This window comes from Chryseobacterium sp. HNCC26DJ238, from assembly GCF_057180465.1.
Genome location: NZ_JBXUGI010000019.1, coordinates 57,672 through 109,592, shown reverse-complemented (window position 1 = coordinate 109,592; position 51,921 = coordinate 57,672). Strand labels below are relative to the sequence as shown.

44 protein-coding genes and 1 tRNA gene (1 of these 45 cut by a window edge) are annotated in these 51,921 nt (G+C 36.7%); 17 read left to right on the top strand and 28 right to left on the bottom strand.

Going from position 1 to position 51,921, the window contains the following annotated elements:
- Positions 1–91 precede the first annotated feature (91 nt).
- Positions 92–982: a mechanosensitive ion channel family protein gene (locus AC2A07_RS17150; protein ID WP_484051388.1), complete on the bottom strand. Its 891-nt coding sequence runs from the start codon at positions 980–982 to the stop codon at positions 92–94.
- Between the two features lie 97 nt (positions 983–1,079).
- Here AC2A07_RS17150 and AC2A07_RS17145 point away from each other — a divergent pair, with 97 nt between their 5' ends.
- A complete protein-coding gene (locus tag AC2A07_RS17145; protein WP_484051387.1) occupies positions 1,080–1,715 on the top strand; it encodes a peroxiredoxin in 636 nt (211 codons plus the stop codon).
- Between the two features lie 102 nt (positions 1,716–1,817).
- Here the strand turns inward: AC2A07_RS17145 and AC2A07_RS17140 are convergent, their stop codons facing one another.
- The 3 genes from AC2A07_RS17140 to AC2A07_RS17130 form a co-directional block, all read right to left on the bottom strand.
- Positions 1,818–2,408, bottom strand: a complete 591-nt coding sequence (locus AC2A07_RS17140; RefSeq protein ID WP_484051386.1) for a hypothetical protein — start codon at positions 2,406–2,408, stop codon at positions 1,818–1,820.
- A gap of 159 nt (positions 2,409–2,567) precedes the next feature.
- Positions 2,568–3,083, bottom strand: coding sequence for a hypothetical protein (locus AC2A07_RS17135; RefSeq protein ID WP_314495095.1), 516 nt, complete (start codon positions 3,081–3,083; stop codon positions 2,568–2,570).
- Positions 3,084–3,176: 93 nt separating this feature from the next.
- Positions 3,177–5,444: a TonB-dependent siderophore receptor gene (locus AC2A07_RS17130; RefSeq protein WP_484051385.1), complete on the bottom strand. Its 2,268-nt coding sequence runs from the start codon at positions 5,442–5,444 to the stop codon at positions 3,177–3,179.
- A 372-nt stretch (positions 5,445–5,816) separates the two neighbouring features.
- Between AC2A07_RS17130 and AC2A07_RS17125 the strand changes: the two genes are divergently transcribed.
- Both AC2A07_RS17125 and AC2A07_RS17120 read left to right on the top strand, forming a co-directional pair.
- The gene (locus tag AC2A07_RS17125; protein WP_484051384.1) at positions 5,817–6,875 is read left to right on the top strand and encodes a Gfo/Idh/MocA family oxidoreductase; all 1,059 of its coding nucleotides are present in this window, start codon (positions 5,817–5,819) and stop codon (positions 6,873–6,875) included.
- Positions 6,876–6,954: 79 nt separating this feature from the next.
- The gene (locus AC2A07_RS17120; RefSeq protein WP_314495090.1) at positions 6,955–7,113 is read left to right on the top strand and encodes a hypothetical protein; all 159 of its coding nucleotides are present in this window, start codon (positions 6,955–6,957) and stop codon (positions 7,111–7,113) included.
- A 31-nt stretch (positions 7,114–7,144) separates the two neighbouring features.
- Here the strand turns inward: AC2A07_RS17120 and AC2A07_RS17115 are convergent, their stop codons facing one another.
- On the bottom strand, positions 7,145–9,043 hold the full coding sequence (locus AC2A07_RS17115; protein WP_484051383.1) for an ABC-F family ATP-binding cassette domain-containing protein: 1,899 nt from the start codon (positions 9,041–9,043) through the stop codon (positions 7,145–7,147).
- A 68-nt stretch (positions 9,044–9,111) separates the two neighbouring features.
- Here AC2A07_RS17115 and AC2A07_RS17110 point away from each other — a divergent pair, with 68 nt between their 5' ends.
- The 5 genes from AC2A07_RS17110 to AC2A07_RS17090 all read left to right on the top strand — a co-directional run bounded on the left by AC2A07_RS17110 (position 9,112) and on the right by AC2A07_RS17090 (position 13,293).
- Entirely contained in the window at positions 9,112–9,747 is a 636-nt protein-coding gene (locus AC2A07_RS17110) for a hypothetical protein (RefSeq protein WP_314495087.1), read from the top strand.
- A gap of 80 nt (positions 9,748–9,827) precedes the next feature.
- Positions 9,828–10,346, top strand: coding sequence for a DUF1761 domain-containing protein (locus AC2A07_RS17105; protein WP_484051382.1), 519 nt, complete (start codon positions 9,828–9,830; stop codon positions 10,344–10,346).
- 43 nt (positions 10,347–10,389) lie between these two features.
- A complete protein-coding gene (locus tag AC2A07_RS17100; RefSeq protein ID WP_484051381.1) occupies positions 10,390–11,520 on the top strand; it encodes an 8-amino-7-oxononanoate synthase in 1,131 nt (376 codons plus the stop codon).
- 125 nt (positions 11,521–11,645) lie between these two features.
- Complete coding sequence (locus AC2A07_RS17095) at positions 11,646–12,536, top strand: carboxypeptidase-like regulatory domain-containing protein (protein WP_484051380.1); 891 nt, start codon at positions 11,646–11,648, stop codon at positions 12,534–12,536.
- 16 nt (positions 12,537–12,552) lie between these two features.
- On the top strand, positions 12,553–13,293 hold the full coding sequence (locus AC2A07_RS17090) for an alpha/beta fold hydrolase (protein ID WP_484051379.1): 741 nt from the start codon (positions 12,553–12,555) through the stop codon (positions 13,291–13,293).
- Position 13,294: 1 nt separating this feature from the next.
- Here AC2A07_RS17090 and AC2A07_RS17085 read toward each other — a convergent pair whose 3' ends face one another.
- The gene (locus AC2A07_RS17085) at positions 13,295–14,158 is read right to left on the bottom strand and encodes a glycoside hydrolase family 25 protein (RefSeq protein WP_314495080.1); all 864 of its coding nucleotides are present in this window, start codon (positions 14,156–14,158) and stop codon (positions 13,295–13,297) included.
- Between the two features lie 64 nt (positions 14,159–14,222).
- On the opposite strand from AC2A07_RS17085, the gene AC2A07_RS17080 reads away from it, so the two are divergent.
- The 5 genes from AC2A07_RS17080 to deoC all read left to right on the top strand — a co-directional run bounded on the left by AC2A07_RS17080 (position 14,223) and on the right by deoC (position 18,615).
- Complete coding sequence (locus tag AC2A07_RS17080) at positions 14,223–15,485, top strand: NAD(P)/FAD-dependent oxidoreductase (RefSeq protein ID WP_484051378.1); 1,263 nt, start codon at positions 14,223–14,225, stop codon at positions 15,483–15,485.
- Positions 15,482–16,156, top strand: coding sequence for a tRNA (guanosine(37)-N1)-methyltransferase TrmD (gene trmD, locus AC2A07_RS17075; RefSeq protein ID WP_484051377.1), 675 nt, complete (start codon positions 15,482–15,484; stop codon positions 16,154–16,156). The genes AC2A07_RS17080 and trmD overlap by 4 nt, the downstream gene beginning before the upstream one ends.
- 278 nt (positions 16,157–16,434) lie before the next feature.
- Entirely contained in the window at positions 16,435–17,367 is a 933-nt protein-coding gene (locus tag AC2A07_RS17070) for an endonuclease/exonuclease/phosphatase family protein (protein ID WP_484051376.1), read from the top strand.
- A gap of 28 nt (positions 17,368–17,395) precedes the next feature.
- On the top strand, positions 17,396–17,866 hold the full coding sequence (locus AC2A07_RS17065) for an Lrp/AsnC ligand binding domain-containing protein (protein ID WP_314495072.1): 471 nt from the start codon (positions 17,396–17,398) through the stop codon (positions 17,864–17,866).
- Positions 17,867–17,868: 2 nt separating this feature from the next.
- Positions 17,869–18,615: a deoxyribose-phosphate aldolase gene (deoC, locus tag AC2A07_RS17060; RefSeq protein ID WP_484051390.1), complete on the top strand. Its 747-nt coding sequence runs from the start codon at positions 17,869–17,871 to the stop codon at positions 18,613–18,615.
- A gap of 166 nt (positions 18,616–18,781) precedes the next feature.
- Here the strand turns inward: deoC and dusB are convergent, their stop codons facing one another.
- Positions 18,782–19,777, bottom strand: coding sequence for a tRNA dihydrouridine synthase DusB (gene dusB / locus AC2A07_RS17055; RefSeq protein ID WP_484051375.1), 996 nt, complete (start codon positions 19,775–19,777; stop codon positions 18,782–18,784).
- Positions 19,778–19,976: 199 nt separating this feature from the next.
- On the opposite strand from dusB, the gene AC2A07_RS17050 reads away from it, so the two are divergent.
- Positions 19,977–21,752: a T9SS type A sorting domain-containing protein gene (locus AC2A07_RS17050; RefSeq protein ID WP_484051374.1), complete on the top strand. Its 1,776-nt coding sequence runs from the start codon at positions 19,977–19,979 to the stop codon at positions 21,750–21,752.
- Between the two features lie 133 nt (positions 21,753–21,885).
- Here AC2A07_RS17050 and AC2A07_RS17045 read toward each other — a convergent pair whose 3' ends face one another.
- Entirely contained in the window at positions 21,886–24,957 is a 3,072-nt protein-coding gene (locus AC2A07_RS17045; protein ID WP_484051389.1) for a hypothetical protein, read from the bottom strand.
- Positions 24,958–25,268: 311 nt separating this feature from the next.
- Here AC2A07_RS17045 and AC2A07_RS17040 point away from each other — a divergent pair, with 311 nt between their 5' ends.
- Complete coding sequence (locus AC2A07_RS17040) at positions 25,269–26,201, top strand: T9SS type A sorting domain-containing protein (protein ID WP_484051373.1); 933 nt, start codon at positions 25,269–25,271, stop codon at positions 26,199–26,201.
- A gap of 180 nt (positions 26,202–26,381) precedes the next feature.
- On the opposite strand, the gene AC2A07_RS17035 is transcribed toward AC2A07_RS17040, so the two are convergent.
- From AC2A07_RS17035 to thrA, 15 genes are all read right to left on the bottom strand, one after another.
- Positions 26,382–29,201, bottom strand: a complete 2,820-nt coding sequence (locus tag AC2A07_RS17035; protein ID WP_484051372.1) for an aminopeptidase — start codon at positions 29,199–29,201, stop codon at positions 26,382–26,384.
- A 73-nt stretch (positions 29,202–29,274) separates the two neighbouring features.
- Positions 29,275–30,633: an orotidine-5'-phosphate decarboxylase gene (gene pyrF / locus AC2A07_RS17030; protein WP_484051371.1), complete on the bottom strand. Its 1,359-nt coding sequence runs from the start codon at positions 30,631–30,633 to the stop codon at positions 29,275–29,277.
- Between the two features lie 174 nt (positions 30,634–30,807).
- Positions 30,808–31,155 carry a YkvA family protein gene (locus AC2A07_RS17025; protein ID WP_314495061.1) on the bottom strand — a complete coding sequence of 116 codons (348 nt, stop codon included), beginning with the start codon at positions 31,153–31,155 and terminating at the stop codon, positions 30,808–30,810.
- A 79-nt stretch (positions 31,156–31,234) separates the two neighbouring features.
- Positions 31,235–31,774 carry a TlpA family protein disulfide reductase gene (locus AC2A07_RS17020; RefSeq protein WP_484051370.1) on the bottom strand — a complete coding sequence of 180 codons (540 nt, stop codon included), beginning with the start codon at positions 31,772–31,774 and terminating at the stop codon, positions 31,235–31,237.
- A gap of 86 nt (positions 31,775–31,860) precedes the next feature.
- Positions 31,861–32,424, bottom strand: coding sequence for a thioredoxin family protein (locus AC2A07_RS17015; protein ID WP_484051369.1), 564 nt, complete (start codon positions 32,422–32,424; stop codon positions 31,861–31,863).
- Positions 32,425–32,444: 20 nt separating this feature from the next.
- The gene (gene aroC, locus AC2A07_RS17010; protein WP_484051368.1) at positions 32,445–33,515 is read right to left on the bottom strand and encodes a chorismate synthase; all 1,071 of its coding nucleotides are present in this window, start codon (positions 33,513–33,515) and stop codon (positions 32,445–32,447) included.
- Positions 33,516–33,565: 50 nt separating this feature from the next.
- Positions 33,566–35,203: an LIC_10190 family membrane protein gene (locus AC2A07_RS17005; RefSeq protein WP_484051367.1), complete on the bottom strand. Its 1,638-nt coding sequence runs from the start codon at positions 35,201–35,203 to the stop codon at positions 33,566–33,568.
- A gap of 54 nt (positions 35,204–35,257) precedes the next feature.
- Positions 35,258–35,794 carry a glycine zipper family protein gene (locus AC2A07_RS17000; RefSeq protein WP_484051366.1) on the bottom strand — a complete coding sequence of 179 codons (537 nt, stop codon included), beginning with the start codon at positions 35,792–35,794 and terminating at the stop codon, positions 35,258–35,260.
- Positions 35,795–36,238: 444 nt separating this feature from the next.
- Positions 36,239–36,309, bottom strand: a tRNA-Cys gene (locus tag AC2A07_RS16995).
- Positions 36,310–36,359: 50 nt separating this feature from the next.
- Positions 36,360–36,857, bottom strand: coding sequence for an RDD family protein (locus AC2A07_RS16990; RefSeq protein WP_484051365.1), 498 nt, complete (start codon positions 36,855–36,857; stop codon positions 36,360–36,362).
- A 25-nt stretch (positions 36,858–36,882) separates the two neighbouring features.
- Entirely contained in the window at positions 36,883–38,244 is a 1,362-nt protein-coding gene (locus AC2A07_RS16985; protein ID WP_484051364.1) for a DUF4403 family protein, read from the bottom strand.
- 25 nt (positions 38,245–38,269) lie between these two features.
- Positions 38,270–38,653 carry a dihydroneopterin aldolase gene (gene folB / locus AC2A07_RS16980; RefSeq protein WP_484051363.1) on the bottom strand — a complete coding sequence of 128 codons (384 nt, stop codon included), beginning with the start codon at positions 38,651–38,653 and terminating at the stop codon, positions 38,270–38,272.
- Positions 38,654–38,655: 2 nt separating this feature from the next.
- Entirely contained in the window at positions 38,656–39,960 is a 1,305-nt protein-coding gene (gene thrC, locus AC2A07_RS16975) for a threonine synthase (RefSeq protein ID WP_484051362.1), read from the bottom strand.
- Between the two features lie 24 nt (positions 39,961–39,984).
- Complete coding sequence (locus tag AC2A07_RS16970) at positions 39,985–40,911, bottom strand: homoserine kinase (protein WP_484051361.1); 927 nt, start codon at positions 40,909–40,911, stop codon at positions 39,985–39,987.
- Positions 40,912–40,921: 10 nt separating this feature from the next.
- Complete coding sequence (gene thrA / locus AC2A07_RS16965; RefSeq protein WP_484051360.1) at positions 40,922–43,372, bottom strand: bifunctional aspartate kinase/homoserine dehydrogenase I; 2,451 nt, start codon at positions 43,370–43,372, stop codon at positions 40,922–40,924.
- A gap of 299 nt (positions 43,373–43,671) precedes the next feature.
- On the opposite strand from thrA, the gene AC2A07_RS16960 reads away from it, so the two are divergent.
- Positions 43,672–43,857, top strand: coding sequence for a bacteriocin-like protein (locus AC2A07_RS16960; RefSeq protein WP_314495038.1), 186 nt, complete (start codon positions 43,672–43,674; stop codon positions 43,855–43,857).
- Positions 43,858–43,892: 35 nt separating this feature from the next.
- Here the strand turns inward: AC2A07_RS16960 and nadA are convergent, their stop codons facing one another.
- From nadA to AC2A07_RS16945, 3 genes are all read right to left on the bottom strand, one after another.
- Positions 43,893–44,912 carry a quinolinate synthase NadA gene (gene nadA / locus AC2A07_RS16955; protein WP_314495036.1) on the bottom strand — a complete coding sequence of 340 codons (1,020 nt, stop codon included), beginning with the start codon at positions 44,910–44,912 and terminating at the stop codon, positions 43,893–43,895.
- 105 nt (positions 44,913–45,017) lie between these two features.
- Positions 45,018–45,581: a guanylate kinase gene (gene gmk / locus AC2A07_RS16950; protein WP_484051359.1), complete on the bottom strand. Its 564-nt coding sequence runs from the start codon at positions 45,579–45,581 to the stop codon at positions 45,018–45,020.
- Between the two features lie 74 nt (positions 45,582–45,655).
- Positions 45,656–46,513 (bottom strand): YicC family protein, encoded by an 858-nt coding sequence (locus AC2A07_RS16945; protein ID WP_314495032.1) that lies wholly within the window; start codon positions 46,511–46,513, stop codon positions 45,656–45,658.
- Between the two features lie 140 nt (positions 46,514–46,653).
- On the opposite strand from AC2A07_RS16945, the gene miaA reads away from it, so the two are divergent.
- Positions 46,654–47,586 carry a tRNA (adenosine(37)-N6)-dimethylallyltransferase MiaA gene (gene miaA / locus AC2A07_RS16940; RefSeq protein ID WP_484051358.1) on the top strand — a complete coding sequence of 311 codons (933 nt, stop codon included), beginning with the start codon at positions 46,654–46,656 and terminating at the stop codon, positions 47,584–47,586.
- A gap of 358 nt (positions 47,587–47,944) precedes the next feature.
- Here miaA and AC2A07_RS16935 read toward each other — a convergent pair whose 3' ends face one another.
- Both AC2A07_RS16935 and AC2A07_RS16930 read right to left on the bottom strand, forming a co-directional pair.
- On the bottom strand, positions 47,945–49,357 hold the full coding sequence (locus AC2A07_RS16935; RefSeq protein WP_484051357.1) for an efflux transporter outer membrane subunit: 1,413 nt from the start codon (positions 49,355–49,357) through the stop codon (positions 47,945–47,947).
- A 180-nt stretch (positions 49,358–49,537) separates the two neighbouring features.
- Positions 49,538–51,921: the 3' portion of an efflux RND transporter permease subunit gene (locus tag AC2A07_RS16930; RefSeq protein ID WP_314495027.1), read on the bottom strand. 799 nt of this gene lie beyond the right edge of the window; the window shows 2,384 of its 3,183 coding nt (coding positions 800–3,183); its start codon lies off the right edge, out of view — the gene reads right to left on this strand; it ends in the stop codon at positions 49,538–49,540.

Sequence of the window (51,921 nt, the reverse complement as noted above, 5' to 3'; positions counted from 1 at the left end):
ACTGAACAAAACGTTTTTGCTCAGGTTTAATTAATTATTTTTGACCTATAATCTGTATCGGATTTTTAGGACGGGACAGGGGTATGAAACTTTACTGTCTTATATTGTCTTTTTGCTGGTCTGCTGACGTAGAGGTATTGGTGATGTTGATACTTGTCGGGGTAACCAAAGGAATACCATCGGTATCAAGACGCTTTTTGATCTTCATTAATGCATCACTTTTGATATGCATCATATTTGAGCCTGCTTTGATCCAGAATTTTGCCTGAATAGTGAAAATTCCCTGCTTCAGATCGGTGAAATTTACCTCAGAAGTTTCTGCCCTGTCAATGTTTTCAATATTCCTGATAACCTCTAAGATTCCGTTTTGTGCTTTCGAAATGTCTTCGTCCGCCGGAATTTCAAAATCTAAAATAATTCTTCGCTGAGGGGAAGCGGTAATATTATAAAACGGTGCATTAAAAATTACCTGATTCGGAATATATGCCTTTTTTCCGTCATCGGTGATAAGTTTGGTTGTTAAGAATCCAATATCCTGCACGGTTCCGGAATGATTTCCGATCGTAATGTAGTCTCCGACTTTAAAGGCTTTATCAATGCCGATGAGCATACCGGAAAAAATACTTGATACCAGATCTTTCAGGGCAACCCCGGCAATAACCCCAGCAACTCCAAGACTTCCGATGAATTTCCAAAGGAATCCGCTGAAGCCCATAATTTCCAGGGCGATGAAGGATCCCATCATCATAATGATAAATCTGAAAATTCCGATAAAAGTAATAACGGATCCTTCTCGTTTGCTGTTGGGGAAAATCTTATGCATTATTTTTACAGCCAGTTTACTGAGGTATTTGCTGGTCAGTAAAAAAAACATAAAGACAATAATCCCCACAACGAGCTTAGGGGTAAGCTTAGCAAATGCGATGTACCAATTTTGTAAGACTTTATAGACCGTATCTACATAGCTTAAGCCGTATTCCATATTAAATTTTTTTCGAAATTATAAATAAATTTTTATGCAAAAATTTTGCCAGTAACAAAAAGTCTATTAAATTTGTAGACTAATAAAGCAAAATATTATGTCAATTAAACTAGGAGATACCGCACCCAACTTTCAGGCAGCCTCTACAGCAGGAAATATTGATTTTTATGAATATCTCGGAAATTCGTGGGGAATATTATTTTCCCATCCTGCGGATTATACTCCGGTTTGCACTACTGAATTGGGATACACTTCAAAACTGCAGTCTGATTTTGATAAAAGAGATACCAAAGTAATTGCTCTCAGTGTAGATGGAGTAGAAGATCATCAAAACTGGATCAGGGATATTAACGAAACGCAGAATACAGAAGTAAAGTTCCCGATTATTGCGGATCAGGACAGAAAGGTTTCTGAACTGTATGATTTTATACATCCGAATGCCTCGTTAACAGCAACCGTACGTTCTCTGCTGATCATCGATCCGGCTAAAAAAGTGAGACTTATTATTACTTATCCTGCTTCAACAGGAAGAAATTTTAATGAAATACTGCGGGTATTAGACTCTTTACAATTGGTAGACTCCCACAAAATTGCCACTCCGGCAAACTGGTACGACGGTGATGATGTCATTATTCCACCCTCTATTTCTACGGAAGAAGCAGAGCGTATTTTTCCAAAAGGGGTTACTGAGATTAAGCCGTATCTACGTTATACTCCACAACCTAACCAATAGGCTTAGATTTTTTTATTTATTATATATAGTTTAGTTTTAATTTTAAGAAAGCGGCCCGGAAAATTTCCCGGGCCGCTTTTGTATATTGTGTTTAATATTTGATTATTTTACATCGTTAGCAATTGCTTTTGCTTTAGATGAAGGTAAATAGATACTGAAACCAACATTGAAACTGATTCTTGAAGTCAATCCTTCATTACCAAAACCTGTAACACCATTGTATTTTACTAAACCTTCAACACCAATGTTTGGAGTAATAAAGTAAGAATAACCTGGACCAACACCAAAGTCTAATCCTGTTGTAGAGATTCCGTTTTCAACGTTGAATCCACCAACACCTAAGTTACCTTCTAAGAAAAATCTACCGTGGTTTAATAAATTGTCAACTCCTTTTTCACCCGGTGAAACAAAATAACGTCCTAATGCTCCAACACCATAATCAAACTGAGTTGATGCTCCTGCACCCGGCTTAGAAAAACCTAAAGTAACATAACCCCCCAATGCAACGTTATCTTTGATGAAGTATGCTGCTCTTGGCTGAAGTTTGATATCATAACCTGCTCCTGTATTTAATCCAAAGTTGCTTGATATTAAGCTACTACCAACCATCCAGTTTCCTTCTTGAATTTGTGCGTTTGCTGTAGCTGTCAATCCTGCAACAGCTAATATTCCTGTAAAAATTAGCTTTTTCATAATTTATAATTTTAATAAGTTAAATGTTAATTATTTTGATATGCAGTTCAATTCAATAAATGTGCCACAACACTACATGTTACCCCGTTATGGGTGAAAGTCATGTTTAAAGTAAGCAGTCAGACATTAACATTTTAACTAAAATTATGCCTCGGAAATTTATAAAAACAGAAGGATTATAGATACCACAAAGCCTGCAATAGCAAATTTTATACCCCGTCTGAAAGGCTTGCTTTTCGTATTAAACATCCAGAAGCTTGATACAACAAAGAAAAAAAGGCATACTCCAAAGAATGCATTGAGTGGCGACAGGGTATCTGCAGACTTCGCTTTATGCAGCTTAGACATTTTATCCAAAACGAATGGCAGTTCCTTCTTAGAATATGTAGCCTGTCCGGTAACTGTATTATAAGTTCCTTCTTTGAAGAAAAGAATATTATTTTCAGATTTTTTAACTTCGAAATTTTTTATTTTCAGTTCTTTTTCAAGTTCTTTTTCTGAAAGATTTTTGGCAATCACTTTATCATACAGCTTTTCTTTTTTCAGAAAATCAGTATCCCTGTAGATCAGAAGTATTCCGCTCAATGCATAAATGAGCATAATTCCTGCCATAAAGTATCCCAAATAACGATGGGTAATTCTCATAAAACTTCTTGTATCTTTAATCTTATCCATATCCGGTCGTATTTTTTAAATTTCAAAAGTGGAAGCTGCAAAATTGCAACTTCCACTTTGAATAAGGAAATTTTCAGTATTAAATTCTAAAATTTACAGTCTGTACGTTAATGTAAAATAATAGTTTCTTGGTGTAATAGGGTTTACAGAATAATTTTCATGAACATTATAATTAACGACATCAAACAAATTACCCACTTTTCCCTGTATAGAAAATTTCTTCCAGTCATATCCTGCAGATAGTGAGACAGTCGTGTAATCATTAAGCTCAAAGATTCTGCTTACTCCGTTTCTTACCGTTAAACTGTTTGCTCCTGTCTTTGTGTCGTTCCATCCCGCTAATCTGTTACCGATGTAATAAGCACCAGCACCAATTTTTAATCCTTTGATGTATTTTGTGAATTTATAAAAAACCGATGCATTGGCTGTCGTAGCCGGAGTTCTTACCAGTCGCTGATCTTCTACATACCCGAAAATTTCAGGAGTGTCTAAATAGACTGAATTGTTATATGAGATCCCCCCGATTATAGAAATGTTCTCAGTAGGATTACCGGTAATATCCAGCTCTACACCTCTGCTTCGCATTTTTCCGGCGAAATCTTTTGTCAGACCGTTGGGGTCTACAGGATTTCCTTTGTCATCAAGAGCATTCTGGTAATAATTTCTATATAGAATCTGATAAGCTGTGATGTTAAAAGCTAAAGCATTGTTCCATAAATTTTTCTTCAATCCCACTTCATACTGATCTATATGGGTAGGTGTCAGTGTTGTTCCGTCTCTGGTAATACCTGTATTTGCTACAAAGGAATTGGTATAGGTGGCAAACGCTGAAAGATTTTCATCAGGCATATAGATAATGCCGACTTTAGGGGAAACTGCCTGGTCAGAAGTAGCTGTATTATTGGTAAATGATTTTGAATTGGTTCTAAACTTTGTATTGATCGTTGGCATATTTTCTATATAAGACCAACGTAATCCTGCGATAACTTTAAATTGATTCGTCAGACTCACAAAATCCTGTGCATAGACTCCGATTCTTCTTGTATTGATTCTGTTCTTCTCAAGTTTTTCAGCATTGGGCATCTGTCCTCCATTCCATGTGGAAGGGTCATCTAAGTACAGTGAACCCGTTCCTCCGTTTGCACCATAAATATAAGAGGTTCCGAAGGCAGCTTTTTTTGCGTCACTGATAGCAGGGTTGTAATAAGTGTAAGAATCTGCAGCACCATAATCAGCATCGGCTCCGATTAAAACTTTGTGATTGATTGCCCCGGTATTAAAATCACCGTTGATGTTAGCCTGTAAGCTGGTGTAATTCTGCTCGTTGTATGTCCGGTTTAAATTTCTTGTAGCCCAGGCTAAGCGATTGGTATTTTTCTCATAACTCCACTGCGCTCTTTCGGTTGAAAAGTAATCTTTGGTGTAATTCTGATATGATGCCATCGCATTCAAAGTCCATTTGCTGTTGAACTGATGATTAAAAGTTACATTGGTTGAAACCTGTTCTACATTCTGATACTGCCATTCAGTTCCCAGGAATGCATTTCTGGGAAGTAAGTCATTCAGTTTAAAACTCTGATCAGGATTTGTAATAGCACCGATTCCAAAATCCGGAGTGAAATTATTCTTAAGATAGTCTGCTTCAACGATCAGCTGAGATCTGCTGCTTAAGTTAAATAAAAAGGAAGGATTGAAATAATATTTCTCTGACTGCACCACATCTCTGAAACTCTCAGCATATTCATAGGCTCCGTTTACCCTGAATGCGATATTTTGTGATAGAGGCCCATAAATGTCTACAGTTGGTTTGTAAGAATTCCAGCTTCCTGCGTTCATTCCGACACTTCCTCCAAAGTTGAACTTCGGCTTCTTGGTAATCATATTAATAATTCCTCCTGCAGCGGTATTTCCGTAAAGCATTGCATTGGCACCTTTTAATACTTCAACTCTTTCCAGACCGGTTACTTCAGGAAATACGCCACTGTTGATTCTGCCTCCATTCTTAAAAATATTATCATTTCCTAAAATGAAACCACGACCTCCAAAGCTGTCCTGAGAATTTCCTCTGGAAGAAGTTATATATATCCCGTTTACATTCTGTAGTACATCACCCAATTGTTTTGCCTGCTGCTGTTCGATAATCTCATGCGTAACTATTGCGATGGGCTGAGGTGTTTCCATTACCGTAAGATTTGATTTGGTAGATAGTGGAGTGGCATTATTTGGATTTCCTGTTTTATGGAGATTCACATCTTCAATAGTTTGAACTCTGACGGTATCAGATTCAGAATTGTTTCTCATCTGTGCACTCACCGATGCTGTAAGCGCTATAAGTCCTAAGGAAAAAATCCTTTTTTTCATGGTTTAGATTTTTGAAATAGAATTAGATGCCGCAAATGTAAACTATAAGTTATTATTATTTAGAATTATTAAAAATAAAATAATTGATTTTTATCATGTTTACGATGTATGAAAATTGTTGATTAATAATTGAATAATCAACTGGTATTTGTTTAAAATTCGGTTGTTTTTTTATATGATCTGTTTGAAATCAATTTATATGAAGTAATCATACACTTTAACTTTTTTTTCGTTTATGGATAAAGGATTACAGGTTATTTTAAAATCTTTATTTTTTGATATACTTTTCATGTTTTCAATTTTGAACGCTAAAAACATTCTAATGTGTTTAATTGAATGCTTTTTATAAATATATTTGTTAAAAATAAAAGTATGCAATTGGTAAAAGTAGGTCTCTGTGCCTTTGGAATGAGCGGGAAAATTTTTCATGCACCATTTTTGAGAGAACATCCCGGTTTTTTAATGTCTGCAATTGTAGAAAGATCAAAAGAAGAATCAAAAGATAAATATCCTGATGCAGTTATCTACCGTTCTGTAGAAGAAATGCTTCAAGGTGCTGATCTTGATGTGGTCGTTGTCAATACTCCTGTTCAGACTCATTTTGAATTTACAAAAATGGTATTGGAAGCAGGTAAAAATGTGATTGTTGAAAAGCCCTTTACCGTTACTGTTTCTGAAGCTGAAGAATTGGTAAAGCTCGCTGAGGATAAAAATCTTTTTTTGAGTGTCTATCAAAACAGAAGATTTGACCGAGATTATCTCCAGGTTCAGAAAATTATTGCTGAGGGAAAGCTGGGGGTTGTCAGAGAAGTGGAAATCCGTTTTGACAGATTCCGTACAGAAGCCAGCGGAAAAGAACACAAAGAAAACCCTGAACAAACAGGTTCGGGCTCTGTTCATGACCTTGGTTCCCATCTTGTAGATCAGGCCGTGCAGCTCTTTGGCTTTCCGGAAAAGTTATTTGCAGATGTATTTTCAATGAAGGGGGAAGAATTTGCCAATGATTATTTTGAAATTCTGCTGTATTATAAAAATGATCTGAGACTGAGATTGAAATCTTCCGTCTTTACAAAAGAAGATCATTTTGCCTATAAAATTCATGGTAATAAAGGGAGTTTTCTGCAGGAGCGGACCGATGACCAGGAAAACCAACTGGCAGCCGGAGCAGTGCCTTTGTATGGAGAAGAATGGATGCAGCCTCTGACAGAGTCTGACGGAATCCTGAATTATATTGATGAAAACTCAGAATCCAAAAGGATTACGACCTCCAGCCAATCGGGAAACTATATGAATTATTACCAGCAGATTTACGAGCATATTGTTTTTGGATATGCTCTGCCGTCTTTAGGAAATGAAGTTATTCAGAATATGAAAATCATCGAAGCTGCGCTGGAAAGCTCCGCCAAAGGTAAAATTTTAGATTTAAGTTAAATTAACCGTAAAATCTGAAACCGTGTCTTTTCAGCATATACTGAAATTTTTATGCGGTTATAATTAATTAGAATAAAATATGAAAAAAAGAAGTTCAAGTTTTACTGTGATAGGTCTTTTATTTGTGGTCATCAGCCTGACATTGGTTGATGACAGCAGATTTCTCAGATATGGATTTCTTCTGCTGGGAATTGCCTTTCTGCTTTACAGTATTTTTACGATGATAAAAAAAAGTTAGATAATAATATCTAACTTTTTAATTTTTATATTTAGTCCTGAAGCTCCAGCCATCTCATTTCGTGGTTTTCAAGTTTTTCAGAAAGACTTTCAAGATCGGCAGAAAGTCTTGAAATTGTATCATAATCCGATTCGTTGGTAAGCTGCTCTAAAATCGCGGCTCTCTTTTCTTCAAACTCAGGAATTTCTTTTTCAATTGTTTCCAACTCCCGCTGTTCTTTGAATGATAATTTCTTTTTTGGAGGCTGTGGTTTTGAAACAATTATTTCTATTGGTTTTTCAATGATTTTCTCAACTACCGTTTTTGCTTTTTTATCTTCATTTTTTTGATTTCCGTCTTCCAGCTTTTTATTCTCTCTGTATTCTGAAAAGTTTCCGATAAAATCTTTAATCTTTCCTTCTCCTTCAAATGCTAAAATATGGTCAACGATCCTGTCCATAAAATACCTGTCGTGGGAAACGATAATTAAACTTCCCTGAAAATTTAAAAGGAAATTTTCAAGAACGGTCAAAGTAGGAAGGTCGAGGTCATTTGTGGGCTCATCAAAAATCAGAAAGTTTGGATTTTGATAAAGAATATACATCAGATGCAGTCTTCTTTTTTCTCCACCTGAAAGCTTTGAAATGGGCGAATACTGTGTTTGGTCATCAAATAAGAATAATCTCAGAAACTGTGACGCCGTAATCGTTCTTCCGTTGGCTAACGGAAAATTTTCTGAAATATCTTTAATGAAATCAATAACTCTTTCTTCTTCCTTATACTTCAGCCCCTTCTGAGAGAAATATCCAAATTTGATCGTTTCCCCGGTTTCGATTTCTCCGGCATCTTTTGGCTCAAATCCCTGAATGATATTCAGTAACGTAGATTTTCCGGCACCGTTTTTTCCGACAATTCCTACTTTCTCTCCTCTTTGAAATGAATAACTGAAATCTTTCAGCAGTAATTTATCACCATAACTTTTAGAGATGTCTCTAAGCTCGAGAATTTTGTTACCCAATCTTTTCATTTCAAAATCAAGCTCCAATTTTTCTTTACGGGTATCTGTTTTAGCTATTTTTTCAGTTTCGTAAAAGTCATCCTGTCTGGATTTGGATTTTGTTGTTCTTGCTTTGGGCTGTCTTCGCATCCACTCCAGCTCCTTTCTGTAAAGATTGTTGGCTTTATCGATGGTTGCATTCATATTATCTTCACGAATCATCTTGTTTTCAAGATAAGTCGCATAAGCACCTTGATGAACGTATAAATTCTGATCCTCCATTTCCCAGATAATTCCGCAGACTGCATCAAGGAAGTAACGGTCGTGAGTTACCAGAAGAAGCGTGATTTTTGCTTTGTTTAAATAATTTTCTAACCATTCTACCATTTCCACATCAAGGTGGTTGGTGGGCTCATCCATAATCAAAAGCGTGTGACGGTGTTCTGCTCTTGTTTCGGTCAAAAGTTTTGCCAATGCAACTCTTTTGATCTGTCCGCCGGATAACATTCCCATTTTTGCATCAAGATCCGTGATTTTCAGCTGGGAAAGAATCTGGGTCATTTCGTTTTCCAGATCCCATGCTTTATGAACCTCCATTTCAGCCAAAGCATTTTCCATGAAATCAGCATTGTCTGACAATAGAGATTTGTGATAATTTTTCAAAGCATTGATCGGAGCTGAATCTAAGGTCATCATAAATTCCTCAATCGTCAAATCAGATTCAAAATCAATTTCCTGATCGAACAAAACCACCTGAATATCTTTATTGATAACTACTGAGCCGCTGTCTGCGATTTCTTTCCCCATTAAAATTTTCAGCAAAGTAGATTTACCGCTTCCGTTTTTGGCAACGATGGCTATTTTGTCACCTTCGTTGATGTGAAATGAGACATTTTTAAACAAAGTTTTGACGCCATATGATTTGGTAAGGTTTTCGACAGAAACGTAATTCATGATAATGTGAGGCTTTTGATTGTAAGTTGAATCGAGCGGCAAAAGTACAAAATTTAAACCTTAAAAATATGATAGCAAAATTACGTACGATTCCTAAAAAAAGATATTGGGATTATTTCACTTTAGTCGCAAGATTTTTATTGGCTTATACTTTTATAGGATATGGTTACAGTAAACTTGAGGGTAATCAGTTTGGAGTTTCAGCTAATGATTTACTGATTCCGTTAAAAGACTCGCCTTTGTTTACGATCATGTGGTTTTTATTTGATCATGAGCCTTTTAAAACAGTTGTAGGAATACTTCAAATTATTACAGGGATACTTTTGCTGTTTGAATCGACCGCTATATTTGGTGTGGTGTTCTTTATTCCTGTCGCAGCAAATATTGTACTGATGGATATTAGTTTTATGGATAGTGCGATGGGAACAGCATTTACGTATAGATTTATTTTCTACTTTTTTCTTTGCTTTCTGATTTTGTGGAATGACAGACAGCGAATTAAAACAATATGGTCTGCAATGATAAAAAAGTTTTCTGTGAAGCTAAAATTCCCAATTGTATTATACTTAGCGGTTCCGGTGTTTGCTGTTGTTTTAAGTCTTTTATCGGCTATTCCTCAAATTATACATCACTACATCATATTTCCTGAAGATATTTTAAAAAATATAGAAATGCTGTTGTCTGGGTTGCGGAATATTTTTTAGAAAAATTATGTATTAACTTATCAATTTGCTAACATTAATTTTTAATGTAGATTTGAGACATCAAAACTAATAGTATAACAATGATTCAAATTAACTTTCTGGCAATACTTTTTGCTTCTTTAGTCCCGTTGATCATGGGATTTATCTGGTACAATCCAAAAGTTTTTGGTAAAGCCTGGATGAGAGAGTGTGGCCTTACAGAAGAAAAAATGAAAGGCGCAAACATGGGAATGGTGTTTATTGTTTCCATTATTTTATCAATCCTGATTGGTTTCTTTCTCCAGATGGTAACGATTCACCAGTTTGGCGCCGTAGGAATGATTGGCGGTGATGAACGTTTAGCAAAGCCATCTTATACTGCATTTATGAATGACTACGGAACAGCTTTCAGGTCATTCGGCCATGGTGCTCTACATTCATTGATTGCAGGAGTCTTTTTTACTTTTCCTTTAATTGCCATTAATGCAATGTTTGAAAGAAAATCTTGGAAGTATATTTTCATCAATACAGGATACTGGATGATTACTACCACCATAATGGGTGGAATTATCTGCGGTTGGTATGCGATCGATGGATTTAATCTTGTGACACCAAAGTGAAAAACTGAAATCTAAAATATAGGCTACGTTGGTAGCCTTTTTTATGTCGTATACTTTAAAAAAATACAAATCTTCGTCAGAAATTCCGATTAATTGGAATGAGGTAATCGGGCAGCATAATATCATGCTGTCTACAGAATATTTTGTGACTTTAGAAGCTTCGTGTCCTGAAAATATGAGATGTTTCTATGTGGGTTTTTTTGATGATGAAGAATTAATTGGCGGTGCATTATTTCAATATTTAAATTTTATTGAGCATAGGACTTTTCAGAAAGATGAAGCTTTATGTAAATTGAAAAATTTCGTGGCTAAAAAGTTCAGTAAAAACGTAATGATTCTGGGGAATAATATGCTGACCGGACAAAACGGATTTTATTTTGATGCATCAAAAATCACCATCGATGAGGTAATTCCGCTTTTGGATAAAGCGGTTGACAAAATGCAAAAACAGGAAGGCAAAACCTCATTGATTATTTACAAAGATTACCAGGCGAATTTTTTTACCTGTTTTCAAGGCAAAAATCATCAGTCATTCTACAATTTTTCAGTACAGCCTAATATGATTTTAAAATTAAAAGAAAACTGGCTGACTTTCGAAGATTATCTGAATGCATTTTCCACAAAATACAGAACGAGAGCCAAGTCTTCCAGGAAAAAAATCTCCGGGATCGAAAAAAATGAAATGCATCTTGATGACATTAAATTCCATCAGAAAGAGATGAACGTGCTGTATCAGAATGTTGCTGAAAATGCTCCTTTCAATACTTTTTTTCTCACCGAAAATCACTTTGAAAGCATGAAAGAATCTTTAAAGGAAAACTTCAGGGTTTTTGGATATTATTTAAATGATAAGCTGATCGGTTTCTATACTTTAATTCTTAATAACAAGGACGTTGATACCTATTTTCTTGGTTATGATAAAAATCTGCAAAAAGAAAAACAAATCTACCTGAATATGCTTTTGGACATGGTAGAATTTGGAATTCATAAAAAGTTTAACCGAATTATCTTCGGCAGAACAGCTTTGGAGATAAAATCGACAATCGGTGCGCAACCTGTAGAGATTTTCGGATTGATAAAACATAATAATTTTCTGATAAATCACTTCATGTCCAAAATTTTTGCCTCATTAAATCCAACCTTTGAATGGATTCAGAGGAAACCGTTTAAATGATTTTAATAAATCTGCTCACATTGTTGTGATTTTTTAATTTTATTTAACTAAAAAGTATTCAAATTTAGTAAGGTTTTAAGAAAATTTCTGTGCTGAAATATTGATTTTTGCATCAAACTTTTATTATGAAGAAACTCAGTATTTTTATTCTCTTATTTGCTGCAGTTGGGCTCCATGCTCAGGTAATTTCGGGAACGGTCTTGTCCAAAGAAGAAAATTCTCCGATTCCCTATGTGAAAGTAGGTGTTGAAAAAGAAAATGTGGGAAGCATCAGCGATGAAAAAGGAAAGTTCTCTATCGATCTTGCTAAGGTAGATCCTGCTGCTAAAGTCAGAATCAATGTGGCAGGTTACGAAAGCTATACAGAAACCGTTCAGGATTTCGCAAAACAAAATGACCGGAAAATTTATCTGAAAGAAAAATTCAGAAATATTCAGGAAGTGAAAATTGTCCCTAAAAAACTGGTTGATAAAAACTGGGGCGTCAATACGAAAACAAAAAGTGTAATGTATGCTGTAAAGCCTGACCTGAGCAAAGATGATTTTTTAGGTGAAACGGCTTTAGAATTTAAGGCCAGTAAGAAATCAAAGATCAAAAACATTCACCTGAATATTGCAAGTTTTACTGCAGACCGGCCGATAATGATGCGCTACACCATTTACAATGAGAAAAATGGTTTACCTGGAGAGAGTATTTTGGATGAAGAAATTACGGTGGAGCTGACCAGGGATAAAATTATAGATGATACCTTTACTTTAGATGTTAATGATAAAAATATTTGGCTGCAGGGTAAGTTTTTTGTCGGAATTCAGTTTCTAAAAGAGTTTGAAGGAAGACTGAATATCAGTGCGGCGCTTTTCAGAACTGGTTATGTCAGAAAATTTTATGGTGAATGGAAAAAAATGACCATTGCGGCACCTGCCATCAACATCGATGTGAAAGTTGATAAAAACGGAAAAAATGAAATTCAGGGAGAGCATGACAACGACAGCAGTCTGTCAAATCTTTTTTTATGACGTAAGCAAATATCAAATGGAAGCTGAACAATCAATGTACGGGAAAAATGGGGCTGCAGGAAAAGTTTTAAAACTGAAGGATGCAGATTTATACTACGAAACCTACGGAGAAGGCGAACCTTTGCTTATGCTCCACGGAAACTCTGGAAGCATCAGAGATTTTTATCAGCAGATTCCGGAACTTGCAAAGTATTTTAAGGTGATTGCTGTTGACACAAGAGCACAGGGGAAAAGCATCGATAAAACCGAAAAGGATTTTACCTATAAAATTTTTGCAGATGATATGAAAGCTTTAATTGATGATCTGGGCTTAAAAAAAGTAAACATCGCAGGCTGGAGCGACGGTGGAAACACCGGACTTGAATTTGCGCTGAAATTTCCTGAACATTTAAATAAATTAATGACCATCGGAGCCAATGCATCTGTTGATGGCGTAGATAACGAATTGGTAAGCAATTTCAGAGTGAGCCTGAAAGCCATGCAGTATGAAAACAAACCGGAAAAATTTAACGAAAGAAGACTGCTTAAACTGATGGTGAAGGAACCCAATATTTCAAATAAAGATTTGAATAAAATTCAATCTGAAGTTTTGGTGATTGCCGGAGAAAAAGATGTCATCAAACCTGAACATTCTGAATTACTCTCAAAGCAGATTCCAAATGCAAAGCTGAAAATTTACGAAGATGCAACGCATATGATCCCGTTTGAGAACGCAGATCAGCTGACTAAAGATATTATTGAATTTTTAGAGAAATAATTCAGTCCAGAGTCAGTCTCTTTAGTGACCATGTTCCGCCATTAAAAACATCCAGATCCACTTTGGTATTGATTCCATGAACGATTCCGTTTTCACTGAACTGCCAGAAATCCCACTGGTCATCAGGTGACGGAGTAGGGACGTCATTGTAATTTGCCAGCCATAGCGGATAATCATCAAATTCGCCTTTCAGGAAATCTTTGTAATAATGATAGTAGGTGTAGATAATGGGTTTTTCACCGTAAGTTTCTTCAACAATTTTGCACCACATCTTCAGGTCCTCAATAAGATCCCTGTTTGATTTTCTTTTGGGAATTTTTTCAATATCTAAAATCGGAGGAAGGTCGCCGCTTTCAAGCTTTACATTTTCAAGGAAATTATTTGCCTGAATTACAGGATCTTCATCTGCCCTGTAAAAATGATAAGCTCCCCGAATCAGGTTGTGTTTTTTTGCCTGCTGCCAGAATTCGTTAAAATGATTGTCTGCACTCCGGTTTCCCATGGTCGCACGCATCACCACAAATTCAAGCGGAATAGTTTTATTGCCAATACTTAAACTGTCCCACCTGATATCCTCTTTATTCTGATAATGAGAAATATCAAAACCATACGTTTTATCCAGATTGTTACTGATGATCTTCTGTATTCTTACCGTTTCTTTTTCACTGTTATGAAGCTTTTTATGCGTGAATTTGTTGAAATATAAAGCATAATAATAACTGATTGACTGCTTAAGGTATAGTCCCGTTCCGAACAATGCAATAATCAATAATCCCAAAACGATTTTTCGGCGGAAAAAATAGTTCTTCCGACGGTTTTTATGGATGATTTTGGCAGTTTTTTTGGTGTACTTCTTTGGGCTCATAAAGTTTTGCAAAACTAACTTTTTAAGCCTTAAAATGCTAAATAAAATAAGTAAATTTGTATACATGGAAACACGCGAAAAGATCATCATCATCGGAGGAGGTTTTGCGGGGCTGCAGCTTGCGAAAACATTAAACAATAAAAATAAAAAAGTAATTGTTCTCGATAAAGTCAACCATCACATGTTTCAGCCGCTTTTCTATCAGGTGGCATGTGGCAGGATAGAGCCTTCAAATATTTCCTTTCCTTTCCGTAAGATCTTTCAGGAATCCAGAAATACACAGTTTCGCTTAACAGAAGTTAAAGAGATCATACCATCCCAAAATAAGGTGATTACCGATGAAGCTGAATTTACCTATGATAAACTGATTATTGCTACAGGGTGCAAAACCAATTTCTTTGGAAACAAAGATATGGAGAGCAAAGCTTTCGGAATGAAGAACACCCAGGAAGCCATCGGGATACGGAATCATGTACTGTTGACTTTTGAAAAACTGATTCTCGAAAAAAGCCGCAGTGATGATGGAAACTGGAATATTGTCATTGTTGGAAGCGGACCCACCGGAGTTGAACTTGCAGGAGCTTTTTCAGAAATGAAAAAAGAAATACTTCCCCGGGATTATCCTTACATGAATTTTGACCAGCTGAAAATAATTCTCGTAAGCTCTACTGCTAAACCTTTAGCCGTAATGAGCCCTGAGGCACAGGAAAAATCCGAGAAGTACCTGAAAGATCTCGGTGTGGAATTCATGAGCGGAGAAGTCGTTACTGAATACGATGGCGATAAAGTATATTTGAAAAGCGGAAAACAAATTCCTTCAAACAATGTCATCTGGGCAGCCGGAGTTGTAGGAAATGTCATTGATGGTTTCCCTTCAGAAAAACTCGTCAGAAACAGGTACATAGTAGATCGTTTTAACAAAATCAAGGGATACGAAAATATATATGCTTTAGGTGATATTTCTTACATGGAAACACCGAAATATCCTCAGGGACATCCGCAGGTAGCGAATGTTGCTATCAACCAGGCTAAAAATTTAGGAAAAAATTTCTTAAAGAAAAGTATAGATGAATGGACCGAATATGAGTATAAAGATCAGGGTTCACTCGCAACAATAGGTAAGCACAGGGCGGTTGTTGATTTACCGTTTATAAAATTCCAGGGATTTTTAGCATGGTATTTTTGGATGTTTTTACATTTAATGCTTATTTTGAGTGTTCGAAATAAACTGGCGATCTTTTTCAACTGGATGTGGAGCTATTTTAATAAAGATTCATCACTCCGTCTGATCATTTCACCAAGTAAAAAAAATAATACGCAGCAATGAGAATTGATATAATAAGCGTACTTCCAGAATTAATGGAAAGTCCGTTCAGAACTTCTATTTTAAAAAGAGCAGTGGATAAGGGTCTGGTAGAAGTGTATTTTCATCAGTTAAGAGACTGGTCAATCAATAAACACAGACAGATCGATGATGAACCTTATGGTGGCGGAGCTGGAATGGTGATGATGATTGAACCGATTGATAAATGTATTTCTGAACTTAAATCCCAACGTGATTATGACGAAATTATTTATCTGACTCCCGATGGTGAGACACTGAATCAAAAGATATCCAATTCTCTTTCTATTAAAAATAATCTTATTTTTCTATGTGGACATTACAAAGGGATTGATCAGCGAGTACGTGATTTACATATAACTAAAGAAATTTCTATAGGAGACTTTGTTCTGACAGGGGGAGAGTTGGCGGCCTGCGTCTTGGCAGATTCTATCATCCGGTTAGTTCCCGGAGTCCTGAATGATGAGCAGAGTGCGCTTACCGACAGTTTTCAGGACAATCTCCTTGCACCACCTATTTTTACACGGCCTGAAAATTATAAAGGTTTGGAAGTTCCTAAAATTCTTTTGAGCGGAAATTTTGGTAAAATTGAGGAATGGAGACATGAAGAGGCCATAAGAATTACTCAGAAAAAACGCCCTGATTTACTTCAATAAGGTTAATTTGTCAAAATTTTTTCATTATCATTGTGCAATCGTTTACAGGTTTATGAACTTCTACTTTTTAATATAAATAAAGGTATAATTTTCATGAACATAAGTTCATATTTGTTGAAATTTTAATCATAATAAATAAACAAACTTACGATTATGTCAATTTTTAAGGCTTTTAAGTGAAAAATTAATTTTGATTAGTAGCGAGTTAGTGAAAAAAACAATAAATTTACATTTTGAAATTAATGTGAAATTTAGAATGTCAATAGAAAAATGTGTAGATGGAATTGTTTGCTTTTTATAATGTAGAAAATTTATTTTTGCCAGATCCACCGCCTAATCATAGGCTTGATCCCACTACTTCGGGACTCAGGAATTGGGATGAAAGAAAATATAGAGACAAACTTTTTAAAATTTCTCACGTTTTTCAGCTGATGAAGGATGAGACCGGCATGCTACCATCTATGATTGGCCTTTCAGAAATTTCAGGAAGAAAGGTTTTGGAAGATCTTGTGGAAATGAGTCCTTTCAATTCTCACTACGGCATCGTTCACTACAATTCTATGGATGAAAGGAAAGTAGATGTAGCTTTGCTTTACGATAAATCAAAAATCGAAATCATTGATTCTGAGGCAATCACATTTTTTTTCGAGATCGTAGATGAAAATCCTGAAAACTACGATACAACAAGAGATGTTCTGTTTTGTAAAGTGAAATTTAAGGAAGAGATCATTAATGTTTTTGTAGCGCATCTGCCTTCAAAGAGAGAAAAAGATATCAATCAGCCAAAACGTGATTATATTCTGAACGAAATCAGAAGTAGAATTCTTCAGATTATCAATATAGAAAAAGAAAATGTGATTCTGTGCGGTGATTTTAATGAAAATCCGGACGGAGAAAACTTATTGAAAATCTTATTTGATGACAAGAAAGAAAAAGTTCTGATCAATCCCTTTCAGGATTTATATTCCACTCAGAATTATTCAGCGTTTCACTATAAATCTGGTCTTCTTTTTGATCAGATATTATTATCAAAATCTTTTTTTGAAAATCATCAGTCATTATCATATTATGATGCCAAAATTTTCAAACCTGAAAAGTTGAGAAGCAGAAATAAAATGTTTAGTGAAAGGCCTTTCAGAACCTATGCGGGAACACGTTATCTAGGTGGTTACAGCGATCACTTTCCTGTTTTTATCGTATTAAAAAAGTAAATGACAATATAAAAAGTAATAAACTAAGATGAAAAACTCAACCAGTACCAGTTACCATTTAGATCCGTTAGATAAAGAAATTATCTATATGCTTATGGATAATGCTAAAAGTTCATTGGCATATATTTCAAAGCAGGTAGGGATATCGACGACAGCTGTACATCAAAGAATTAAAAAATTGGAACATGCAGGAGTTATTGAAAACTCCATTTCGTTTCTGAATCCAAGAAAAATAGGATATAAGGTCGTTTCTTATATCGGAATGTTCCTTGATCAGCCAAGTCACTATCCCGAAGTTGTAAAATCACTGAAGGAAGTCAATGAAGTGGTAGAAGCTCACTATACCACAGGAAATTATACCATATTTCTGAAAGTTTTATGCAAAGACAACGATCATTTGATGGAGATTTTAAATAAACTTCAAAAGATGAAAGGGGTTACCAGAACCGAAACTTTCATATCTTTGGAACAGGGGATTTACCGTCAACTGAAAGTATAAGTATAATGGATATTACGCAATATTTAGATTCAACCTATTTAAAAACACCTATACAGGCGGAAATTTCCGAAGACGAAACTTTACAGAAAGTGATAGGTCTTGCCCGGGAAGCTGTTGATCATCATTTGTTTGCGGTGATGATTCGTCCTGATTATGTTTCTCTGATCAGAAAATTCATTCAGGAAAGGAATTCAGAAGTTGTTTTGGGTACAGTGATTGGTTTTCATGAAGGAACATATTCACTGGATGAAAAACTGACAGAAGCATCGCAGGCTATCAAAGACGGTGCAGATGAACTTGATTTTGTGATCAACTATTCAGAATACCTTAAAGGTAATGCGGAATACGTGAAAGAGGAGTTTTTACAGTGCACTCGATTATGTATAGAAAATCATAGAGTTGTTAAATGGATTATTGAGATTGCTGCTTTGTCAAATGAACAAATCGCTGATCTGACTAAAAAAATATCAGGTTGGGCTGAAGAATATTTTCCTGCTGATGCCCTCCAAAGGATCTTCGTTAAATCTTCAACGGGTTTTTACGAAACCAGAGATGGAAAACCTAACGGAGCAACATTTGAAGGGATTAAGCTCATGCTTGAAAATGCAGGTAAACTTCCTGTAAAAGCAGCTGGTGGTGTAAAGACTCCTGAAGATGCTGAAAAAATGATTAATCTTGGTGTCAAGAGGATTGGAACATCGTCTGCCCTTGCTCTGATCAGAAATGAATCTTCTTCAGAAAATTATTAACATAAATAAATAACCCATCAAAATCTGATGGGTTATTTATTTTGTAGTTCATCCGGTCGTTTTTGAAATCTTAAATTTCTTATTATCATAAGACTAAATTTTTACATTCAAAATCTGTTTCATTCAGAGTAAGAGCATTTTAAATGATTAAATTAAACTTTAAAATTTAAACCTGAGCTTCATATTCTTCGTAGAATCCCTGTGTTTCTTTAATGACTTCATTCATTTCTGTCAATGTGTAGACTTCAAGGAACTTTCTTCTGAAATCTTTAAAATGAGGAATTCCACGGAAATAGTTACTGTAGTGTTGCCTCATTTCAATCAGACCCAGTTTTTCACCTTTCCATTCGGCACTCCACTCAGCGTGCTGCTGTACAGCTAATAACCTGTCTGAAATCGTCGGTGCATCAAGATGCTCCCCCGTTGCAAGAAAATGTTTTATCTCATTAAAAATCCATGGGTAGCCGATGGCTGCACGGCCAATCATGATCCCGTCACAGGCATACTTGTTTTTATATTCCAGGGCTTTTTCAGGAGAATCGATGTCACCATTTCCAAAAATTGGAATTTCAATGTTGGGATTCTGTTTAATTCTTGAGATATGCTCCCAGTCTGCTTCGCCTTTATACATCTGTCCTCTTGTTCTTGCATGAATCGTTAAGGCTTTGATTCCTGTTTCCTGTAGGCGTTCCGCCACTTCGTCAATGTTGATGGAATTGCTGTCCCAGCCCAAACGGGTTTTTACGGTTACAGGGAGGCTTGTAGAACTTACGACAGCCTTTGTCAGCCGGACCATCATATCAACATCTTTCAGTACCCCGGCTCCGGCACCTTTACAGACGACTTTTTTTACAGGGCACCCGAAATTAATATCCACCAGGTCTGGGTTTACAGTCTCTACAATTTTAGCAGACATTGACATTGCTTCCTCATCTCCGCCAAAAATCTGAATGCCGACAGGTCTTTCATAATCGAAAATATCAAGTTTTTTCCGGCTTTTCATTGCATCACGAATCAGTCCTTCAGATGAGATAAATTCTGAATACATCAGATCCGCACCATGTAATTTACACAGTCTTCTGTATGGAGGATCACTTACATCTTCCATCGGAGCAAGTAAAAACGGAAATTCCGGCAGTTCTATGTTGCCTATTTTTATCATATTGCAAATTTACGAAATTTTTAAAAAAGGATATCTGAATAACTGTCATAATAATTGATTCAAATCAATTATTGTTTCCTATTTTAACGTAATTTATGATTGATTATTCAGTGTAATATTATTTATTCTATCTATATATTACTAAAAATTAATTTTTGATGTTTTTTTTACATAAATTTATGGTACAAATTTTAAAAATATGATAAGAATTTTATTTTGTTTAATTACAGGAATGGCCATCGGAAACCTTAATGCACAGGTGAGCCTTACAGCTACGGCTGGAACAACGACAGGAACTTTTACTACATTGAAAGGTGCATTTGATGCCATCAATGCCGGAACACATCAGGGAGCTATAACGATCAATATTACCGCTAATACTACAGAGACAGCTTCGGCCGTGCTAAACGCAAGCGGCAGTACATCATCGATATATACTTCTGTACTGATAAAGCCTGCTGCCGGAGTAAATGCGACAATTACCAGCGCAGATCCCGTTGCTACCATTAAGCTCAATGGTGCAGATAATGTAACAATTGATGGCAGTAATAACGGAACTTCGACCAGAAATCTTACCATTGCCAGTACTTTTGTTGCTACAACAGGCACCAATCCTGTTGTCATTTGGGTAGCGAGCACATTGACGGATGGAGCGGAAAATGTCACACTCAGAAATACCAATGTTGCCGGAGCTTCATCGGCGGGAACAATTGGAGGTATTATTATTTCAGGAAGTACCCTGGGAGCAGCAGAATTTTCTAACAACAATTTCTCCGCCATTAATAATACATTTGTAAGAGCGCAGAACGCAGTTTTTGCTGTGGGTAATGCCACCAATACAGATACGGGATGGATTATAAGAAATAATGTAATTGGTTCTACTGTTGCTGCAGATAAAATGCTGTTCAGAGGTATAGCCGTACAGAATGCAAAAAACTTTGAAATAAGTGGGAATACCGTTACAGGGGTAGCTCTTCCTACAACTTCCACAGGCACAAGCCAAGGTATTTTAGTAGGTGCTGCGGTAACAAACGGAACGATTTTTAAAAACCGTATTTCAGATATTAAACAGCCTAATACATCAGGTTATGGTGCTGTAGGGCTTTATCTGAATTCAAATGTCGCAGCTTCAAATCTGTTGGTTTATAATAATATCATCAATGATATTGCCGGATATGGATATTCTCTTGGCGGCGGTTTAGCGGATAACGGCAATGGAATAGTAGTGGGTAACGGAGGTGGTTACAGGATTTATTACAATACTGTAGTGATGGATACAAATCAGACGTTAGCAGGGAGACCTTCTGCATTCAATGTACTGAGTACGGTGACGGCAGCCGGAGCAATCGATCTGAGAAATAATATTTTCGTCAATAAGCAGACGCAGACTGGTGACAGATATGCAATCTACTCAGGAGCGGCAAATACAGTTTTTTCCAGTATCAACAACAATAATTACTTTTCAACAGGAACTTCTATAGGATTTATCGGAACAGCAAGACCTTTATTAGCAGATGTTCAGGCCGGATTTGGAGGAAATCTTAATTCCTATAATATATTACCGACTTTTGTATCCGCAACGGATTTTCACCTTTCAACAGCAGGAAACGCTACATTGGACAACAAAGGTGTTGCTGTTACCGGGGTAACTGTGGATGCTGACGGTATGGTTAGAAGTACAACAACGCCTGATCTTGGAAGTTATGAATTTACAGCATTTTTAGCAGTGCAGGATAATGCAGTTAAAGCTAAGATCAACTATTATCCTAATCCTGTTATCGATTATCTATACATTGACAATGTAAGCAAAATCAAAAATGTGGAGGTTTATAATATGGCAGGACAGAGAATGGCTGTAACTGAAATAAATGCAGTCAAAGGTTCTGTGAATATGTCGCAGCTTCCTTCAGGAGTTTATATGGTCAAAATTAATTCTGAAAGGGAGACGCAGAGTGTGAAGATCATTAAAAAATAATTTTAAATAATGTAAGCAGATAAACCCGATGATTCATCGGGTTTTTTTCATTTAAGATTCTCGTTTTTGTAAAGTATTAAATAGAAAGCTTCTATTAAACGTATGCTTAATCTCATACTTCCGTATTAATTATTTAGAAACTTGCTTTTACCTGCATACTTCCTATATGAATCGTTCGGTCTCCGGAATTTCTTCCTTCGTAATTTAGGTTCAGCTGTAAAAAAGAATTGATTGCCTGTTGCACAAAAACACTCCATACCTGGTTTTTTCCCGGTTTTAAGCCGTCGAGCATCTGGTTTCCGACGATGCTGAAATTGTTTCCGCTAAAATCATTGTTGATGAAAGAGAAATTTCCTCTAATGGATGTTTTCTTACGTTCCCACTGAAGTGTTCCTGTGATGTCAAAGGCCTTTAAAAGTTCTTCACCATCCACTCTTTTTTTCTCGCGGTAGGCAGAAGAAAATTCTGCCTGAATGGCATCTGTAAATTTATAAGTTGCCTTCGGTTTAGTTTCAAAATTGTTCAGCCTGTAATCTCTTGTCGCAAAAAGTTGGGAAGAATTTTGAAGATCGTGAACGGAATTTTCCCAGTCAATCCTGAATTCTTTATTAAACCAATAGCCCACATTGACAAAATGAGAGGTCTGGTTTCTTTCTTCGTTGCTGAAATTGGCATTGATGAGATTATCGTTGGCGATAAAGCGGTAATTCCCGTTCCACCCTGATATTTCAGTAGGATTGAACTGAACGGATGCTAATATATTCTGGTTTTTGAGAATCTGATCGTCACTTTTCTCAAAAGGATTCAGTACCAGAACTTTCTCTCTCTTAAAGTACGAATTTTGTGAATTAAGCGAAACATTAAAATTCCAGCGTTTCAGAAATTTATTTTCTGAATTGAATATGATCGATGGATTGACAAATAATGCCAGCTGCAATTTGTTTTTATTGGAAGGAATATAACGAACAGAATTTGTGTAAATCCTGATATACTGAGCCAGATCTGAATATTCGGCAATCTCAAATTCATCCAGTTGCTGAACACCATCGCCGTTATAATCGGTCCATTTGTAAACACCCTGTCCGTCTGTCACTTTGATATACTGGAATTCACGTTGTGCCTCCTGCCCGTTTCCTAATTCGTAAAAGGCCTGTAAACGCATTCCGTTTTTAAACAGTTGCTGATTGTATAAGATGTTTCCGACAACAAAATCTTTATTCTGATTCAGATCTACATCCTCATTTTTATAGAAAAATTTTCTGTAATGGATCAAAGCATTTAAGGTGGTTTTTTCTGTTTTGATCAACTGGCTTTCTGCCATAAACCCTAAAATTCTATTCATATTCTGAAGCCTGTTTTCACGTACAGAGTCATTATCTCTGATATATACTTTAGACAATAGTTTCGTTCTCATGCTGTCACCTATTTTCTTCTGTACAAACAATTCTTTCCAGCTGAAACTTGTGACATCCAGAAGCTGGGTATTGTTAAACTTTTTTTCGTTATGCTCCATGCTTCCACCTAAAGCCCAGCTTCCTTTTTTGCCGGTGTATTCTGTGGCTGCCCCGCCACGGATGAATTTTGTATCCTGCAGGGTTGCTTTGGTGTCAAGATATGACAGGTTTCCTTTGGTCAGAAATTTTCCTTTGATCCAGTTAAAGTCTAAATCATTTTTTATTCCTTTATAAGAATCCTGTTCGTCCAGATAATTGACACGGTAATTTAGAGCTGATTTATTGCTCCATCTGTTCAGGAAGTTAAAGATAAATCTGTTTTGTGTTCTCCCGCTGAATTCCTGTGCCAGGTTGAAGTCTCTTGAGAATTCCACATCATTGATTCTGTCAAGAATATGGAACCGTTTGTCAATATACTGGTATTCAAAACTTGGAGTACCTTTCCAGCTGTTTTTGGTGAATGTTTTATTTCCGAAGATTCTTGCTGCATAGCCGAGATTCTGATCAGAATCTTTTGAAGAGAATAAATTAAGATCGTAGTTGCTCAGGGAAATGTCTGCACCAATTTTACCTTCTTTTAAGAGATATTCAGAATTTAAGGTATAAACCTGGGATTTTTGTGGCGACGGAAGCTTTCTTACTGCCCGGTAATCTCCCATATTGGGACCCAAGTATTCAAAAACACGACCGTTATTGGTGGTTTGTGTTAATTTGTAATCCCCAAGATTGACTCCGAAATAAGTAAATGAAACAGTATATAAAGTTTGGGTGACATCGTTTGAGAATTGATAATGACTTCCATTGGTGTCCTGCACGACTATATAAAGAATTTTGTTGACATCATACTCTGTGATCACTCCGGATGGAGCGTACATCAGATTAGGGTCATTTCCTGCATCTGCAAGTATCTGCTCGTCTTCTTTAGATAGGTTCAGTGCTAAAGGTGCATTTTTGTTATCATTTTCCATGAACCAGTTCAAGCCGATTCTGAATTTCTCCCGCTGGTGTTCCAGCTTTCCGGTAAACAGGTATCTTGAATAATTTCTGTTGGTGTAATTAAAAGAGATGGTGATGAAATTCTGCTGGAAGATCGGGCGGAAACTGGTGAAAGTAACCTCACCTGTATTGTAATTGATCACGTAATCCTGGTTTTCACCCCGCTTCATTAAAATTCCGTCAATAAAAACCTGTTCCGATCCTGAAATTAAGGTGATGAACTGTTCACCGTTTTTCCCAGTCAGACGGTAAGGTCCCTGGTTACCTTCCACTCCCTGAAAACGGATTCTGTGAAATTCACTTCGGGCAACTCCCATTGACACATCTACGAACGTTTTGTTTTCGGTTCCAAATTGGGTCTGAAACTGAAGTCCCATGCTTCGGCGCTGATATTTGGCAAAATAATTCTTGTCATCCAAAAGATCGAGATGCCCCGCACGCAGAATAGATTTGTCCTTAATATTAAGCTGCATATAGATCTTGTCAAACTCTTCTAAAGTCTGTGTATATCCATCGGCCTGAATCGGTAAATTATGATCTGAAATACTTGCTAATATAGTGACATCCTTTGAGAGTCTTCCTGAGATCTGTAAATCCATCGAACTCTGTACAGACTGTCCCTGGTTGTTACCGAAAGTAATCCCCCGTATGATGGAGCCTTTAGAATTCAGTTCACCTAAAAACCGTTTTTTATCATTTTTCGCAAGTACAGCTTCGTCAACAATAATCCGGTTGCTGGTCTTTACAAAATCCATCGTGTCCTTCGCAAAAATATCCTGTTCAAGTCTTGCTGCAAGGATGCTGTCTTTCTTTATGCTGTCTTTTGGGAAGTTGGGATTTTTCCACGAGAAAATCTGTGCGTTATTCAGAGATAAGCCCAGAAAAAAAACTAAGAATATCAGTAGAGAATTCCGCAAGTTTTTAAAATAATTGGTAAAAATAACTAAAAAATGTGAACAGTTTCAGTTTTAATATTATTAACAATCATTTAATCTTAATATTGTCCTGACCGTAAAAATACCTCTAATTTTGTGCTGTAAATTATTAATAATCAAAAATTTTAGTCATGAAAAAAAACTTTACTATTTTATGTCTTGCTTTAGCTTCAACATCATTTTATGCACAGGTTGCCTTAACTTCAGCTGGAGTTGCTGTCACAGAAAACTTTGACACAATGTCTACAGCCTTACCCAATGGATGGAGTGCTTACCGCTCAGCAGGTACAGGGGTAATCGGTCAGGCTTTGTCGCCGACTGTAGATAACGGAAGTGCTGTCTCTGGCGGGATTTACAATGTCGGAACAGCTGCAGCGACTGACAGGGCATTAGGGAGTATCGGATCAGGATCTACTTCGCCTGCTTACGGAGCACAACTTCTGAACAGTACAGGTTCTGCGGTAACTTCCCTTAATATATCGTTCACACAGGAGCAGTGGAAAACAGGAAGTAATGCATCAGCCAACGAAGTAGTAACTTTCGAATACAGTACCAATGCAACAAGTCTTGACGGTGCTGCAACTTGGATCCCTGTAGCAGCGGGTAACTTAACTGAGATTTTAACTGCCAGTACGGTAGCAGCTGCCGTCAACGGAAACTTACCTGCCAACCAGCTTGCAAAAAGTTTCGCAATCACAGGTTTAAATGTTCCAAATGGCGGTTCGATCTGGATCAGATGGACAGATTCTGATGATTTCGGTTCTGACTGTATGTTAGCGGTTGATAATTTATCGTTTACAGCTCAGGGCGGTTCTCTGGCGGTTTCAGATTTTAATAAATCAAAATCAGACTTCATCAGAAATACTTTTGTTAAAAACGAAGAAATTACTTTTGGAACAGATGTAAAAGATATAAAAGTGTATACACTTTCAGGACAGGTCGTAAAAACCGCTTCTGTAAAAGAAGGTGCTTCTGTCAATGTTGCAGAATTGGCTAAAGGAAATTACATTGTTACAGGAACCGTAAATAACAGACCGGTTTCTCAGAAAATACTGAAAGATTAATCTGAAATATTTTCAGATGCTGAATCAACTGCCGCTTTAATAAAGCGGCAGTTTTTTTAAAACTTTATCCTGAAATTTTATATGTATGATAATATGTGAGAGTCCTGTGAAATTACAGTGAAAATTAAATAGAGTATTGATTAATACGAATTATATCTCTTGAAAAACAGGGAAATAATTTTAATACCATCCTCTTCTCGCAGCATTAATAATTGTACTCAGATTTAGAATTAATGTGTATCTAATGCGCTTTCCGTAATCTTTAAAGCCAGGCTCGAAGCCCAATGCAGACTGTACCGGAAAATAAACTTCCAGAAAATCAGGAATCAACCGTACTTTCACCCCGCTGTCCCAAATAAACTGAGTAGGATTATTTTTGTTTTTATAAACACCTGCATCTGCATAGATGTGAAATATTTTCCAAACGCTTGTATCTACATTGAATGAAGTAATCCACTGATTGACCGTGCCGGGGATGAATGATTTGAAGCCTCCATCTGCTAGGATAAACTGCTGGGATAAAATTCCACCTGTTGCACTCTGACCCAATAGATTGTAAGAAAAAGAGTAGTCGGAAACTCTGGAAATCCCATAATCAAAAGTATTGTTCCGTGTTTTATTTCTGGCAAAATAGCCTGCAAATAATCTCAGGCTCAGTTTTTGTCTAGGGGCAAATTCCCATCTGTAAAAAGCTTCTCCTGTGATTTTATTAAAATCCTGCATTGCCTGAGTGCTTATACTGAAACTCTTTTCATGGATCATCTGATTGTCGGCATACCCATATCCCAACGCCCACAAATTGTATTGTTCATAATCACGGTTGGCGATCATCTTTGCATTAAGATCTCTCTGAAAATAATTGTAGGAAAAACTTGCGCCCTGGCTGACCGTACTCCTCGGATTTTTCCTGAAGCTGATATTTGAATATACAGAACCTTTCCGGTAAGCGAGATCATAATCATAATGGAAATATGAACCCGAAACTCCGAAAGTCAGACTCTGAATGATGCTTTCGGCTGGAAGAAAGGAATAGGCTACTGCACCAGACCCTGTAAGTTTTCCTGTTCCTGTACTGAAAGAAGGAGTGATGGAATATAAGAATTTCTGATCAAATAAAGATTGATTTTTAAAGTTCATTCCAATCAGGAATTTGTCATAGGTATTTGTAAATCTGATTCTTGGATTCAGATAAATTTCATTGAATTCAGGATTCGGAATATCTTTTATCAGTTTGAATTTAATTTTTTTTGAATTGGAAAACAAACCTTTTGTATACAGGAAATTGTCACGGTAATTGGCTTCAGGGAAAATATAATCATCATTTAAGGTGATCTTGTAGATTTTTTCAGACGGAAGATTCACGGTTGTCAGTCTTTCGTTTTTCCCGGTTTCGATCCAGTATGATTTTCGCTCGCCATCTCTGGTTTGGGTCTCCACTTTTACAGGAATGGCGTCATCAGTATTTTTTGCAATTCTGATTTCAAGCGAATCCTCTTTTGTCCTGAACTTTTTAAGCTTAAAATTAACTCTGTTTTTCTGCTTCAGAAACTCCGTTAAATAGTCTGTAGACGCATCTTTTTCTGAAAGTTGTCTTAGGAATTCCGAGGGATTAATTTTTCGGTCTGTGTTTTCTGCAATATATTTTTTTACCAGATCATTAAAGTTTTCTTCACCCATTTTATTAGCTGAAAAGCTTAACAGACTGCCTGTTTCAAAACTGCTGATTGCCATGTCGTTGAAATTGCTCAATGCTGAGAAAGGCTCATCTATCTTCTGGTCAAGATTCTGAGACATGATGTATTGATAGGCAAGTCCATAACGGTCCAGCAGTTTCACATCAGATGCATGGAACCATTTTATCGGTTTTATTCCAAAAATTCCTGTTTCAGGAAGTTTGCCTAAAAGTTTGGTTTGTCCGTAGAATTTTTTCAGATATTGAGTTTCAAGGTAGGATTTAAGTCCGTTTTTGAACCAATGATAATCCTGTTTGTCGGCGATAATGCTTTCATCCAAAATTTTCTTGGCTATGATTCCAAAATAATCCATATCTGTTTTTTCAGCATCTGTAAAAAGCTTAAATCTGAACTTCCAGAAACTGATATCGTTGTTCCCGAAAAAGTCCTCTTTAGCTCTGAATTTATCAGAAATGAATAGTCTTTCCGGCACAGTACCAATTTTTTCCTTAATAAATTTCAAATGGAGGGGCAGGAAAAATTCTAAATTCTGAATTTCCTGAGGAGTAATGGCATATCCAAATTTAATCTCAGTCTGAATATCTTCTGTATTGACTTTAATGGAGGGAAACTGATTTTGCGAAATAATAAATTCAGGATCAGAATCTGAATATCCGTCAAAAGAATTGACATGTGTTTGTTGTAAATTACCTTCTACGAAATAATTAGCGGGAACATCAAAATTTATCCTCCAGTATGTATTAAAATTTACTGATTCTTCAATATCCTGATAACTTCGTTTCGAAATATTGTCCGGATCAAAATGATCCGGAACAATAAAGAAATATTTTAAAGCAATATTGTTTTCGGAAGTTCCGTATCCTGTAAATTTTTTATCAGGAAGATGAATCTGGTAATGTAACTGCAGTTTAATACTTTTACCTGCCTGTAGAGGCTGAGACAAAACAAAAAACAGATTTTCTTCAGATAGACTGTTTTCAGAAATTGTCTGATTCTCATCGCCAAGTATTTTAAAGTCAGATATACTGCCTAATAATTCAGGTTTTGCGAAGTGCAGGCTGTTGTTTCTGTCTTCAAGTTTTCGGTAAACCAAAGCTGTTGCTCTGTTATTATAGGCAGCAGTCCAATTAAGGAGTTTGATACTGTCCAGATTTTTTTCAGAATGATTATAATAAATAATTTCCTGACTGACTTCCAGCATTTTTTTATCCTGAGATAATTTTGCAGCTATATAGACGCTGTCTTTTTGTGCAGAAACCTGTACAACCCCCCAAAACAGAACAAAACAAATACTAAACTTTTTCAACTTGATGATAAAGCATCAAATATAACTTATTTTAAATACATTGAAGATGATTTTAGTGCTGAATTGCAATTTTTCATAAAGAATTCATATAGGCTTTCCATCCCTCATTTTTATAAGTTACAGCGGCTTGTGCAGGATTTTCAGCTTTGTAAATCCCTCTTCCTACAATGATAAAGTCTGTATGAAGCGTACTGAAAACATGTTCCGGTGTATTGTACTGCTGTCCTTTTCCGTCACCTGATTCCGCTAAATTTACTCCTGGCGTGAACAGTAAGATCTCATCCGGGATTGCATTCTGAGAGACACCGCCGATTACATTAGGATGTGAAAGGGCAATTTTTAAAGCTTCTTCTCTGTAGCTGCTTGTTGTTAAAGTTCCTTTCGAAGACATTCCGATAATGGCCACAACTCCTACATTTCTGAAACAGTCTAAAGACTCAAAACCACCGATAACCTGAGAGGTTACAAAGTCTGCCCATTCTGTAATTTTAAAAACTCCGCTTGTGAACTGAAGTTCCTGTGTATTTCCGATATCAGCAAATTTTCTGTCTTCCATCAGTAAAAACTGATGTTTTGCTGCTATCTCTTTCAGAGGAATAATTGTATTTTGATAATCAAAATCTGAAATGATATCAATATGGGTTTTCAGAGCGATAATATGAGGTCCCACCTCTTCTGCCAAGTCAAGCAGCTCCCGGGTCGTTGTCACGTCCGCAGAAGCAATCAAGTTGGATTCTTTTTTTAGAGCAGTTTCTAATAACTTTTTTGAAACAGAGTGCTGTGCATTCTGAAGCTTATGTTCATAAGAAGATCTTGTTTTTTCTTCAAATTGGATATGATTTCCCGCCAGAAAGTCCTGAATTCTTTTAACCTCATCATCAGACAGCTCTCCGTTTTCCTTAAGAATGGTACACACTTCTGAGATATTAAAAAGAGTGTGAACTCTGTATCCTTTGCTTTCTAACAGCTGCTTCCCGCCCTGCTCTCTGTCCAGAACGACTACGATATCTGCAACTTTAAGATCTTCCTGTTCTATTTCAGCAATTGTTTCTACCAAAGACTTTCCGGAAGTGATCACGTCTTCCACCAAAAGACAGTTTTGTCCTTTTTGGTAAATTCCTTCAATCATTTTTTTTGTTCCGTATTCTTTAGCTTCTTTTCTTTTAATAATTAATGGAATATAACTTTCTAGAGACATGGCCGTTGCCATAGGAAGCGCTGCATATGGAACTCCGCAGATCAAATCAAAATTATCTAAAGGAAGCATTTCCAATAAATAATTGGCTAAATTTTTCAAAATTTTAGGATCTGAAGCCAGGGGTCTCAGATCTACATAAAACGGGCTTTCAATGCCGCTTTTTAAGGTGAATCTTCCAAATTTGATGATGCCGAGCTTATAGCACTCTAAAAAGAATTCTTTTTTACTTTCCATTATTTTTTATTAGATTACTGCAAATTTAAGGAAATGATGTTAAAAGTCAATTGCGAATTTCACTTCGCAGATAAATAGTGAGTTTTTATTTTTTTAAACTGACATTAAAAGCTGATGAGTCGTTTACTTTAGAATTCGTAAAAAAACCATCCTTAAAAGGATGGCGTTATTTTATTACTTGACAATTTCAGCATCAATAATTTTTGAGCTGTCCGTGCTGTATTTCCTCTCTGCTTCCCAAAGAAGAAATTTATCAACCTCTTTAAGCAGTTTAGGGATGGTTAATGATAATACTGCAATATCATCCATCACACCCAGTACAGGAATGGCAACTTCCGGTAAAAGGTCAATAGGAGAGATCACATAGAGCAGACCCAATAAAGGTAAAATGATATCTATTGATCTCATTGGATATTCTCCTCTTTTCCACATCCTCACCATTCTGAAGATATCCGGTATTTTTTTTACAAAGCCTTTATGGCTGATAGCTTCTTTTGCTAAACTTAGTTTTGAATATTTCATTTTGTGTTTGATTTTAGAATGTTTTGCACTCTGTAATTTCACAAATTCTGTACCAAGTAATTATAAATTTAAGTTAAAGTTATTTAATGATATTGTCAATAAACTGATGGATTGACTCTGCATCCCAATCAGTTGCCGCATCTTCTTTGATCAGGATTCTTCCGTTTTCATCAAGTAAAAAAGTGGTCGGGAAAGCCTTTGGAAGTATTTTTTCGGAGATAGGACTCTGTGCAATATAAACAGGGACTGTATAATTGTTTTCTTTCAGGAATTTCCTTACTGCCGATTCTTCATCCTTCATGGCGATCAGAACAAAATCAATATTGTCTTTTCTCCTGTCGTACAGTCTTTGGATAGAAGGCCATTCTTTTCTGCACGGAGGACACCAGGTTCCCCAGAAATTTAAAAATACAGGTTTGTTCCTGAAGTTTTTCATATTGGTACTCGGAACATTGATGCCCTGAAGATCTATGTCGTAATCATCAGCTTCAATATGCACGGCATTCTCTATCGTTGCAATAGGGAAGAACTGATCTTTTAAAGTGTTTCTGATTCCCGGAACTAAAAAGATAATTCCTAAAAGAATGAGTACGACAACATATATAATTATTTTTTTCATAGTGCATATTAAATTTAAAAACTCATTTAATCTACCTGATATGCTATTCAGCAGGAATATAAATATAAATCAGTAAATCTTAAACTTTATAATAATTCTAAAATTTCCTGAATCGAATCCTTCCCCCTGTTTCTCGAGTAGTAGACCTGGAGATCATTATAAAAAAGATCTTTTGGGTATGCTTCGGGATTGGCTTTGTATTTCATTAATAATTCATGACCATACTTCGGACGGGGTCCCCAGGAATTTTTAACATTAAAATCCCTATCTAAAATAATAACTTTTGGAATCGATTGGGTTCCATCGGTCAGAAATTGCTCAATGAGAGAGGTATCTCTGTCTCTGAGGAAAATTCGTACTTCATTATGGCTCTCAAAGAACTTTACAAGAGCAGGGACTGTCGCACTTGCGTCACCACACCATGCCTCAGAGATGATTAAAATCTTTCCGTCAAAATTTTTTGATTTAAGTTCAGTGCGCTGCTCCTCATCGATGATCATCTTTTTCAGCGCCCTGTCCATTCTCTGAATGCCCAGTTCGTAATAAGGTTTATATTCAATGTCTTTCTCATTGTCTGGATGACTAAGCCGTTGATTGGCAATTTGAAGATAATCTTCGAATGTTATTGCATTGTCCCAGTAATTTTGCATTACTTAAAGTTTTTTATGTTTTAAAACTGATTGATATTTCTAGTCTTGTTGATCAGGAAAAGATCGGCTAAGACAAAAGCTGCCAGACTTTCGACAACAGGCACTGCTCTTGGAACAACACACGGGTCGTGTCTTCCTTTTCCTTCTACAGTAACTGCATTTCCATCTTTATCAACACTATCTTGGGGTCTCAGGATAGTTGCTACAGGTTTGAATGCAACTCTGAAGTAGATATCCATGCCGTTTGAGATTCCCCCCTGAATTCCTCCTGAAAGGTTTGATTTTGTTGTGAAATCTGTATTGAATGAATCATTGTGCTCGCTGCCGGTCATTTTTGCTCCACAGAAACCACTTCCATATTCAAAACCTTTACATGCATTGATATTCAGCATCGCTTTTGCCAGTTCGGCCTGTAACTTTGAGAAAACAGGTTCGCCGATTCCTACGGGAACATTTTTGATGACACAGGTAATCGTTCCTCCAATAGTATTGCCTTCCTTTTTAATTTCTTTGATTTTTGAAATCATCTTTTCAGCAGTTTCTGCATCAGGACAGCGTACTTCATTATTTTCTGTTTTAGAAAAATCCAGATCCTGATAAGGCTTTTCACAGAAAATTTCTCCTACCGAAGACACGTAAGCATTGATTTGTATGTTTGATAGGAGCTGTTTTGCTAAGGCTCCCGCCACTACCCAATTGATCGTCTCCCTCGCAGAAGATTTTCCGCCCCCGCGATAATCTCTGATACCGAATTTCTGATCATACGTAAAATCAGCATGACTTGGCCGGTAAGACTGCGCAATATGATCGTAATCCTTCGATTTCTGATTTTCATTTTCGATCATAAATCCGATTGGTGTTCCGGTAGTTTTACCTTCGAATATTCCTGAAAGAAAACGTACGGTGTCACTTTCTTTTCTCTGCGTAACAATAGCTGACTGACCGGGTTTTCTGCGGTCTAACTCGTATTGAATTTTGTCTGTATCGATTTCCAGGCCAGCCGGAAAATTATTGATGATTCCTCCATACGCCAAACCGTGACTTTCGCCGAAAGTCGTCAGGCTTAGCAGATTCCCTAAAGTATTGAACATAGTACAAAATTACCTTTTTTTTATTAGATAATAAAGTCTTTGCGTAGATACTATTGATAGGAGTTTTTGATTTCCCGAGTGACTTTTTTCAGTTGTTTGCGCTCTTCAGAACTTGTTTTTTTCCAGATAAAACCTTTCCGAATGTTGTTTTTATCTATCAGCTGAGGGAAAATTCCGGCTTTTTGATAGTCAAAAATAAAACTTTCCGAGATTGCCGGAATGGGAGTGTCAAAATTAAAAGGGTATTTTTCTGAAACATTGAATTTCAAATTTCCTATTTCATAAGAATTATATTTATTGTATTCATATAAAGATGGTTCGTATAATTGTGTCCATTCAAACCGCCCCATAAAAGAGGACATTCTGTAACTTGGAATGTACCGGGAAATTATGGTTGGAAAAACGATAAAATTAACGAAGATGACCGTTAAAATACAGTATGCGGCTATTGACTTTTTCTTATTGAAAGTATGATACAGCATTACAAAAATGATAACAAAGAAAACATCTGTAAAAAACCGGTATTGTGCTGAAAAAATCAACACCATTATACTTTTGATCACTATTGAAATGCAGATAAAACTAATGATCTTCTTTTTTTTGATACCGGTGTATATAATGAAAACAAGTAAACTTAAAATAAATAAAATGTTGATGAATGATTTCATTCCATCCAGAAAAAACCAGTTTCTGATATATTCAGATGTAGAAAATTTCCGGATTTCTGTGTAAGAATATTGGTTGTCAAAAGTTTTTACAGCAGCGTATTCGGATGATGATTTCAGCAATTCTGAATTCGGCTTCCAGCTTAAGCCAAGATCAACCACTGATACCGGAAATACAGGATAGCCAAAGGTCCAGACATTTTTGAACAGATACAGTAAAAAGATCAGAATGCCTGGAAGTAAACTTCTGAAAAGAGATCTAGTGATAAAAATAGTATATAGAAAACTCAGAACGGGCAGCCAGATCATGGTAGGTTTTACAGCAAAAACAAACACGGAAAATGCGAAGAGTAATGAAGTGTTTTTGTTACCTGAAAGCAGTTCATTTAAGAGGATGAGGGAAAAAACGATGACCGGTAAATCGGGGCTCGGTGATTGGGAAAATAAAAACAGGATGGGAAGAAAACACAGCTGTATCCAGCTTTTTTTTTCGGTGATGTATAGAGTATATATGATCAGTAAAACTCCGTTTATTCTCAAAAAAGGATCTGCAAAATTAGAAAAACCAGCCTGAAAAATATGCCAGACAGACATTTGCCCAAGGACGAGATCGAGATTTGCGATTCCCTTAACCAAACCAATTTCTCTGAGCCATACAATGCTTGGAAAATAATAGCCAAAATGATCTAAAATATAGGGATAGAATGAACTGCAAAATATGATGACCGCTGAAATTACTATCAGCAAACAGGATTCGCTGTTAGAAAACCGGTAGAATGAAAGATATATTTTTTCTTTGAAAAAATAAAACAACCCCCATGAAATCGTAGGGATTTCTATCCATAAATTAAGTGGAGTAATTAATGCAAGAACGGTCCATAATAAGCTGATCCCTAAAATGCCGAAAACTATTTTCCCTGAAACTCCCTCAAAGAGAAGGGTTTTAAAAATAATTTCAAGAAAATTTCCCCAGCCTGAAAGGGTGGGTAAGATTATTATAATGGCAAAAAGAATAAAAAGCATAAAAAAAGATTGCCTAAAAATAAGCAATCTTTTATAAGTTATAAAACGGTTTATCTACCTCGGCTGTACTCTGCCGCTTTTTCTATCCTGTGATCTACCCAAGGTATAACCTGTTGCACCACCGATAATACCACCTACTACTGCGCCACCGCCTCTGTTTTTCTTATTAACAATGGCTCCAAGTGCTGCACCACTCACTACACCGATAGCAGTACCTTTTGCTGCTTCACTGATCCCTTTCTTTTTAGCTGTCGTTCCCTGTGATGAACTTCCACCACCATTACTTGCTACACTGTTGTTAGAAGATGGGGTATCTCTGTAGATTGTTCTTGTTTCTCTGATGACCTGTGGTTTGGCAGCTGCTTTAGCTTCTTTCTCTTTCTGAACTTCAGCAATACTGTCAGTTCTTTTCTGAGTCTCATAAGCGAATCTTTCTTTTTCGATCGCTAATTTCTGCTTTTCTATTTCAAGTTGTCTCGCCTGAAATTCTATCTTTTGCTGTTCGAGCGTCTTTTCTGCAACTTGATCATCTTTCTTACAGGCTGTCAGCATGATGGCCGACACAAGTCCTGTTAATAATATATTTTTCATAAATCAAATTTTTAGTTTCAACAGACTTTATAATCTGATGCTGTGGTATGTTCAATTATGAAGCCAAGTTTTAGTTAAGGATATGTTAAAAGACGAAAATCAGAATATTTTTAAACAGATTATACTGAATTCTACAGTATTATAGATATTGAAAAAACGTGATTAATAATTATATTTTATTGATTATAGTTAAATTAATAATATTTTAATCTGTTGAAATTAGCAAATTTAATAATAAAAAAAGAGGGGTAATTTTTCTATTTAGATAGATGAGCTGTATACGGTTCCACTTGTTTTCAATAGTTCATTTTTTTTTCAGATACCGTAAATGTTGATATTTTGATTACTTTATTACTATTATAGAATGAAAGTGTAATGTTTAAACTTTGAGCACAATCGTGTTGCAGAAAACAAAAAACTCTAATCAGAAGATCAGAGTTTTTGAGGTACCTAGCGGATTCGAACCGCTGTAGATGGTGTTGCAGACCACTGCCTAGCCACTCGGCCAAAGTACCATTTTTAAGTGGTGCAAATATAAAGGATTTTCTTATTCAAACAAATTTTTTTAAGCGATTTCTTTAACTCCTATACTGTTTATGTCTTCTTTAGTCTGTATTTCAGACTGATAATTTTTGTAATCAATCACTCTTGTGTCCGTCATGCTGTCATGCCATCCGTCTGAACCGAAGAATGTGAAGGCTTCAAAGGGAATTATTCTGTATAAACTCCTGGATAAATATTGTTTGGTGGTAGGTTTTTCACCATCAGTACTTATTACAACTGTTCCGGTTATATATTTTCCCGGAGTTTTTCCATCAGAAAAGTTTTCCCAAAGGAAAAAATAAATAAAAGCTATGAGACTTCCTGTAAAAATATTCCATAAAAATCCACCATTATTGTAAAAGTAAAAAAAACGGATGAGAGTGAAATTATAAGTCATAACTGAAATAAAGGATATGATAAAATTAATAATTATCAGCATCACTGTATCAATAAGATTATTGACAAATCTTGTTCCCAGTGAAGCTTTATTTCGTTCAACAATCTTTAAATATTTTTTCATAGTTTATTATTAGTTTAGGGAGAGTTTAAAATCCTTTTAAGGTAAATCGTAAATTTGCATTTGTATCAATCACTGCCGTAATTCCGTAATCATTAAGCAGGATTTGATGAGGTTTCAGATCTGATACCCTTCCTGTCATTTTCAAACCTTTGTAATATTCTTTGTTAAACGCATCTTCAATGCTTTTCTTTGATGAGATTTCAAGATCAGTGGTAGGGATTCCGTACTCATCTTCAATCATTTTTACAATTTTACCCCTGAATAAAAGGGTAGCAGTTTTCTGTAGAATATTGGCGGTTTTTAATCTGAATTTGGTGTCAGACAGTACGATTTTCTTTTTGAGTCCGTCATACACCGGAATTCCTGAAATAAATGCAGTTCCGTTCACATAGCCTTCCATTTCTGCTTCGATCATAATTCTATTTGCTTCACCATACACCTTGATATCTGTAATTTTCACTTTCGAATCTCTGATGTCATATTCTTTATTCATGAAAGTTTTTCTTGCAATAGCTGTTGCTTCCGAAAACGGAATGTTCGCAGTTGTCTGTAGTATGAATTGATCTGCCAGGAGAGGAATGAAATTAAAATTCATCACTGCTTTTGCAGGCTGTGAAGCTTCGGGTTTTGTTCCCGTATAGGTTTCGGAGAATATATCGATTCCGATATTGGTGTCAATCTGATTTCCGTAAAATTTCAACGGAGTTATATTAACATTGATTGGGGTGATTTTCAACCAGGTGTTATATTCTTCAGAAATATTGAACGGTTGTGAAAATGCATTCCAGGCTAAAACGGCATATTGCTGAAAGTTAAGCTGTGAAGCCATTTGCTGATCCATCGTTTTGCAGAACTTGTACTGCTGTTCTTTCAGGCTTTTTTCAACCAATGAAGTAATCGGGATCTGAATTCTCCCAAAATCCAGGACAGGTTTTTTTACCCATTTAAAACCCATTGGCTGGGTAAATGTACTTACCGTCCAGTTATTTTTAAAACTGAGTGCTGTTTTAAAATACATGACAGTTTCAAAAGTTGTTTCCTGATACGTGTAGACTCCCAATGTTCCGATACCTTTCTCTGCCCATATCTTTAACGGAACTTCAACGAGAATGTTCTGATTGGCATCCCCAACCAGTCTGATCGGACGGGTTTTCCATACTTTTACTTTAAACTGATCATTGTCGTTGTCAGTATAAGAGTCATCCTGAAAAATCATGTCTTTTACTGACGCATTAATCATATTGCTGATCTCCGACAGGGGAATGGTCACCGGCATGGTAATGCTGGATTTTATTTTTGGGAAATTGTAAATAGCATCACCGGATATATTGCCCTGCCCGTAAATATCGATCGAAAGCAGTATAAGCAATAGGTTGATTATTTTCATTAGGTTTTATTTTTTTAACTGAAAATTATTCTTTTTCTGTAATTCCACCCACTAGGAAACTCTTTTCAAGTTCAATACTTGCTCCTTTCATTTCTCCCTTCATGGGTGGACATGTTTTGGTGATCTTTAATCTGATGTATGAGATCTGATCGAATTTTCCGCGGATCTTTGTAATAATTCTTGCCGCAACATGTTCCAGCAGTTTAGATTTAATTTTCATCTCATCGTGGATGATTTCATTGATATCTGCATAACTGATGGTGTCATTTAAATCATCAGAAACGGCAGCTTCCCACAGATCAGTGTGAATTTCTGCATTCAAAATATAATATGTTCCGATGGTATTTTCTTCAGGAAGAACGCCATGATAAGCGTATATTTTCACATCTTCTAGAAAGATCTTGCTCATGTTTATTTTTTAGTAAGCAAAAATCGCCTTAATTCTTCAAAATCAGGATTAATTTCTACAGTTTTTTTCTCTCTTTTTATTAAATCCTTCAAAGATTCAGGAATATCCACGGCTGTACCGGTTGCTTTTTCTACAGGATCAGGGAATTTAACAGGATGTGCTGTTCCCAAAATAAATCCTTTTCCGGAAGGATGCTCCTGCTGATGTTTTTCAAGAGAAGCATAGGCGACAGCGCTGTGCGGGTCAAGGATGTAATTGTAGTTTTTATATACGTTTTTTATAACTTCCAGCGTTTTAACATCATCGATTGAATATCCTGAAATTTTATCTTTTACAGCATCAAAATGATTTCCAAACAATTCCGAGATTCTTACAACGTTGCTTGGATTTCCTACGTCCATTGCATTTGAAATCGTTGCTACTGTTTTCTGAGGCTGTAAATTTCCTGTACGTAAATAATTCGGGAATACATCATTATCATTACAGGCGGCAATAAAATGTTCAGCAGGCATACCTCGCAAATGAGCAAGAAGACCTGCACAGATATTTCCGAAATTTCCGCTTGGAACACTGATGACAGGCTTCTCGCTTTCTGTTTCCTGCCATTGTTTTAAAGCCAATAAGTAATAAATCTGCTGGGGAAGCCACCTTGCAACATTAATTGAGTTGGCTGAAGTTAAAAATAACTGACCGTTAATTTCTTCATTCAGAAATGCCTCTTTTACAAGATTCTGACAGCCATCGAACGTTCCGTTAACTTCCAATGCATATATGTTTTCACCCAAGGTTGTGAGTTGTTTTTCCTGAACGAAACTTACCCGGTTTTTAGGATATAGAATAACAACGTCGACTCCTTCGGTCCGGTAAAATCCATTCGCTACAGCGCCTCCGGTGTCTCCTGATGTTGCCACTAAAACGGTAACTCTTTTATCTTCTTTTTTAAGAAAGTACGACAGACAGCCACTCATGAATTTAGCTCCGACATCTTTGAAGGCTAGAGTAGGACCGTGAAAAAGTTCTAAGACAGATATTCTGTCGTTAATTTTTTTCAGCGGAATGTCAAAACCGATTGTTTCGGTGATGATTTCTTTCAGTACTTCTGCAGGGATGCTGTTTCCAACAAAATCCTTCATACATTCATACGCAATTTCCACGTCAGAGAAGTGTTGCAGGTTTTTAATGAATTCGTTATTAAATGGCGGAATGTTTTCGGGGAAAAATAATCCTTTTTCTTTCCCCTGTCCTTTTATTGCAGCAGCTCTGAAGTCTGCTATTTCTTCTTTATCTTTTAAGTTATAATAATTCATTTGTATTTTATTTTAAATATGAGGTTAATTCTGTTCAACGATTTCTATCCCCAAAGGATTGATCTTTGATACATAAACAAAACTTTTAATATTAATGTCATCGTAAACTGACTTCATCATATTGGCAATATTGTCTGCGTTGTATTTATTTTCAGCCAGCATAAAAATAGAGGGTCCTGAACCGGAAATTCCTCCGCCCAAAGCTCCCAGTTCTAAACTTTTTATTTTAATTTCATCAAATTTGGGAATCAGGATACTGCGGACAGGTTCTATGATCACATCATTTAAACTTCTGCCAATTAATTTGAAATCATTCTTTTCAATCCCTGCAACAAGACCTGCGATATTTCCCCACTGATGGACAGCATCTTTCAGCAGAACGTTTTTTTTGAGGATCTGTCTTGCATCAGAGGTTTTTACTTCAACCTGAGGATGTACTGCTACAGTAAAAAGATCAGGGCTCTTCAAAGGAATGATGTCCAGAGGATGGGATGATTTTACCAGGGTGATGCCACCGTAAATAACAGGAGCAATATTGTCTGCATGCCGCACCCCGGAAGCAAGTTCCTCTCCATACATAGCAAAATGGACCATTTCCTCTTTTGATAAGATGTTTCCAAGTAAAGCATTGGCTGCGAATGCAGCTCCTGCTGCACTGGCTGCACTTGAGCCCAGACCGCTTCCCGGTTTTATATTTTTATGAATCACCACCTCAAAACCGTTTTTCAAGTGGAGTTCCTCTATCATTTTCAATAAAACGATACCGGCGACGTTTTGTGATGCTTTTTCAGGAAGATTAAAATCATCAGTATGCTTAATGATGATCTGAGGATGATCCATCAGCTTTATTTCCATCTCATCATAAGGCTGGTGTATAGCCATCCCTAAAATATCAAAGCCACATACCAGATTGGCAACAGTAGCAGGCACTCTTAATTTTATATTTCTCATAGGTACACTTTTAAATTGAACGTATTACATCTGCAAAAACTCCGCTTGCAGTCACTTCAGCCCCTGCGCCTGCACCTTTTATAACCAAAGGCTGCTCAGAATATCTGGCCGTTTTTAAAATGACGATGTTATCTTTTCCATAAAGGTGGTACAGGTCACTGTCAGGAGCAATATGCTGAAGACCGACTCTCGCTTTTCCATTTTCAAATTCTGCCACATATTTCAGAATTTTACCATCTTTTTCTGCCTCAGTAAATAAATTTTTAAAATGATCCTCATATTGACTTAGTGTCCTGTAAAAATCCTCTACGCTACCGGACATGCATTCTCTGGGAAGAAATCCTGTATTTTCAATTTCACTGAACTCTAAAACATACCCTGCTTCCCTTGCCAATATTAATATTTTTCGGGCAACATCAGTTCCTGCAAGATCTAACCGTGGATCAGGTTCTGTAAATCCTTCTTTTTGTGCAAGAGAAACAACCTGGGAAAAACTTTTATTTCCGTTATATTCATTAAAAACAAAATTTAACGTTCCACTCAATACAGCTTTTATAGAAGTGATGCTGTCTCCGCTTCTGATCAGGTCATTGATGGTTCCGATAACGGGAAGCCCGGCTCCCACATTTGTTTCGTAGAAAAATTTACAGCTGCGGTTTCTTGCTGTGTTTTTTAAAATCTTATATTTTTCAAAGTCAGATGAAGCTGCAATTTTATTGCAGGCAATGATATTTACGCTTCTTTTTAAAAGTTCTTCGTATACCTTTACCACTTCCGAACTGGCTGTGACATCGACAAAAACAGAATTTCTCAGATTTCTTGCAATAATTTCCTGACAGAATTCAGTAATGGATGATTCCCGGCTGTTTTCTGTCCAGTGATCATATTCTGTTTCAGAAATTCCCCTGTCTGAAAATATCATTTTCCTACTGTTGGATAATCCTGCGATTCTTACATTGAGTAAAAGGTTTTCTTTCAGGTATTCATTCTGCTCAAAAATCTGCTGGATCAGTTTTGATCCTACATTTCCTGTCCCACAGATATAAAGATGCATCTGTTTGATTTCCGATTCAAAAAATTCTTCATGAATGACATTGACTGCTTTCCGGATATCCTGATCAGAAATGACAATGCTGATGTTTCTCTCTGAAGAACCCTGAGCGATAGCTCTGATATTAATACCATTATTACCCAGGCATCCAAACATTCTGGAACTTACACCGCTTCTGTTCTTCATATTTTCTCCTACCAGGGCAACAATTGAAAGTCCGGATTCTATTATTACCGGAGCAATTCTCTCTAACTGTAAATCGTCTTCAAATGCGAGATTAATTGCATTTTCTGCCTTTAAAACATCTTTTTCACTGATTGCGACCGTTATCGAATGTTCTGAAGAACTTTGGGTAATCAGAATCACATTAATCTTTTCATGACTCAGGCACTGGAATAATTTTGCTGAAACGCCCGGTATTCCTACCATGCCGCTTCCCTCAATGGTCAGTAGAGAAATATCTGACATATTTGAAATTCCAACGGCGATCTGCTGCTGTTTTTGATCCTTTCCGTCTATTTTATGCGAAACATGAGTGCCCGGAGCCTGAGGATCAAAAGTATTTTTGATAAAAAGATCGATATTCCTGATCATCACAGGCTGTATGGTAGGCGGATACAATACTTTTGCTCCAAAATGAGAAAGTTCCATTGCTTCCTGATAAGAAATTTCTGAAATTGGTTTTGCATGAGAAACCAATCTTGGATCTGCAGTCATCATTCCGCTGACATCCGTCCATATCTGTAGTTCTTCAGCATCCAGTGAAGCGGCGATAATTGAAGCAGTATAATCTGAACCTCCTCTGCCTAATGTAGTATTGCTGCCTTTTCCATCTTTAGCGATAAATCCCGGAGCGACAGTGATCTGCTGCTGGTTTTCTTTAAAAAACTCCCTGAGGTTATTTTCAGTTGTTTCAAAATTTACTTTTGCATTCGTAAAACTGCTGTCGGTTATAATTTGATCTGCAGAGTTCATCCATTGGCAGTTCAGTTTTTCAGACTGCAGCCGGGCAGCAATGATCTGAGAAGAAAGAAATTCGCCGTATGAGGTAAGCCGGTCTTTAATTCTTTCTGTGAATTCACCTAATACAAAGATTCCGTTACAGAGATCTTCAATGTCATTAAAATGTTTTTTCACAAAACTCAGCCATGCGCTTTGTTCCTGCACAGGAAAAAGTTCTTTTACCAGTTGTAAATGTTTTTGCTCTGTATTTTTAATAAGATTACAGTAGTTTTCATTATGCAGGGAAGCATACTCTGCTGCTTTGATTAAAGTATCTGTAACACCATGTAAAGCAGATACTACAACAATTATTTTACTATCAGACGATTCTTTTTTGATAATATTTTCTACTTTCAGAATATTCTCTGAATGGGAGACTGATGTCCCGCCGAATTTTAAGACTTTCATCGTTTGTGAATTTTAAATTTAGATATAGGAATTTTACTCTTTTAGAAAAAGAGAAAAGGCGTCGAAATAATATGTGAAATAATACCCCTTATGGGGTAATTGTAGATGTTGTAGAAATGATAGAAACTGATGATACCTCTGAAGAAGTAAGCTTCAGAGTAGGAATATCAGATATGTTTCTTGAAAAATTCATTTTACATGACAAATTTACGAATTATATTTAAGTGGCCAATTTTTAGATAATCTTTTTTTATCTGAGCAAAAGTATTATATTTAATCACTAAACAAATCCAATAAGTATGAAAAATCTAAAAAAAATGAATCGGGCAGCACTGAAATCTGTTAACGGTGGCGCAGTGTGCAACGCCAATTGCCCTCCCGGACCTTACGGACCTGAATTTGCGAGCTCATGTGAAGCATTTCACGCTCTGCCGGAATGCTGTAAGTCAAAAGTTTTGGTACATGCCGACTGCTTTCCCCGTTAAAAAAATGAAAGCACTGTGAAAACAGTGCTTTTTTTTTATTTGATACTTTTCGAAAGATCGAGCATCGCCTCAATGGGCTTCAGTGCTCTCAAGCGAAGTTCTTCTTCGATTAAAATCTCGGGTAATTCATACTTCATACATAAGTATAGTTTTTCCATGGTATTCCGTTTCATGTAAAAACATTCTGAACAGTTACAGCTTTCGTCAAAAACCAAAGCCGGAATTAATTCTTTATGCGGTGCACGTTTTCTCATTTCGTGCAGAATTCCTTCTTCAGTAGCGATAATAAATTTCTGGCAATCGTCTTTTTCAACAAAATTCAGCAGAGCTGAGGTGGAGCCGATGAAATGAGCCAGTTTTAAAACTGCTTCTTCACTTTCCGGGTGGGCAATCATTTTCGCATCAGGGTTGTCTGCCAGTTGCTGTGCAATTCTCTCCATAGAGAAAGCTTCATGTACAATACAGCTTCCGTCCCACAGGATCATGTCACGTCCTGTCTTTTTAGACAGATATCTTCCCAAATTTTTGTCAGGTGCAAAAATAATCGGTCGGTCAGTTGGTAAAGCTTCAATCACTGTCTCGGCATTTGAACTTGTCACAATGATGTCACTTTCTGCTTTTGTTTCAGCGTTGCAGTTGATGTACGTTGCAATCAAAGCATTGGGGTGCTGCTCACGCATTTTTCTCAGACCTTCGCCTGAACATCCGTCTGCAAGAGAACATCCTGCCATTGTATCAGGAAGGACTACTTTCTTGGTAGGATTCAGAATTTTAGCGGCTTCAGCCATAAAATGGACTCCACAGAATACAATCATATCTGCATCTGTATCTTTTGCCTGTCTTGCTAACTGTAAGGAATCTCCCAGGAAATCAGCAATATCCTGAATTTCTCCCGGTTGATAATAGTGTGCCAGAATAACGGCATTCTTTTCTTCCTTCAGTTGAAGAATTGCTTTTACAAGTTCTTCTCCCTGAGGAATCGCCAGATCCTTGATGTCCAAAAATCCTTTTACAGGAAGGGTAGATTTAGCTCTTTCTAATGTTTCGGTGCTCATTTCAGCCTCAGTGTTTGTGTTTATCAGAATGATGGATAAAAAGTTGGTGATGGTATCGAATGGCTGTTAACCGTTTTTCATATTTACATCATCGAACTTTCTGCGTTACTTCCCGATAAAACTTTTTATTAAACTTTCTATTTCTATTTTTGCTTCGTTCAAATCGCTGTTGATCACGATTTTATCAAATTCTATTGCGTAGGTAAGCTCTTCTTCAGCTTTTTCTACGCGGATCTTTATGGTTTCTGCATCATCCGTGTTTCTTGAGATCAATCTTCGTTCCAATTCTGCAATGGAAGGCGGCTCTATAAATATGGATAATGCTTTTTCCCCAAAATATTTTTTTAAGGAAATTCCACCTTTTACATCCACATCAAAAATAACAACTTTTCCCTGATTCCAGATTTTTTCAACTTCGGATTTTAAGGTCCCGTAGTATTTATCGGTGTAAACTTCTTCAAATTCAACAAAAGCTTCCTCCGCTATTTTCTGTCTGAACTCGTCAGGTGAAATGAAGTGATAATCGACTGCATGAACTTCACTTCCTCTCGGCTGTCTCGTTGTGCATGATATGGAAAATTCCAATTGAGGGATTGCTTCCAGAGAATGTCTTACTAATGTTGTTTTTCCACTTCCGGAAGGTGCTGAGAAGATGATAACTCTATTCATAAATAATGATTGATGAATGATAGATGATAAGTAATTAAAATTTCATGCTGTAATGATCATTGATCAACGATCACTTATAAAACATTAAGCGTTTGCTCCTTTATTTTTTCCAAATCATCTTTCATCATTACCACCAGTTTCTGGATTTCAGCATGATTGGCTTTTGATCCCAATGTGTTGATCTCTCTTCCGATTTCCTGTGAAATAAAACCTAATTTTTTCCCGTTAAAATCTTCATTTTCCATTACTTCAGAATAGTATTTCAAATGCTGGGCAAGTCTTACTTTTTCTTCTGAAATATCTAATTTCTCGGTAAAATAGGCCATTTCCTGATAGAAGCGGGTCTCATCAACGTTTTCAAACTCCTTTAAGGTTTTTAAATAGCGTTCTTTTACTGCATTGATTCTAACTTCTTCGTAAGGGATAACTTCCGCCAGAGAGCGATCTATGTTTTTAATATTTCTCTCCAGTTCTTCATGAAGGATTTTCCCTTCTGTTTTCCTAAATTCCTGGAATTTATCGACTGCGGTGTTGACTATTTTTGCCAGAGCTTCCCATTCTCCTTCACCCAATTCGTCAGGTCTTGACGTTATGGCATCCGGCAGTCTTACTGCCATTTTAAGGTATTCGAAATCGGGGCCGTCAGAAGCGATGTTTTTAAGCTCATTCATATACGAATCGATCAGACTCCTGTTGATTTTTACATCATTAGTCTCTTCAAGATTCTCTATATTGATATAACAGTCTACCTTTCCACGGATAATCCTGTCATTCAGGATTTTCCGTACTTCAAATTCTTTCTCTTTGTAACGGAGAGGAATTTTAATATTCAGGTCAAAGCTCTTGCTGTTGAGTGATTTAATATCGATCGAAATTTTTTTTCCTTCAAAAACACCTTCGGCTCTACCGAAGCCGGTCATTGATAAAATCATAGTTTTTTATTGTTGTACAAAGATAAACATTTAAATTAGCACATTTAATATTGATTTGAAATTTGAAGTTTGACATTGGAAATTTATGTCACAAATCAACTTCAGATATCTGTCATCAAACATCCAAGATTCAACATTTCATGAAAACCCTGATTTCAGTTGTAGGTACCACGGGAATTGGTAAAACAAAACTTGCGATCGACCTTGCCGGGTATTTCGGCACCGAAATTATTTCCTGTGATTCCCGACAGTTTTTTAGCGAAATGAAAATCGGAACAGCTGCACCCTCGGAAGAGGAACTTTCGCAGGCAAGACATCATTTTATTGGCCAGCTTTCTGTAAAAGATTATTATTCTATCGGTCAGTTTGAGCATGATTCTTTAGAATTATTAGATCGGCTTTTCGAAAAATACGATATCGTCATTATGGTTGGAGGAAGCATGATGTATGAGAAAGCGGTCATCGAAGGCTTAAATGACTTACCGGAAGCTAATGATGAAAATCAGGAAAAACTCGAAACCATCTGGAAAACTGAAGGCATCGAAAAACTTCAGGAAATGCTGAAAGATTTAGATCCCGAATATTACGAAAACGTAGATATTCACAATCAGAGAAGGCTGATACGGGCAATTGATGTCATCTGGCAAACCGGAAAAAAGTACTCTGAAAATATTGCGCATCCCAAAAATCCCAGAAATTTTAAAACGGTAAGAATCGGCATTGAAGCGCCACGGGAAACGATTTATGAAAGGATCAATCTTCGTGTCGACAAAATGATGGAAAATGGCTTGCTTACTGAGGCTGAAAAGCTCGATGAATTAAGAAAATCACAGGAAGGAAGGAATCTGGCTTCACTGAATACGGTCGGTTATTCGGAGCTTTTTAAATATTTTGATAAAGAGTGGGATCTTGACTTTGCGGTTTCTGAGATTAAGAAAAACTCAAGAAGATTTGCAAAACGTCAATTGACATGGTATAGAAAGGAAGAAAATATACATTATATACAATCAGTATATTCGGAGAAAGATTTTAATGGTTTGATTGAATATATAAATGAGCAAACTCAAAAATAATTTCTTTTTAAACGCAAAGATTTAATTTTTGTTCTGAATATTTTTAAGGAGCAAAGAATGGAATCAATAAAATTGATTCTGATGAAGCTTCTACCTTAAGCGACTTTGTCGCTATTCTTTGCTCCTTAAAAGTTGTACAGTTTTTAAATAAAACTTTGCGTTTAAAAAAATTGCACACACTATCTAATTCCGAAGGAATTTTAACAAGAATATTGCAAAACAAATTTCTACAAACACAGTTTAGATTCCACGCTCCACTTCGTTTCGCTCTGAATAACAAAAGCAAGTTTAGATCATAGTTTTAGACAAAAAAAATGCGGTCCCGAGAGACCGCACTTCAAACAATATAATTAAGTTACTACTTCCATCCGCCACCTAAAGCCCGGTACAAGTCTACAATACTGCTTAATCTCTGTCTTTTTACCGACGCAAGATTCAGTTCAGCCTGCAGAGAATTTCCCTGAGCGGTAATCACTTCTAAATAATTAGCCATTCCGCCTTTGTACAGCATTTCAGCACTTTTAATTCCGTTTTTTAAGGTGGTGACCTGTTCGCTTGCTTTCTGTTCCTGAACTTTTAAACTTTCATTGGAAACCAATGCGTCAGAAACTTCGCCTACAGCATTCAAAACAGACTGACGGAAAGCCAAAACGTTTTTCTCTCTCTGAATTTTAGCAACATTCAAATCTGTTTTCAACTGTCTTTTCTGGAATACGGGCTGAGCCAGTCCTCCCAAAACAGAACCGAAAAGAGAAGCAGGAATAGAAAACCAATTATCAACTTTAAACGAATTGACTCCGCCGTTGGCTGTAATTCTTAAAGCAGGATACATATTTGCCTGGGCAATCCCCACCAGCGAATTAGATTCCAGCAACACCAATTCCTGCTGACGGACATCCGGGCGACGGCTTACCATTGCTGCAGGAAGTCCGGCCGAAATATCCTGTGGTAAAGAAGTGTCGGACATTTCAATCGTTCTGTTTACCTTTTCAGGGTTTTGACCTACCAGGATACTTAAGGCATTTTCCTGAATCGCAATATTCTGCTCTAACTGAGTGATCAGAAGTTCTGTAGATTGCTTTTGAGCAGTAGCCTGCTGAACTCCTAATGAAGTTGTATCACCACTTTGCCATAATTTTTCTGTCAGAGACAGGGTATTACTGCTTAATTCTAAATTTGATTTTGCGATAGATAATTGTCTGTCAAGCATCAGCAAATTATAATATCCCTGGGCAATCGCCGCAACGACCTGAGTCTGAATGGCCTTGGTCGCTTCATAGGTCTGCAGATACTGCATTTTAGAAACTTCCTTCTGGTTTTTTATTTTACCCCAGATATCTGCTTCCCAGGATAAATTAAATGCGGCATTGTAATCTTCAACATGGCTTTGACCTAAAAATAAATTTAAGCTCTGTCCGTTCATGCTGTTTTTTGAAGGTTTTGAAATTTGAGCAGATACTCCGAAACCTACATCAGGGTATTGAAGGTATTTTGCCTGCTTCAGTTTTTCCTGTGAAGAAGCAACCTGTTTTAAAGCAATCTGTAAATCATAATTGTTTCTGATTCCTTTTTCTATTAACTCCTGCAGGACAGGGTCACTGAAAAACTGTTTCCATTGCAGGTTGGCTACACTGGCGGTATCTGCTGTTGCCGTATATTTAAATTGCTCCGGTAGTTCCAGCTCAGGCTCTTTGAATGCCAGTTTTGAAACACAGGAAACTGATCCCAACGCCAGTGCAAATGCTATGATGATATTTTTTACTCTTTTCATTTTATAAAATATTTAAATTGATCACAAAACTTTGAGGGGTAAGCAAAGCGGTCTTTAGTAGGAGAAAATACTTTACTTCTGTATTTTTAATTCTGATTTTTCTTCACGCAGAGTTTTTGATTCCCTGCGTTTAAAATTTCAGGTTTAAAATTTTCTCAAAGTTTTGTTAATCATTTTTTATTAATGTGCTCCCGCTAAAAGTTCTGCCTCTAACTTTTGTTTCTGAAGTCTTTTATTTTTTCTGCTTGGCATTTTTTCATGTAAATACTGGAAAATGACGTACATCACGGGAATAATGAAAATCCCGAATACTACTCCTGTGAACATTCCGCCTACCGTACTGATTCCGATAGAATGGTTTCCTTTGGCTGCTGCACCCTGTGTCCAGACTAATGGCAACATACCGATGATAAAGGCAAATGAGGTCATCAGGATAGGTCTTAAACGTAACCTGGATGCCTGAAGTGCAGATTCAATCAGGGTTTTCCCTGCTTTTCGACGCTGAACAGCAAATTCTACGATCAGAATGGCATTTTTAGCTAATAATCCGACAAGCATAATCAATCCTACCTGAACATAGATATTATTGTCAATTCCGGCCAGTCCTGTGAATGCGAATACTCCGAAAATCCCTGTAGGAATGGTCAGAATAACGGCAAAAGGAAGAATATAGCTTTCATACTGAGCCGCCAGTAAAAAATACACAAACAGAATACTAAGCATAAATACAAAAGCTGTCTGTCCACCGGTTTTGATTTCTTCACGGGTAATTCCTGTCCATTCGTAACCGTATCCGCGGGGAAGTGATTTTTGAGCAACTTCCTCTACAGCTTTGATAGCGTCTCCTGTACTGTACCCAGGTTTTGGAGTCCCGTTAATGGTAACAGCATTGAATAAGTTGTTTCTTGAAACTGTTTCAGGTCCGAAAGTTCTTTTTAAGGTAACTAAGGTCTTTACAGGAACCATTTCTCCGGATTTATTTTTAACATAAATTCCCTCCATAGAATTTGCATCTGTTCTGTAAGGAATATCTGCCTGAGCCATTACTCTATAATATTTCCCGAATCTGTTGAAATCTGACACGAAGCTACTTCCGTAATAAATTTGCATCGTCTGCATCAGTTCGGTTACGGAAACACCTAACTGATTGGCTTTATCTGTATCAACATCAATCGTGTACTGAGGGTTTCCTGCTGCATAAGTTGTGAATGCAAAAGCAATTTCCGGACGTTTCATCAATTCTCCGATAAACGTCTGGGTCGTTGTTCCCAACTGCTCAAATGAACCATTTGTTTTATCCTGCAGCATAAATTCAAATCCTGAAACGTTACCAAAACCCTGCACGGTAGGGAAGTTGAAGAAAAATGCATTGGCATCTTTTACCTGTGCCACTTTTCCTGTCAGGGCGGCCGCAATCTGATCCGGATCTTTCATTTCGCCACGGTCTGCATAATCTTTCAGTTTAATAAAACCTGCAGCATACGGAGAAGCATTGGAATTACTGATAAAGTTCATTCCATCGGCAACCCAAAGATGATTTTTAGCCTTTTCACCATTGATGATTTTATCAATCTGTTCCGTAGCTCTGTGAGTTCTGTCCAATGAACTTCCCGGAGGAGTATTCACAGCATACAGAACAAATCCCTGATCTTCAGTGGGAATAAATCCTGTAGGCGCTTTATTGATCAGAAAAACACTCGCAGCTGTAATAACTGCTAAGCCTCCGACTGCGACCCACTTATTTTTAATTAAAAATTTAAGGCTGTAGATATACTTTCGGGTCATGTTATTGAAGCTTTTGTTGAAAGCGTTGAAAAACTTTGCACCAAAACCTTTTTTCTGACCGTGTTCTCCATGTTCTCCCTGAGGATCATTTAATAGCAAAGCACATAATGCAGGACTTAATGTCAGGGCATTAACCGCTGAAATCATAATCGCAATCACCAAAGTAAAAGCAAACTGTCTGTAGAAAACACCTGCCGGTCCCTGCATAAAACCAACCGGAATAAACACCGCACACATCACCAGTGTAATGGAAATGATGGCTCCGGAAATTTCACTCATCGAATTTGTAGTCGCCTGTTCGACGGGCATTCCAGTCTGTTCCATCTTTGAATGGACGGCCTCCACGACGACAATTGCATCATCTACCACAATACCGATGGCGAGTACCAGTGCAAATAAGGTCAGCATATTGATGCTGAAACCAAACACCTGGAGGAAGAAAAATGTTCCGATAATAGCTACGGGAACTGCAATAGCAGGAATTAATGTAGATCTGAAATCCTGAAGGAAGATGTACACTACGATGAATACCAGGATAAAAGCAATCACCAATGTCTCAACAACCTGATGAATCGATGCATCCAGAAAGTCTTTCGAATTGTACATGATGATTGGCTTTACTCCTTTCGGAAGGGTAGTAGAGAATTGTTCAACCTGCTTTTCAATTTCAGTTAATATTTCGTTGGCATTGGAACCTGCAGTTTGAAGAATGGCAAAACCTGCGACAGGTTTTCCGTCAACTCTGTTAGCTGCGGTGTATGTATAGGAACCGAATTCTA

Bases quoted from the DNA above. Each gene is read 5' to 3' on its own strand.
- AC2A07_RS17080 (WP_484051378.1), top strand. From the start codon at position 14,223: ATGGAAACACGCGAAAAGATCATCATCATCGGAGGAGGTTTTGCGGGG.
- AC2A07_RS17065 (WP_314495072.1), top strand. From the start codon at position 17,396: ATGAAAAACTCAACCAGTACCAGTTACCATTTAGATCCGTTAGATAAA.
- AC2A07_RS17125 (WP_484051384.1), top strand. From the start codon at position 5,817: ATGCAATTGGTAAAAGTAGGTCTCTGTGCCTTTGGAATGAGCGGGAAA.
- AC2A07_RS17090 (WP_484051379.1), top strand. From the start codon at position 12,553: ATGGAAGCTGAACAATCAATGTACGGGAAAAATGGGGCTGCAGGAAAA.
- miaA (WP_484051358.1), top strand. From the start codon at position 46,654: ATGAAAACCCTGATTTCAGTTGTAGGTACCACGGGAATTGGTAAAACA.
- AC2A07_RS17020 (WP_484051370.1), bottom strand. From the start codon at position 31,774: ATGAAAAAAATAATTATATATGTTGTCGTACTCATTCTTTTAGGAATT.
- AC2A07_RS17150 (WP_484051388.1), bottom strand. From the start codon at position 982: ATGGAATACGGCTTAAGCTATGTAGATACGGTCTATAAAGTCTTACAA.
- AC2A07_RS16985 (WP_484051364.1), bottom strand. From the start codon at position 38,244: ATGAAAATAATCAACCTATTGCTTATACTGCTTTCGATCGATATTTAC.
- AC2A07_RS17135 (WP_314495095.1), bottom strand. From the start codon at position 3,083: ATGGATAAGATTAAAGATACAAGAAGTTTTATGAGAATTACCCATCGT.
- AC2A07_RS17100 (WP_484051381.1), top strand. From the start codon at position 10,390: ATGTCGTATACTTTAAAAAAATACAAATCTTCGTCAGAAATTCCGATT.
- pyrF (WP_484051371.1), bottom strand. From the start codon at position 30,633: ATGGAAAGTAAAAAAGAATTCTTTTTAGAGTGCTATAAGCTCGGCATC.
- thrA (WP_484051360.1), bottom strand. From the start codon at position 43,372: ATGAAAGTCTTAAAATTCGGCGGGACATCAGTCTCCCATTCAGAGAAT.
- trmD (WP_484051377.1), top strand. From the start codon at position 15,482: ATGAGAATTGATATAATAAGCGTACTTCCAGAATTAATGGAAAGTCCG.
- AC2A07_RS17130 (WP_484051385.1), bottom strand. From the start codon at position 5,444: ATGAAAAAAAGGATTTTTTCCTTAGGACTTATAGCGCTTACAGCATCG.
- AC2A07_RS16960 (WP_314495038.1), top strand. From the start codon at position 43,672: ATGAAAAATCTAAAAAAAATGAATCGGGCAGCACTGAAATCTGTTAAC.
- AC2A07_RS17070 (WP_484051376.1), top strand. From the start codon at position 16,435: ATGGAATTGTTTGCTTTTTATAATGTAGAAAATTTATTTTTGCCAGAT.
- AC2A07_RS17085 (WP_314495080.1), bottom strand. From the start codon at position 14,158: ATGAGCCCAAAGAAGTACACCAAAAAAACTGCCAAAATCATCCATAAA.
- AC2A07_RS17015 (WP_484051369.1), bottom strand. From the start codon at position 32,424: ATGCAAAATTACTGGGACAATGCAATAACATTCGAAGATTATCTTCAA.
- folB (WP_484051363.1), bottom strand. From the start codon at position 38,653: ATGAGCAAGATCTTTCTAGAAGATGTGAAAATATACGCTTATCATGGC.
- AC2A07_RS17045 (WP_484051389.1), bottom strand. From the start codon at position 24,957: ATGGATTTTGTAAAGACCAGCAACCGGATTATTGTTGACGAAGCTGTA.
- AC2A07_RS17005 (WP_484051367.1), bottom strand. From the start codon at position 35,203: ATGCTTTTTATTCTTTTTGCCATTATAATAATCTTACCCACCCTTTCA.
- AC2A07_RS16990 (WP_484051365.1), bottom strand. From the start codon at position 36,857: ATGAAAAAATATTTAAAGATTGTTGAACGAAATAAAGCTTCACTGGGA.
- nadA (WP_314495036.1), bottom strand. From the start codon at position 44,912: ATGAGCACCGAAACATTAGAAAGAGCTAAATCTACCCTTCCTGTAAAA.
- gmk (WP_484051359.1), bottom strand. From the start codon at position 45,581: ATGAATAGAGTTATCATCTTCTCAGCACCTTCCGGAAGTGGAAAAACA.
- AC2A07_RS17095 (WP_484051380.1), top strand. From the start codon at position 11,646: ATGAAGAAACTCAGTATTTTTATTCTCTTATTTGCTGCAGTTGGGCTC.
- aroC (WP_484051368.1), bottom strand. From the start codon at position 33,515: ATGTTCAATACTTTAGGGAATCTGCTAAGCCTGACGACTTTCGGCGAA.
- AC2A07_RS17110 (WP_314495087.1), top strand. From the start codon at position 9,112: ATGATAGCAAAATTACGTACGATTCCTAAAAAAAGATATTGGGATTAT.
- AC2A07_RS17115 (WP_484051383.1), bottom strand. From the start codon at position 9,043: ATGAATTACGTTTCTGTCGAAAACCTTACCAAATCATATGGCGTCAAA.
- AC2A07_RS17105 (WP_484051382.1), top strand. From the start codon at position 9,828: ATGATTCAAATTAACTTTCTGGCAATACTTTTTGCTTCTTTAGTCCCG.
- AC2A07_RS16970 (WP_484051361.1), bottom strand. From the start codon at position 40,911: ATGAGAAATATAAAATTAAGAGTGCCTGCTACTGTTGCCAATCTGGTA.
- AC2A07_RS17025 (WP_314495061.1), bottom strand. From the start codon at position 31,155: ATGAAATATTCAAAACTAAGTTTAGCAAAAGAAGCTATCAGCCATAAA.
- AC2A07_RS17140 (WP_484051386.1), bottom strand. From the start codon at position 2,408: ATGAAAAAGCTAATTTTTACAGGAATATTAGCTGTTGCAGGATTGACA.
- AC2A07_RS17040 (WP_484051373.1), top strand. From the start codon at position 25,269: ATGAAAAAAAACTTTACTATTTTATGTCTTGCTTTAGCTTCAACATCA.
- AC2A07_RS17000 (WP_484051366.1), bottom strand. From the start codon at position 35,794: ATGAAAAATATATTATTAACAGGACTTGTGTCGGCCATCATGCTGACA.
- dusB (WP_484051375.1), bottom strand. From the start codon at position 19,777: ATGATAAAAATAGGCAACATAGAACTGCCGGAATTTCCGTTTTTACTT.
- AC2A07_RS17050 (WP_484051374.1), top strand. From the start codon at position 19,977: ATGATAAGAATTTTATTTTGTTTAATTACAGGAATGGCCATCGGAAAC.
- AC2A07_RS16935 (WP_484051357.1), bottom strand. From the start codon at position 49,357: ATGAAAAGAGTAAAAAATATCATCATAGCATTTGCACTGGCGTTGGGA.
- AC2A07_RS17145 (WP_484051387.1), top strand. From the start codon at position 1,080: ATGTCAATTAAACTAGGAGATACCGCACCCAACTTTCAGGCAGCCTCT.
- AC2A07_RS17120 (WP_314495090.1), top strand. From the start codon at position 6,955: ATGAAAAAAAGAAGTTCAAGTTTTACTGTGATAGGTCTTTTATTTGTG.
- thrC (WP_484051362.1), bottom strand. From the start codon at position 39,960: ATGAATTATTATAACTTAAAAGATAAAGAAGAAATAGCAGACTTCAGA.
- AC2A07_RS16945 (WP_314495032.1), bottom strand. From the start codon at position 46,513: ATGATTTTATCAATGACCGGCTTCGGTAGAGCCGAAGGTGTTTTTGAA.